Source organism: Ruegeria sp. BG8 (genome assembly GCF_056538325.1).
The window spans coordinates 1-41,825 of record NZ_JBQFSZ010000016.1 but is presented as its reverse complement, the minus strand read 5'-3'; the positions used below and the strand labels follow the sequence as shown (position 1 = coordinate 41,825).

Sequence of the window (41,825 nt, the reverse complement as noted above, 5' to 3'; positions counted from 1 at the left end):
GCCAAACCGTCGGCGGCGTCACGCAACTTGCGGCGCAGCAGATCACGCAAGGCATCATCCGTTTCGAGGTCCTTCACGTCGACGGGCATTTCCAGAAACTCAACAACCGAAGTCGGCACCTCCTCGATGGTGATTTCGTCCGTGATGCTAATCAGCGTCGCGGATTTTGGCCCGGTTTCACCCATATCCCGCCCCTGCGGCATTCCGGGCATCACCACCCAAGGTGTCTGAGAGTGAACCTGGCGGCGATGGACATGACCCAGCGCCCAATAGTCATATCCTGAAGAGACCAGATCGCCGACACTGCAAGGGGCATAAGGATCGTGCCCCTCGGCCCCGGCCAGCGAACTGTGCAACATGGCAATGTTGACGGCCCCATCCACAGGGCCGAGAAATTTGGGCAGCAAGCTGTCAGGCGCATGGCGGCTGGCGAAACTGACACCGTGAATCCAAACCTCGGGCGACACCTGTACCTTGCCGCCGCGCCCGTCGAATACATGAACGTTGTCCGGCAGGTTCAGCTCACCCGTGACCGGGTTTTCAGCATCGTGGTTACCCTTGATGTAGAAAACCCGGATTCCGCATTCGCGCAGACGCTCCAACTGTATCACCAGAAAAGCCGCCGTACGGGCGCTGCGCTCGGCCCCGTCAAACAGGTCTCCTGCAATCAACAGGGCGGTCACTTCTTCAGCAATGGCCGTGTCAACGATCCTGACAAAAGCGGCCCGGCTGGCAGTCTGTACGCGTTCACGCAATTCCGGGTCGCGCAGGGCCAGAGATTTCAGCGGCGAATCCAGATGAACGTCAGCTGTGTGCAGAATCTTCATTGCCCGTCTGGTCCTCGTACCACCGCATGATCTCCTCAATCTGTTGACGTGCCGACCCGCTGACCCGCGACAGGCCAAGGTGACGGGCCAAATCCCCCGCCGGATCCTCTGAGGCCTTCAGGTCCGCGCCAATCTCATCCAGAACCGCCGCAACCTCGGTGCGGGACACATCGCGGATGGTGCGGCTTCCCAGCCCGCGATACGGAATTCGATCCTGATAGGTGCCTGCCAGCCAGACAAACGGAGTGCCGAACTCATCATGCAGTTCGGCCGCGCCAAGCGCGTGTTCCACCCTGTCCATGATCCGGCGCCCGGTGCGCTGCCACCCGTGGCGGTTAGCGACCTCGCGGCCCAGATTGCGCAGGGGCATCGGGGCTTGATCGACCAAAACCTCGTGAACGATCTGCCGCAGAACCCCCACGTACCCAAGATCAAAGAAACGTTCCGGGTCGGCCTTCGGCCCGTCAACCTTGGCCAACTCGGTCGCATGAGACCCTGAGGCGAAGAGCTGAGGCTCATCAGCCTCTTTCGGCGCAAACTCCGGCGGCGCGCTGTCGGTCTGAGGCGGCTCGGGTGCAGGCAAGGCCCGCACCTCTGGCGGGTCTTCTTCCTCAGCCTCATGCTCTGCTTCCTGCCGGGCCGCGCGGTCTTCTTCCAGCAGCGCTTCCAACTTTTCATGCAACCGGTCAGCCACCACCGCCGGGTCGCGGAACCAGTCGGTCGACCAGATGCGCAGGATCGTCCAACCCAATCCTTCCAGCACCGCCTGCCGCACCTTGTCCCGATCCCGCGCCGTGGCAGAGCTGTGATAGGTGGCCCCGTCACATTCGATCCCGGCCAGATAGGCCCCTGCCCGATCCGGGTTCACGATCCCAAGATCAATGCGGAAGCCCGAGACACCGATCTGGGTCCGCACCTCCCACCCTTTGGCTCGGAACGCCTCGGCAATGGCCTGTTCAAACGGGTTTTCAGCCGGTCCAAGCGATCCTTCCTCGCGCGCGGCCAGCGCAACCGGGCCACGCTCGGCATAGTCCAGAAAGGTTTTCAGATCACGCACCCCGGTCGCCCGGGTGCGCGACAGATCAATCTGATCATGGGTCAGCGAGGCGAACACATGCAATTCGCGCCGGGCCCGCGTGACGGCAACGTTCAGACGCTTTTCGCCGCCTTCCGCGTTCAACGCGCCGAAGTTCATCGACAATTTACCTGCAAGGTCCGGAGCGAACGTGATCGAAAACAGCATCACATCACGCTCATCCCCTTGAATATTCTCAAGGTTTTTCACGATCACCGGCTCTTCACGCTCTTCTGCAAAGAACCATTCAAGTTCAGGTGCATCGCGCCGCACTTTGTCCAGGAAGTCCAGGATCAGCCCCTGCTGCTGCGCGTTGAAGGTGATCACACCCAGCGTTGGCCGATCCTCCTCGGGGTGGTTCAGCCAAGCGGTCAGACGCTGGCGGATCAACGCCACAATCGCCTTGGCCTCATCCGCATTGGTCCGCCCTGCCCCGCGCGCATAGGTGCCGTCGATCTTGTGGAACTTCACAGCGTCGCTGCCCGTGCTGGGTGCAGGAAAGGTGACAAGGCCACCATCGTAGTAGAAGTGGTTCGAGAACGCGATCAGCGCCTCATCCCGGCTGCGATAGTGCCAATCCAGCCTGCGCGTCGGGATCCCTGCGGTCGCCACCTCATCCAGAATTGAAGGCATGTCGCCAATCATCCCTTCGGCGTCCTCCTCGGCCTCATCGCTGCGGCCAAAAAAGTTGGTCGGCGGCAACTGCTTGGGATCGCCTACAATGATCGACTGTTTCGCCCGCGCGATTGCTCCGATGGCATCCCAGGTCGTGATCTGCGACGCTTCGTCAAAAATCACAACGTCGAACGTCGCCTGACCTGCCGGAAGATACTGCGCAATCGACAACGGCGACATCAGCACGCAAGGGGCAAGTTTGGGCAGAACGTCGCCCAGATTCTCCAGCAGAGGCCGGATCGCCATCGAGGGGCGTTTCAGCCCCAACTGATGCCGTAGAACACCCAGTTCCGATTTTCTGGGCACCCCGTCCCTTGCGGGCAGGCGGTGATGAATGCGTCGCATGACTTCGCGCGGAGCATGTTCGGCGACCTCGTCATCCAGCTTACGGAAGGCCGCAACGATATCCTCATGCTCCCAATGCGCGAACTGGCGCAGCGGGTCCGAGGCATCCATAGCCAGAGGCAACCACCATCGGGCATATGCGCAGCGGCATTCGGCGACCGGATCACCTTTCAACTGATCCGCCTCAATTGCATCGACCAGAGGCGTCAGCCCCGCGGCTTTGGCCTTGTTCCGAATGGCAACCCAGCGGGTCCAGTCCGCAAGCCGCCCGCGTTGCGCCAGTGTCTGATCCACGGCCTCCAGAAGATCGCGTAAGGGCAGATCGGTGTCCACCAAGCCGCCAAGCCCAGCGAACTCGGTGATTGTCGCATTCAATGCGCCGTCCGCCGCCTGCCAATCCTCCATTGCCTGTCGCAACTCGCCCGTGGGTCCTTCCTCCAACGCAGCGACAGTGGCACCGAACGCAACAGTATCGTTGATCTCAGACTGCGCACCGGCCAATGTCGCTCGCAACGAGTTCGCCTGAGCCACCCGCCCCTTCAATCTGTGCAGCGACCGGTCTGCGCCGGCGGTATCGGCTACCGGGCTATCCTGCAGCACTGCCAGCTGTTTGCGGCACTCTTCCAACGCTGGCAAATCCCTGCCCAGTTCAACCTGTCCCGAGCTGGCATAGGTTTGCAACAGCTTGCGGGTCTTGCGCTTTTTCAGGGCGGAAAATGGCCAGAACCCCGCCTCACCCGCGCGCCATTCCGCATCCAGCTGATCCAACGGCAGGCGTTTCATATTGTCTTCGGTGTAGGACGCGCTGCATTGGTCCTGCGCGTCCATGAACGCAACAAGCGCGGTCTCGAACTGATCCACTTCGGCGTGCAGGTCACGCTCTGACAGGCGCGGCACCATGCGCAGATCGTCCGCGTCGGGATCAATACGGCGCGACAGGTCGGTCAGCAGAGCGCGACGTTCCGGCTTCAGCATCCGGTCCGGGGTCAATGCCAGCCGGCCTGAAATATCCGAAGATGATCGCATGGCACGGTCGATACACGCCCTCAGGGTTTTGGTCCGTTCAATGATCTGGTCTTCCCAGGCATGAGACCACTCAGCCTCTCCCACCAATGGCAGCGGTGTGCCACCGCCTACAGCTGTGTAGGTACGGCCAAGTTCCTCTGTGATCTCAAGCAACCGGTCAAAACTGTTCTGATCATGGGCATCCTTATCCGCATAGGACAGTTTCAGTCCCTTTGGTGCCCCCGCCGTCCATGAAATCGCGTCAAAGACCGAAAACCCCTGCGCACCCTTGGCGTGAACCGCCTGCACATAGGTATTGAGCTGGTCGCGCTTGATCCGCAGCTTCTCGGTGACATCCAGCCAGTCCTGCTCGCTGGTGGCCGAGGCCCTGTCCCATCCCCGGCCAAGCTGCGTCAGAACCCGCTTGCGGTCGGTCTTGTTGGAATGCAGCTCCAGCACCGCATCGCCCAACCCGTGTGCCTCAAGCCTGCGCTGCACAACATCCAAAGCCGCAGCTTTTTCGGCGACGAACAGCACCGTTTTACCATGGGCAAGGCACTGGCAAATGATATTGGCGATGGTCTGACTTTTGCCGGTGCCCGGCGGGCCGATCAATACGAAATCCCGCCCCTCAGCTGCTGCAACGACGGCTGACAATTGCGAGCTGTCAGCGGGCAGAGGTGTAACCAGATCCTTGGGTGCCAGTCGTTGATCCATCTGTTCGGCCGGGATCGCGTCCCCTGCCCCGCCCTCAAAGGTCTTGTCAGGGTTGTCGACCAGATGCGCCACCAGCCGGTTATTGCGCAACTGATCGGTGCGCTCGACCAGATCCTTCCACATCAGGTATTTCGAGAATGAAAAGGTCGAGATCGCGATCTCTTCCACAACCTCGAACCCCGGCACTTCGCGCACCCGCTGGCGCATCCATTCAAAGATACGCGGCAGGTCGATGCCGCTGTCGTCGCGGGGCAATTCGCCCTCAAGCTCGGGCAGGGTCAGGTCGAAATCACGCTTGAGAAATTCCAGCAAGGTCGAGTTGAACCGAACCTCGTCTTCGTGGTGCAGGATTCTAAAGTCTGACCGCGCCGATTTGCGTTCCAGCTTGATCGGGATCAGCAGCAGCGGAGCACGATAGCTGCGCTTTTCGCCCTCTCGCTGCCAGCGCAGGAATCCTGCCGCCAGAAACAGAGTATTTGTCCCACCCTCCTGAAGATCGCTCTTGGCTTTTCGAAACAGGGCCAGCAGGCGGTTGTCAGCGTCCTTGCGATCCAGCGGCATCGTGATCTGGCCGCGTTCGAACGCATCTTTCGTTGCGCTGGCGATGATCTCGTCCCTGTCCTGCCGCGACAGCTGACGCTCGCCAATGGGATCATCCTCCATCAGCGGATAGGCGCGGAACGCCTTGTCCGCGGCCAATGCATCCTCCAAAGCGCCAACATCAGGCACCAGGCAAGGCACAGTCTGTTTACTTGGCTTGAAGTTCAGCAGCCGGTTGCGCAGCGACAGGTCCAACAGCTTCGCCTGCCAACGTTCGATCCGTCCTTTGGGCGTGTCGGGAACTTGTTCGATCACTTCGGACGGCAACAGGCCAAAGTCGATAGGGTCGGGTAGTTTCGCGGGGGCAGCCTCAATATGCTCGGCCACACCGGCATCAGCCGCCACGTGGCTGGCCAGCGGACGGATCCGGGCCGAGCGCGCGCGGGTGATGTCAACAGCCATCAGGAATTCCTGCTCACGATCCTCGGACACTCGGGACCGCCCGGCTTCGACCGCCTGTTCAAATCCGGCAGTCGGGCGTTGGGTCAACAGGGTGGTTTCAACCGGAATGAACTCTTTCGCGTGAGTCGCCTTGCGCACGGTGATCACGTCCGGCTCGGTCACGTGCCCAAAATCCCGATTGGTGATCCAGACCCCGGCCCAGGCGTGACCGTGACTAAACAGGACAACAGGATGCAACCCGGCCTGTTCCCACGCAGCGGCCAATAGCAGCGAACTGTCCAGACACGTGGCCAGCCCCTCGCTGCGAATTCGTTCGGGCGCACGGATTTTCTGCCCCTCAACCTCGAACGATGCAGGCGGGTTGGCATAAGTCAGCCCCATACCGGTCACGGCCGACCAGATTGCGCCAGCGATCATCCATGCGCGCTGCGGGTCACCGGATTGATATCCCTCAAGCGAGCCATCGCGCCCACTGCGTTCCAGCAACAGCGACGCCTCCTTGAGGATCGCCGCCACCACGGGATCGTTCGGAGATACAAAGGCTGCCAGCAGCCGGTCCATGTCACCCAGCCCGCCCCATTGATCGCGGGCCAGCAGCTCCAGAGGCAGAGTTTCTGACGACAACGGACCATCGTCCGCCGAAGCCGTCAGGGTCAGAGATCCGATTTCCGTTTCATTGAGACCGGCCAGTTTCTGAACGTCCAGAGGCGTCGCCAGATCGCCCAGTTCAAGACTCCCCATCGGGGACAACCGGTCGATGATCCAGGTCCTCGATTTTATCACAGCGGGCTGTGCGGTGAGGGTTATTTGGATGTTATCCAGCGGGCCATCGGTCATATTGGTGATCGACAGCGTCTTGAGAACGGGGATGTCATTCTGTGCAGAGGCGAAGTTTACCTTTTTAGCCATGTCAAATTGCAGGCTGGTAGAAGGGGCTATCGTCTCGATTGTTTCGGCCGAGGTGTTGTCAGCTGTCGAGGATTGAGAATGATCTGTGGTCATAAGTCTTTATGTTTAAATTTTCTGATGCGATCGAGAGACGCGCTTGCCGATCTGGAATGATGGTAAATAACCTGTAATACATGTATCACTCTGTAACTTCGCGCAGGATACGTGGGGAATACCGTTGTGCAAGTGGTAAGCTCTTGAAATCCAATTCATAGTGGCCACAAAAGCGCTTGAAAATCGAGTTTCGTCAGCTTCCCTGCCTCAATAATAGCTTACACCATTGTTTTTACGGCATTTTTCAAGTTGTCAGCTGACAATTCTCCGATTTCCCTTTGTTTTCCAAGGCCTTCAGCATTGGTATGCATGAAAATGTGCCCTTCTGCGCTTTTTGCGTCAGCTTGCGCAAGTAGGCGCCAGGGCTTCGGATGTCTTGCAGACGTTCAAGAATGCAAAGGACGGATGTTGCCGCGGTTGCAGCTCCCATACGGACTCGCGCTTCGTTGAAGACCGGAGGATCAATCCCAATCATGGGCGACAGTTTCTCAGCAACTGTTACCAACTCTGCCCATCCCGTGACCGGCTTGGGATAGTAGTCCTGAAACTCAGTGCATATATCGAGAACGATATGAAGATTGGCGTCATCGTTTTTTTTGTCAGCCGGAATTTGCGAGTCCGAGGTCTGTTCTTCAGAGTCAAATTTAGATTCAGATGAATCCTGTATGTGCCGCTCATTTTGATTGTCAGGGCCGCTCAATTGAATGGTTCGCAATTCAGGCTGGTGGATAGCATTGCCTGTGTTTTGGTCGGCTGTGTCTTCCATTTCCTGGGTCAATTTATGCAGCGTTTGTTCTGAGGACTTGCGACGCAGGATCAGGCGTGCGTTTTCGATCAGCGCGGCAAAGCGGCTGTCATTCAGAGCAATCAGCTGTTGCCGTGCCAGAGCGATCCGGTCACGCAGAGTTCTAATGCGTTCAGCGCGGCGGGTGGCGCGTTCAGCGGTCAGGAAAATCTGATCGGCATGACCGTTCAGCGGGGACAGGTCAAAGCCGAAAGCCAGTTCGACCCCCTGCCCTACCCGTCGGGCATATCGTTTGCGGTTGGGGCTGTCGTGACGGTTGACAAGACCCAGCTGCACCAGCCGCGCCAGATGGCGGCGCAGGGTGCTTTCGGGCATCCCATTCAGGCGTTCGGACAGGGTGCGGTTCGCGGGAAACACAACCGCCCTGCCCGGCTCGGTCGGAATGTCCCGGTCTGGCAGAAAGGTCAGCAAGGCTTTCAGCACAGTCAATGTACGATGAGAGATGTCGAAATCCGCTGAGGCCGTGGTCAGCGCGGACAGCACTTCCCATTTGTCGACAGACGACAGGGCAAAACTTGCCCCTCGCCCAAAGTCACTTTGGGACGCATGTTTCATATTTTTTTCACGAAACACAAAAAATCCCTGCCCCGCGCAGCGCGCAGAGTTGACAGGACCGATTCGGAGGGGCTATTTCAAAGGTGCTAAGATTGAAAAGGGCCTTCCGGGATCATCTGTCCTGGGGGGCTTTTTTTGTGGTCTGCTCGTGCCTCCTGTGGTTGCTTCTCTGTGGTCTTAGTCTTCCGACCGTTCGTTTTTCCAGCGGTCGTGAAGTTCGGTAATCAGGGTCTCGGCATTTGTTTCGAACCAGGCGTCAAAGCCGTCTGCTGTGCGCGACGGAATGTTCAGGGTCACGCCGCGATTTGTCAGCCGGACATCGGCCAGAGCCTTGCCCGCGGCGTCACGCAAAGTGCGCGGTTTGGCGGCTGCTGGTTTGCTGGCGCTTGGTTTCTTCTGCACGTGTTTCAGGACCGCCTCAAACCGTTGATCCGAGTCCAGTGTCAGAAACTCGGGGCGGTTCATGAAGGTGCTGGCGCGGCTGGTGGCGGCTTTGTCTTTCAGGGCCTCGGCCAGTGTCATCCAACGGTCGCGGCCAATTTTGGGCGCAGACCCGATCTGGCGCAGGAAGGGCAAGGAGAATGCCGTCCCAACCTTGAGCATGCGCGTCACCATCGGCTGGTCGATCGACAGGGCCGCCGCGATGGTCTCGCGGTCGTAATCAGCCTCTTTCAACTGTGCGGCAAAGCTGGCCTTTTCGATAAAGGACAGATCCTGACGCGAGGTGTTCTCCTGTCCCTGCGCCAGAACCAGCGCGTGGTCGTCCAGTTGCCGGACCATCGCCTTGACCGGCTGGCCAAGCTCTTTCAGCGCCATCAGGCGGCGGCGGCCAAAGACGATTTCGAACCGGCCCGGTTCTTTGGCGTGCGGTCGCAATAGGATCGGAACCTGCTGCCCATAAGTGCGCAGGCTTTCGACCAGTTGTCGCTGTGCCTCGCTGTCCATCCCCAACCGGTCTTTCAGCCCAGCATCGTCGATCAGGGCGCAGTCGATCTCTTGCACCGCGTTTTCCTGTAGTTTCGACAAGGAAGACTGCAAGGCGCCAACCGCGCCGCGTGGCATCATCCGGGGCTTTTCGGGTTTTGCAGCGCCGCCGGATTGGTTCAGGTTGGTTGTCAGAATGCCTTTACGTGCCATCAGCGCCCCCATGCATGTTGAAGCAACGACTCGATCTCGTCATTGACAAGATTCAATGAGTCCACCGCACGATCATAGGTGTTGCGGTGAAATTGGCTGCGTTCGACCTCGAATACCGTCTGCTGAGTTAGTCCAGCATCGGAAATCGCGGTGGATTTCAGCATCGGCGCAACCATGACCTCATTTCCGAACAACTGCCGCAGGAAGGCGACAACCTGTTGCTGGGGTCCGTCGCTGGGTTCATAGCGATTGATTAGAAACCGCAGAAAGTCGAAATCCATCGGTGCACCCGCTTCGGCGACCACGTCCAGCAGCTCCGCGCTCATTTGCAGGAACTGGGACATCGAGGCGATGTCCAGCATATTGGGCACGACTGTAATCAGCACCCCGGTCGATGCACACAGCGCGGACATGGTCAGATAGCCCAGTTGCGGTGGGCAATCGAAGATGATCACGTCGTAATTGTCCTCGACTTCCTGAAGGGCGGTCGCCATCCGGGAAAAGAACGCAGGCTGCACGTTGTTCAGCAATGCCTGCGGGGTCTCGTGCTCGAATTCCTGCAGGATCAAACCGGCCGGGGCCAGATCAATACCGGTGAAAAAGGTTTTCTGGATGATGCTGGAGAGGGGCAGGGGGTCTTCGTATCGGATGGCGTCGTAGATCGTACCTGATTGAAGAAAGTCGTATTCAGGGCGATAGCCAAACAGAGTGGTCAAAGACGCCTGAGGGTCAATATCGACGGTAAGAACCCGGTATCCTTTCAAGGCCAAACGCTGTGCTGTGTGGATTGCACTGGTCGTTTTGCCCGATCCGCCCTTGAAGTTGAGAAAGGACAGAACCTGCACCTTGTCACCCGTCTGGCGGCCTTTCAGATAAGTCCCAGTTGTCTTTGCGGTCGACTCCAGCTCCTCGCGTATGGTTAGCAGGTCTTCAGCGGAATAGTGGCGACGACCACCTGGGGTGGTATGTACATCGGGGATTCGGCTGTCGAAGTGCAGTTTGCGCAGAAAGCTGGGTGAGATACCCAGCAGACCGGCGGCTTCTCCGGCGCTGAACAGTCGAAGCTCTTTGCGCGCGTCGGGCGCAAACACTGTCATCATGTGGCTTTCCAAAGCCGCAGTCAGATTCTCAGCGTTCTCGCGAACACGCTGATTGATGTGGATAGGTTCAGCCACGTCTGCCCTCTTTCAGTAACGCTGTTTTTCGCCAACGCTGTTTTTATCGTTTTTTACGCAAGAAGGGGGTGGTTTGGCAACAACTTCTTCAATGTCGAGATATCGCAGGGTCTGCAATATATAGTAGAGGAGCGGCTTCTCAAAACAATACACGACGCAAAGCATTGAAAGGAATAAATAATTGTGAATCCCCATGGAATTCATGGAATTCATGGAAAATCTCGTGAAACATCAGTGATAGTCTCGGATCAAGCTTTGAAACAGACGTTCGGGAATCATCCTAAGGCGGGGAAGGGGGCGAACACGGGCAGGATTCGCAGGTTTCCTTTGGTGTCAAAAGACATTATATTATCTTTAGATGATAAAATTTGCGCGAAAGGGCAATATATTGACCTTTAGCTTTGAGACCCCGACACCTGGTTCGGTGCAGGACAAGATTCGTTTTTCTGCCCGCGGTCTGCGCCTGGCTCATAACATGACACAGCAGGCTTTGGCCGAAAAATCGGGCGTGCCGCTGTCGACACTCAAACGGTTTGAACAAAGTGGCGAGATTTCACTGGCGGCACTTTTGGCGATTGCCGGGGCGTTGGGCGCGCTGGACGCATTCGAAGATCTGTTTCCAAAGCCAACAGCTTCGTCACTGGAGGAATTGGGGTCCGCAAGGGCTGACCGCAAGCGGGCCGGAAAAAGGCAGGGCTGATGGCTGATCGTCTGAACATCGAACTGGACTTTGGAGATCATCGGCGTGTGGTTGGACAGGTGGCGTGGGTCAAGGACCAGCGACGTGCCGCCATTGAATGGGCGCCGGAGTTCGTCGCAAACCCGTTGCCGATTTCGCCATATGCGATCCGATCCTGGCAGGGGTTGCATTTTGGCGACCATACTCCGTTTGATGGGCTGCCGGGTGTCCTGGCGGATTCACTGCCTGATGGCTGGGGCCGCTTGCTGATTGACCGTGAGATGGCACGGCGGGGCAGGGCGGTTCATGAGCTGACGCCAGTAAACCGTCTGGCCATAGTCGGCCAGTACGGCATGGGGGCGCTTTGCTATCATCCCGAAGAGGAACTGACCAAACAGGAAGATATCGACCTGGATTGGTTCGCTAAAACTGCCCAGCATATCGAACAGGACTTGTCTGTCGAGGACCTGTCCCGGCTTCGCGCAGGCAGTGGCGGCTCGGCCGGGGCGCGGCCAAAATTTGTCGCCTTGGTGAACACAGAAACCGGCATGTTGCGGGATCATCGCAGCGGGGCAGGGGAGGGGTTCAGCCATTACCTCATTAAATTCCGATCCTCGTCCGACCCGTCCAGCGCCGCGCGTGAGGAACAAGCCTATGCGGAAATGGCGCGCGCGGCCGGAATCAACATGTCGGATACACGATTGCTTTCGACCGGTTCGGGTGAAGACCTGTTCGCAACCCTTCGCTTTGATCGACCCGAGGGTCGGCGGCTGCATATGCACACGGTCGCGGGTATTCTGAACGCCGATTTCACCGCACCGGTTGTGGACTATGAAACCTTGTTGAAACTGACCTATTTCATGACCAACCATCAGGGTGACGTTGAAGAGATGTTTCGGCGCATGGTCTTCAACGTTCTAACCCACAACCGCGATGACCACATCAAGAACCACGCCTTCCTGATGGACCATCACGGAACATGGCGCCTGTCGCCCGCATATGACCTGAGCTTTTCCGACGGCCCTGGCGGCGAACATCATCTGAGTGTGAATGGAAACGGCAGGAACCCGACTCATGAAGATTTGGTTGCAGCAGGAGAGGGGTGCGGCATTCGAAAACGACGCGTGCTTGAAATCATCGAGCAAGTGCGCCATGCGGCGAAACAGTGGCCAGTCTTTGCAGATGTAAGCGGAGTTCCTGAAGAACGAAGTAGAGAGATAGTAAAAAGACTGAATTCGGTCGGCAAAAGTTGATCAAGGCGGCCCCGACTTCTTTGGTGTGATTGCAGCTCTGCGCGCGCTTCCCGGAGAAATCAGTCACACGTAATAAGGGATACTTATCGAGTATAATGGTAATTAAATGAGGCCTGTAAAGTAAAGATCAAAAAGCCCGAATTATGCGCATAATAGGTTGGAGTCGCTTAAATGTAGATTCTTTTGCAAAGTTCTGTCTGTTTCGCTAGTTCGCTGAGCTCGCCTCTTAAACCCGCTGCGGCAGCACGTTATTGTCGTCCAACCAAAACTTCGCAATAGAACCGAATTTCTTTTCACTGACAGCAGAGATTGTGTTCCGCAATCTTGGTACAATTTCTGCGGTCTTAGTTCATCCCGATTGTAACAACTATCGTCGAAAGTGCTTTGGTGCTCCGATCGGTCTCGTCTCTAAACCATGTAACACAGCCCTTGCAAACGACACGACGAGCGGCAAATATCTGTGAGTATTGCCATTTATCTGTATGCACAATTCCTGTGGGGTTAAGTTACAGGGAAAAGGAACCGGAATTTGGTTGTCAATTCCACATTCGCCGTCATGATTATTGCTGATATCGCGGGCAGCACTCCACTGTACAAGGCTGTTGGTGACGACGAGGCTCAGAGATTGATCCAGCTGGAGATTGATCGTTTAAGGGCCGTGTTGTTGTCTTTTGGCGGCATACCAGTTGGGCAAAAAGGAGATGATGTTCTCAGCTATTTCGAATCCCCGAGCGCCGCTTTTCAGGCGGCTTTGACACTGATTGAACCGTCTTCGAATACGCCACTAATGGTGCGTGTTGGGGTACATTGCGGCCCGATTGTTGTCGCCGAGAAAGGAATCTTCGGCGAAGCCGTCAATATCACCGCGCGCTTTGCAACTGCCGCAAATCCCGGTGAAGCCTGCGTTAGTCAAGATGTCGCCGCTCTTTTACCGGGCAGTCTTCGCCAAAGACTCATACCGCTTGGCCAGCTCAGTCTCAAAGGTGTCAGCGACCCGCTAATGGCATACTCGTTAATCCACTCCGACTCGGACCAAAGCAAAAAAACACATTTACCGCGAAACTTCGGGAAATCCGGAGATTATTGGCAACCACAAGGGACCGTTGCACTCCTTCTTCGCCATGAGGGCCGTACCTGGCGTTTCCTTGGCGACGGGGCATTTACCATCGGTAGGTCACCGGATTGCGACGTGGTGCTGCCACAGCCATGGGTGTCCCGGGTTCATGCCATTCTCAGCATAAAGGCGGGCAAACTGGTGCTGACGGATCGCAGCACCTCCGGCACCTTTGTAAAATCGGAATCGGGGCGTGAAATTCAACTCAAGCGCGAAACGGTCATGTTGGCTGATAGTGGGCAGATTTCACCTGCCCTACCAATCGAAAGCTCAGAGGCTAGGCTGTATTTCGAACTGCAGGGGAGCCACCAGAGCCTCCCCACCTGAACTGGTCCACCGTTATGTTTAAGAAGCGGAGGACCGCGAACTGTAAACAAGAGACGGAAGCCCGAAGAGATTGTCTCGAAGTTACGGCAGGTTGAAGTTTTGATGGGGCAAAACATGTCCCGACTTGATGCGATCAGGCAGATCGGTGTTGTTGAGCAAACCTATTACCGTCGGCGGAAGAAGTACGGTGGATGGGTGGTGATCAATTCAAGGAACTGAAACGGCTTAAGAATTGGAGCCGGTCAAGCAAACGATCCGGGGGACCGTTTTTCAGGTGGAACAACGAGCGACTGAGACGTGCGGTGTCTGATCTGACTCTGGATAAGCTGATCCTGACGGAAGCTGCAAAGGGAAACTTTTGAGCCCCGCTCGTCGTCGTGCCTGTATCGATCATGTCTGCAGCCAGCTGAAGGTTTCCGAGCGACGCGCCTGTCGCGTGCTGGGGCAACACCGGTCCACGCAACGACGTTTCCCAAAAGGTCGTGCAGACGAAGACCGACTGGTCGCCGACATGATCGAGTTGGCTCGACAGTACGGCCGATATGGCTATCGCAGGATCGCTACGCTGCTGAGAGAGGCCGGATGGTCTGTCAGTGATGGGCGGGTTGAACGGCTGTGGCGGCGAGAAGGGCTGAAAGTGCCAATAAAGAAACCGAAGAAAGGACGGCTCTGGCTGAACCCTCTCGGGACATCGCTACGCAATGCCCTGCCGGGCAGTGGATGGGTCGTGTGTTCGCCTGAGGCCGGAGTATCGCAATGATGTATGGTACTATGATTTCATTTATTGTCGAACTGACGATAGCAAAGCCTTCCGGACGCTGAACATCCTTGATGAATTCAGCCGGGAGTGCCTGGCGACTAGGGTGAAACGCAAGCTGAACTCGGTCGATGTAACCGACGCCCGGACGGATCTGTTCATACTTCGGGGTGCCCCCGTATCATACGTTCAGGCAATGGACCAGAATTTGCCGCTCTGGCTGTAAGAGATTGGATTGCTGCCGTCGGCACCAAAACGGCTTAAATCGAACCTGGCAGCTCATGGGAGAACGGATTTTGTGAAAGCCTCTATGGCCGATTCAGGGACGAGCTAATCAACGGAGAAATCCTCCACAGCCTGCGCGAAGCACAAATCCAAGTCGAACAATGGAGGAGGCACTAAAACACATAGCGGCCCCACAGTGCACTGGGCTATCGTCCGTCAGCACCTGAAACCATCATCCCAATGGATCACAGTCCGACGATGCACTAATAATCAATTTGGACCAGTCAGATGAGGCTGCTCAATCTACGATAACGATTTCTGATATGGGTGCATCAGAAGGTCCCTTGATTGGCTCTAAGTTCGTGCGTCGATGGGGGTTGGATTTCCATCGAAGTAAGTGGCGCTCTGATGAAAAATGTTTGACCGATAAGTTGGGGCAGTGCGTTGAGCAATGAACAATTACTGCGGCACTAATCCGAGATAGTGCAGACACTTTACGAAGTTCTGCAATTCCAGCATTGCAGCCGTTGAGCGATGGTAGCGGCGATCCCCGCTATGTGTGAAAAACTGACCTTGTAGAAGCCGTAGCGGATTGGTGTTTTGTCCGCGCCTTACCATTTTGGGGACCGTTCAGCGAACGGTGATTGCTGCGCTTGCATCCGTCCAATCAGTGCAGTCCATGTTCTCCAGCTGACATGCAGTTCGCATTTAATGTGATCCGAGGCGGATGATTGCCGGCCCGTCGCAAATATCTGACCTCATTCGCAAATAATGTGAGTTTGAACCGCTCGATAGATGTAAAATAACTCGATCGAGAATCCGAGATGTTTGCAATCCGAGTGCCGGATAAGTGCAATTCACTACAGATAGGGTGTGGGCAAGCGGGGCAATGGAATTGAGATCAAGTTCGACCAGCCAATACTGGCGCGCATAAGCAGCCGGTTTCCATAGTCCCTACAACCGCAGTCACTTTGCGGTAACGTGAATTTCTCGGCTATAACTTCTGGTCCTAGACAACGGCAACGGAAGTGTGCTCATTTTTTCTACGCCATAACTGCGGTATGAATTCGAAAATTGCGCTAGAAATCGGGAAGTTGGGTTGGGACGAGTCAAAATTTCTGACATTGCTGCTGCGGCAGGTGTGTCCAACGCGACTGTTTCTTATGCGCTGAGCGGTAGTGGACGTGTGTCAACTAAGACGCGCGAACGTGTATTGGAGATATCCCGTGAGCTCGGGTTCATCCGCGACGACACAGCGGCGCAATTGCGAACGGGCCGGTCATCGTTGATCGGCGTCGTTCTGAACACAGTAGTCAACCCGTTCTTCAGCGAACTTGTCGCTGCATTGGAGACCTCAGCCTACGAGGCCGGTTACCTGACCCTTTTGGCGACTGCGCAAAATGACCCGGTTCGGCAACAAAAACTAATCTCTTCGATGATTGCGCAAGGGGTTGCTGGTGTTGTCATCAGCCCCGTTCACGTCCCCAATACCCAATCAATTTCCGAGACTCTGCGCCGCAATATCCCAACTGTGGTGTGTGTGCGTGACGTACCCGGATCGGGGGCTGTGTTTGTCGGTGCGGATGAAGAGGCGTCCGGCTATCTGGCGGGGCGCCATCTGATTGAATGTGGCCACCGGTCGTTCTGGTTTGTCGGAGGCTATGAGCAGACTACGACTTGGAGGGGACGCCTGAATGGAATTTACCAAGCACTGGCCGAAGCCGGACTACCAGCCAGCGCTTGCGCATTGCATCCGGGTTCTCAACTGCCAGAGTTCGCGTATGACTTGGTGCTGAAAGCCCATGCGGAGCATCGGTTGCCCACGGCGGTTTTGTGTTTTAACGACGATCAGGCCACCGGCGTTTACCGCGCCGGTAAAACGATCGGTGTACTGGTGGGCAAGGACCTGTCGGTTATGGGTTTCGACAACATTCAGCAAAACGATGCGATGATACCGGGCCTGTCGTCTGTGAACATTCATCCTAGCCAAATCGGGCGGATTTCGGCGGAGATGATTGTGACACTGCTTCGCAATGACAACACTTCGGTTGATCCGGTCATTCTTGAACCCGAACTCGTAATCCGCGAGTCGGTTGCGCGCCTGACTTGACGCAGCGGACAGGCTTGTGTGATGGTATGTAACTAGATGGTTACAAGCCGAGCGCGGAGCAAAGCGGATGTCTGATAATTCATACGACTACATCATCATCGGTGGTGGCTCTTCGGGGTGTGTGCTGGCCGCCCGTCTAAGCGAAGATCCCGACGTCAGTGTTGCGTTGCTCGAGGCTGGTGGACGGGACCGTAGCCCGTTGTTTCACATGCCAGCGGGCTTTGCCAAGATGACCAAAGGGATTGCATCCTGGGGTTGGTCCACTGTGCCGCAGAAAGGTCTGAACGGGCGATCGCTGTGGTATACACAAGCAAGGGTGATCGGCGGCGGATCTTCGATCAATGCTCAGATCTACACACGCGGTAACCGGCAGGACTACGACAATTGGGCCGAGGTCCATGGCTGCGACGGTTGGAGTTACCGCGAGGTGTTGCCCTATTTCAAACGAGCCGAAGGGAACGAGCGGTTTGAGGATGATTATCATGGAGGCGACGGTCCATTAGGTGTGTCCATGCCGCGCGGTGCGCTGCCAATTTGCAGCGCTTTCATCCGCGCAGCACAGCAATGGGGTCTGCCGTACAATCCCGACTTCAATGGCAAACAGCAGGCCGGGTGCGGGTTTTACCAACTAACGCAAAAAGACGCGCGACGATCCTCGACCGCGCAGGCGTTTCTGAAACCGGCTGAGCCGCGGACAAACCTAACCGTGATTACAGGTGCTCAGGTCCAAAGGATCGTTTTCGAAAATAACCGTGCAACCGGTGTCGAGATGATGAAAGGCTCAGACCGCGTCATTTTGCGGGCTGAGCGCGAGATTCTACTGACCTCGGGTGCGATAGGGTCGCCGCGACTGTTGATGCTGTCCGGTGTTGGTCCTGCCGATCATCTTCGTTCTGTTGGGATCAGCGTTCAGCATGATCTGCCGGGAGTTGGATCAAACCTTCAGGATCATGTCGATTTGTGTACGATCTTGGAATGCACTGGCCGCCATACTTATGATGGGACCGAGAGGATCGACCGCACCATATTGGCCGGGTTGCAGTATTATCTCACCAAAACCGGGCCAGTGACAGCTTCGTTGTTCGAAACAGGCGGATTTTGGTACGCCGACGAAACCGCTGACGCCCCCGATATGCAGTTTCACCTAGGCCAAGGGTCCGGAATCGAAAAGGGGATCGTCAAGATCGAGGGTTGCGGGGTCACGCTGAACAGTACTTTTGCCCGCCCACGGTCGCGGGGTACGGTGCGATTGGCCTCGGACCAGCCGGATGTGGCGCCGCTGATAGACCCGAACTTTTGGGGCGATCCTTATGATCGTGAGATGTCTCTGCGTGGGCTGGAAATGGCGCGTGAAATCATGCAACAGCCAGCGCTCAAGAAATATGTGCGGCACGAGGTTTTGCCAGGTCCCAATGCGTCAGAGGCCGAAGTTCTGGACTATGCAATTGGTATCGCCAAGACCGACCATCATCCAGTCGGAACATGCAAAATGGGCCATGACGACATGGCAGTGGTGGACACCAAACTGAAGATACACGGGCTTGAGGGCATCCGGGTTTGCGATGCCTCCATAATGCCAGCGATCAACTCGTCCAACACAAATGCGCCGACCATCATGATCGGGGAAAAAGCGTCTGACATGGTGCGGGGGCTTGATCCTTTGCCTGCGGTCATATTCGCGGACGAACGGAACGAGGGCCGTCGAGAACTAGCCTGACAGGCTGGCGAGCCTATCAATGCTTTACTTTGAAAATTCTGTCTTGACTAAGTAACTATCTAGTGCGTTAATCGTTTCAGCAAACAGACGGGAGGCTGCTTTGAGCACATTGGGTTTACACCATATCGGTTTCACAGTGCCTGATATGGAAGAGGCGGTGAAGTTCTTTACCGACGTTTTCGGGGCCGTCACGATCATGGAATGCGGCGCGGTCGATGTGGATGACGATTTCATGCTGACCCGGCTGGGTGTTCCGGCGGGGTGCAAAATCTCGGACCAGCGGGTTTTGCAGATCGGACGCGGCGGATCGCTGGAGGTGTTCGAATATTCGGGCGTCTCCGATCCGACCCCCATCAAGCACAATGGTGAGGTTGGCGCGATGCACATGGCGTTCGAGGTCGAAGACGCCTTTGCCACCGCCGAACGACTGAAAGCCAAGGGCGTGGACGTTCTGGACGGGCCAACCCTGATCGAAGGTGGGCCGATGGACCAACTGGTCTGGATGTATCTGCGTGCCCCCTGGGGCCAATATCTTGAAATCGTAAGCGCAAACGGGCCGTTGGGATATGAGGCAGAGGCGTCTGAGATGCTTTGGACTCCGTCGCAGGGCAAATGACCGGCGCAAAAAATTGACAAAAGGTTAAACGTTTCATCAAGACGCGAGAGGCGTCGTTCAGCGGAGGAGAAACCATGAAATCATTAGGACTGACTGCATTTGTGTCAGCCGTCGCAATCACGGCGGCGACCGTAGGATATGCAAAGGATTTTGACGGCGTCGAACTCAAGATGCTTGCTATCGGCGACACATCCGTCACCCGTCTTGCCCCGATCGTAGATGAGTTCGAGGAACTGACCGGCGCAAAGGTGCAGATCGACATGTTCCCCTATCCGGGTCTTATCGACAAGATCGTGATCGAGGCCAGTGCCAACGACCCGTCTTATCAGTTGATGTGGGTCGACAGCCCCTGGGTTGGCGTATTGGGCGAATCCGGCGCGTTGGAGGATCTGACGGATCTGGTCAAACGCGACGCTGAGGAAATCCATCTGGACGACATCGTACCGATCCAGCTCCAGGAAAACACATGGCAAGGCCGTCTACTGGCCTTCCCGGCGTCGGGAATGATCTGGCATCAGAACTACCGCAAGGACTTGTATGAGAGCGCCGAAGAACAGGCGGCGTTTAAAGAGAAATATGGCTATGATCTGGCCCCGGCACAGACCTGGGATCAGTATATCGACATTGCCGAGTTCTTTACCCGGCCCGCTGGCGCAACACTGGCCGGCGAAACGCTTGAGAAAGATTTCTATGGCAACGCGCAAGCCTATAGCCGGGTGGCCGGTGCGATCACCCATGACTTCTTCCCGATCATGCGCAGCTTTGGCGGCAGTTATTGGGACCCGGAAACCGGCCTGTGCGCGATGGACAGCGAGGCTGCACTGGCCGCAGCGGATGTGATGAAACGCCTCGTGGCGTTCAACCCGCCGGATTATCTGGGCCTGATGTGGGACATCCGCACCGGTTACATGGAACGTGCCGAGGTCGCCCAGTCCAGCTATTGGTCGGTGCGCACCGTGCGTCTGACCAACCCCGATGAGGCCGTTCTGCCAACCGTGGGCGAAGCAGGCTATGCCGCCAGCCCGACCGGGGATGGCAACCCGCAGCCGACCATGACCGGCGCGCTGAGCTTTGGCATCAACTCGAAGGCCACCGATCAGGAAAAAGAGGCCGCGTGGGAGTTCATCAAATGGGGCACATCCCGCGATATGATGCGCCGCTTTGCCGAGGAAGGATCAGGCGTCAGTCAGTTTCACAAGTCGATCCTGTCCGACCCCGAGCTGCAAGAGAAATACCCGTACTACAAGGTTCTTCTTGAAACGCAGGACAACGCGCGCCGTCGTATCTTTCACCCGTTCTATGCCGATGTCGAAGAAATCTTTGGCGTTGAGCTGAACAAGTACATGGCAGGTGAAACCGAAACGGCCGAAGAAGCGCTGACCAATGCCTGCACCAAGATCAACACGCGGCTCAAGGTTTTCCCCGAGGATCTGCGCCTGCGCTGGATCAATGACGCCCCGGCCGACATTTTCCAATAAGGCCGGCCTCCCCTGCTGCCCCGGTCCTGTGTGCCGGGGCAGCAACCCGAATTGAACTCTCTCACCAAGGCTCTGCTTCATGGCGTATATTCGTAAGCGCAACAGACGGATTTTCCTGATCTTTCTGCTGCCTGCCATCCTGATCCTGTTTCTGACGACGATCTACCCGATGCTCTATGCAGGGTATCTGAGCTTCCGCTCTTACGATCTGGCCAAACCTTTCGTGCCGCGCGTGTTCGTGGGTTGGAGCAACTATCAGAACGTTCTGACGACGGGCGACTTCCTGCACGCGCTGAAGATCACCTTTCAGCTGATGGCCATCACGCTCAGCATCCAGCTGTTCATCGGTGTGGGTCTTGCGTTGCTGGTCACCCAGCGGCTCCCCGGAATGGGGATCGCGCGGACGCTGCTGCTGATCCCGATGATGATCTCACCGGTGATCGTGGGGCTTGTCTGGCTGTTTCTGTACTTCCCCGAGCTGGGCTATCTGAACTATTTCCTCAGCTTTCTTGGCCTTGGCCCGGTCTCTTGGATCACCTCGCCGGACTGGGCGCTGTGGGCAATTGCCATTGCTGATATCTGGCAGTGGACGCCGTTCATCATGATGGGCACCGCCGCCGCGCTGACCAGCCTGTCGCCCGAACCCTATGAGGCCGCGCGCATCGACGGGAACACCCGCTGGCAGGTCTTTCGCTATGTGACCCTGCCGCAGCTGAAACCGGTTCTGGTCAGCCTGCTGTTCCTGCGCGCCATCGATGCGTTCAAGATCTACGACATCATCTTTGTGCTGACCAAAGGCGGCCCCGGCGATTCAACCGAAGTGCTGTCTTTGTACATCTACCGGCAGTCCTTCACCTTTTGGCAGATGGGGGTCGGAGCGGCGGCGTCTTTCGTGTCGCTGATCATCATCGTCGTGCTGATCACCTTCTTCTTCAAATCCCTCAACCGCGATCCGATGCAGAGCTGACGGTGACGATATGAACAAACCTAGCACCCAACAAGCGATCCTGGTCTACACCCTGCTAGGAATTGCCCTGATCGTTTTCATGACGCCGATCTACCTGATCGCCTCATCTTCGGTCAAACCCAGCCCGATCATGTTCCAGAAACCCCCGGCGATGATCTTTGAGCCGACGCTGGATCACTATCGCGACCTGTTCGCGATGCGGCCCTTTGGCAAGTTCATCGCAAACAGCCTGATCGTGGCGCTTGGCTCGACCGCGTTTTCGGTGTTCTTCGGCAGCATCGCCGCCTATGCGATCAGCCGGATCAAGCACAAACGGATGAACGATGTCGCGTTCTGGATTCTGTCGATGCGCATGTTCCCCCCTATCGCCGTGGTCGTGCCCTATTACATCATCTTCAAGACCGTGGGCCTGCTGGATACGCCCATCGCGCTGATCATCGTCTATTCCACGGCGAATATCCCGCTGACCGTCTGGCTGATGAAAGGTTTCTTTGACGAGGTGCCAACTGCGCTGGAAGAAGCCGCTGCGGTGGACGGGCATGGGCTGATCTCGATCTTCTGGAAGGTCACGCTGCCGCTGGCGGCCCCCGGCCTCGCGGTGTCGGCGGTGTTCTGTTTCATCTTCTCGTGGAACGAGTTTCTGTTTGCCCTGATGCTCACCGGTTCCAACGCGCAAACGGCGCCGGTGGCGGTCATGTCTTTCTGGTCGTCGGACGCGGTTCAGTGGGGCCGCATCATGGCCGGTTCGTTTGTCATTCTCATTCCCGGTGTCGTCTTTGTCCTCACCTGCCAGCGGTGGCTGGTGCGCGGGCTGACGATGGGTTCGGTCAAGTAAAGGAAGTGCAATGTCGGCAATCACGCTGAGAAATGTCATCAAACGATACGGCCAGGTCGAGGTCGTCCATGGCATTGATCTGGACGTAGAAGAGGGCGAATTCGTCGTTCTGCTTGGGCCATCGGGCTGTGGCAAGACCACGACGCTGCGCATGGTTGCGGGGCTCGAAGATGTCTCGGATGGCGACCTGTCGATCGGCGGCGCGCGTGTGAACGAGGTCGCGCCCAAGGATCGCGGCGTGGCGATGGTGTTCCAGAACTATGCGCTCTATCCCCATATGACCGTGCGGCAGAACATGGAGTTCGCGCTCAAACCGCTGAGCCTGTCCACAGACGAGGTCGCCCGCCGCGTCGATGAGGTTGCCACCACGCTTGGGTTGGCCGAGCTGCTGGCGCGTCGCCCCGCACAACTGTCCGGCGGACAACGCCAGCGCGTCGCGATGGGCCGCGCCATGGTGCGCACGCCGGATGTGTTCCTGTTTGACGAGCCGCTGTCCAACCTGGACGCCAAGCTGCGCACACAGGTTCGGCTGGAAATCGCCAAGCTGCACAACCGCCTTGGCACAACCGTCCTGTATGTCACCCATGACCAAGTCGAGGCGATGACCCTTGCCGACAAGATCGTCATAATGCGCGACGGCCATATCGAACAGGTGGGCACGCCGGAACAGGTCTATAGCCAGCCCAACAACACGTTCGTTGCCACGTTCATCGGCTCACCCCCGATGAACATGATCCCGGCCCGTGTGCGACAGGGGCGGCTTGAGGCGGATGGCCTGCACCTTTCTGTGCCAGACCGGTTCAAGGGTGTTCTGGCCGAAGATCAGGACGTGACCATCGGAATTCGCCCCAACGGCCTGTCTCTGGCAAAGGACGTTGACCCCAACACCGCCCCTGCCCGTGTCGAAGTGACCGAGTATCTGGGCAACGAGGCCCTTCTGGACCTGCGCGCCGGGCCGCACGAATTGATCGCCGAAGTTCCGGCGTTGGGCAGGCCCGCTCCGGGCGCTGAGGTCACGGTGCATTTCGACCCCGATGCCCTCCACCTGTTTGACACCGCAAGCGGCGACAGCCTGTCGCTCTGACGAAAGGACACCCTAATGCCTCAGGAAATCGTCTTTCCCGCCAAAAACACCTTTGTGCTGTCCGACTATCAGGACACCCCGCTTGCCGCAGATGAAATCAGGGGGCCGACGGTTGCGACCCTGATCAGCCAGGGCACGGAGCTGGCCTGGGCCAATGGGGACGATTTCCCCATCCGGCCCGGATACGCCGCCGTGTTTCGCGTCGATGAGGTCGGCGCAGATGTGCAGGGCGTTGCGGTCGGGGATTTGCGGTTTTGCATGGGTCATCACCGCTCAACCCAGCAGTATCAGGCCCGTCATACCTTGCCCGTGCCACACGGCATGACACCGGAAACCGCGCTGCTGGCCCGGCTTATGGGTGTGTCCATGACAACGCTGATGACCACAAAGGCCCGTCCGGGGGATAAGGTCGTGATCTGCGGGGCTGGGCCTGTTGGCATTCTGGCCGCCCGGAACTTCAGAATTGGCGGTTACAAGGTTTCGGTGGTTGAACCAGACCCGCTGCGCCGCGCGCAGGTTGAACAGTCGGGGATAAACAGCACCTTCGCCGAAATGCCGGTGGAGGATCCCGCTTTTGCCCGCAAAGTGGCACTGGTGGTCGATTGTTCGGGCCATGAGGCTGCCGTGCTGGACGCCTGTCGCATCGTCAGGCAAGGCGGAGAAGTCGTTCTGGTCGGCGTGCCCTGGCAGCAACGCACCGACATCCCGGCCCATGACATCCTGCGCGAGGTTTTCTTTAGCTATGTCAACCTGCGCAGCGGCTGGGAATGGGAACTGCCAATCCACAGCCGCGGGTTCGTCTGGGAAGAGTTGCTTGAGGGGTATAACAACGCGCCTCACAGTATCTTTTCGGGGTTCGAAACAGCGTTGGGGTGGCTGGCTGAGAAAGGGCAGGATTTCAGCGCCCTGTCCGTCAGCATCCCTGCGCAGGATATCGAACGCGTCTATTCCGATATTTCGCAACGGGTGATCAAAGAACCGTTTATCATTCTGGATTGGGGCGTCGTGTGACCGGATGACGGAACCCGCGCGCGTCAACTCTGTGCCTATGCGTCTGTCAGACAGCAGTGCCGCGCCCTTGAGATCAGGTTCTTGATCGGGGGAAGCTCGGCAATGCTGGATCGGACGGCATATCCGCTGATGACCTGTCCCGGCCCCTGCGCGAACGGCAGCTGGACAAGGCCGTTGCGGCCAAGCGCATCCGCAAGCGCATCAACGGCAAAGACGACATGATCGCTGGCGCGCGCAACCGCCATCATCGCAGTCAGCGACATGATCCGCAGCGAGAACTGGCGCGACGGGATCGCCAGGTCCCTGGCCCATTTTTGCGCGTTCCCTTCCAATTGATCGTCGCTGGAAAATCCAATCCATGGGTAGTTCACCAACTGCTCGGCGCGGGGTTCCGAGGATGACAGCAAGGGATGCCCCTGCCGCACGAAAATCTGCAGCTCCATGTTCAGCAGTGGTTCGCAATGGACGCCGGGGCGCTCAAACTCTTTCGACAAAACACCAAAGTAGATGTCGAAATGCCCGTCGATCATTCGCGGCACAAGGTAATCGCCGGACCCGGTTGCAATATCCAGCCGGATTTGCGGATGGTCCGCGCAAAACCCCGGCAGGATTTCGGGCAGCAGTTTCACGTTCCAGACCGGCCCCGATCCAATGCGCAACTCGACATTGGCAAGCGATGCCGTGTCCCGAATTTCGGCATTTGCAAAATCGATTTCCCGAACCAGCCAACGTGTACGCTTGCGCAGGGCTTCGGCTGTGGGCATGGGGCGCAGGCCCTGGGGGGTGCGTTCGAACAATTGCACCCCGAACTCGGCTTCAAGCTGCGCGATGCTTTTTGACACGGCCGATTGCGTTATGCCGACAGCTTCGGCCGCGGCTGTCGTGCTCGTGGTATCGTAGACCGCCGCAAAGATACGCAGTTTTCGAGGCAGGAGGTCAGGGGTAGTCGCCATTTTCATGCCCTTCTGAAAATTATGAATTTGATTCTAGCTGCCCGTCAGGGGAAAAGACAAGAAAGGAACAAAAGAACGTGTCAGGGGTCAGGCGCTGTGAATTCCGTTGAATTCAGGAAGATCAAAAAACGCTATGGCGCGGTTGAGGTGATTACCGACCTGTCGCTTACCATCGGCGACGGTGAATTCATCGTTCTGTTGGGCCCGTCCGGGTGCGGAAAATCCACGTTGTTGCGAATGCTTGCGGGGCTCGAGGACATCTCGGGCGGTGACATTGCGATCAACGGCGCGGTCGTCAACGATGTTCCGGCGCGGGATCGGGACGTTGCGATGGTGTTCCAGAACTATGCGCTCTACCCGCATATGAATGTTGCCGAAAACATGGGGTTCGCGTTGAAAATGCGCGGCGTTGATCCGGCTGAAATTGAACGCCGGGTGGCCGAGGCGGCGACTATCCTTGGTCTGCAGGACTATCTGAACCGCAAACCCCGCGCCTTGTCCGGGGGTCAGCGTCAGCGGGTCGCCATGGGACGTGCCATTGTGCGTGACCCCAAGGTTTTTCTGTTCGATGAGCCGCTGTCGAACCTCGACGCCAAGCTGCGGGCGCGGATGCGGGTCGAGATCGAACAGCTGCACCGGCGGTTGGGCGCGACCTCGATCTTCGTGACCCATGATCAGGTCGAGGCAATGACTATGGCCGATCGGATCGTGCTGATGAATGACGGGGTGATCCAGCAGGTCGGCAAGCCGACCGAGCTGTATGATCGCCCCAAAAACCTGTTTGTGGCCGAGTTCATTGGCGCGCCTCAGATGAACCTCGTGCAGGGAACGGTCGAGCAGGCAGACGGCGCGGTGCTGAGGCTGAAGGATGGGGCGCGCGTGCCCCTTGGCCCTCTGGATACGCTACCGCAGGAGCCTGTGATCTGCGGGTTCCGCCCGGAACATCTGGACATCACGCCCGGCGGCGACGGGTCCGAAACCGTTGTGGCGACCGAGTCGCTGGGCCACCAGACCATCATTCATTGTGACGGTGCTTTGGGGCGGGTGGCCGCCCTCGTTGACCGCGCGCAAGACGCGGCACTGACACTTGATACGCCCGTCACTATCCGGCCCCAACCGGGCCAATTCCATCTGTTCAGCGCAACAACAGGGCAACGCCTGAACGGATAACAGCGGAGGAGACGACAATGCTGAAGACGCTGAGAAACACGGCGGCAGCGGCCATACTGACAGGGGCACCCATGGGGGCCTGGGCCGAGGCCGACATTCAAATGATCATCAACCAGTCCCCCTGGTATCCGGGCTTTGAAGCCACGGTCGAAGCTTATGAGGCCGCAACCGGCAACACCGTCAATATCGAGGCGGTGCCATTCCCGGTTCTGCTTGAAAAATCCCGCAACTCGGTGCGCGCGGATGAGGGGATTTACGATCTGCTCACCATCAACGCGCTTGGCATCATCGAGATGTATGAGGGCGGCTTTCTTGAGGCTGTCTCCGATATCGATCCCGATTACAAACTGCGCGACGACATCTCGGATTTCGGCGGCTCGGTCTATTGGGATGAGGCCAGCAAATCCATCGGCAGCGGCAAGCTGATGGCCTTGCCGATGGCGGGGGTGATCCAGTTGCTGTACTACCGCGCCGATCTGTATGAAGAAGCCGGGTTGCAGGTTCCGACCACCTGGGAAGAACTGATGGCCAACGCCAAGGCCCTGCACAACCCGCCGGAACGCGTGGGCTTTACCGTGCGCGGGTCACGCCAGAATGTGGGCTGGAACGCGATGCCCTATATCTACAGCCATGGCGGCACGATCTTTGCGGATGAGGCAGGCGGCGACTACTCGGTAACCTTCAACAGCCCCGAGGCACTGGCCGCGCTGGAAACCTTTCTGAGCTTTGCCAATGATGTCGGCCCCGACGATCCGGGTGCAACCGGTCAGGCCGAGATGATCCAGTTCATGGCCACCGGTCGCTCGGCCCATACGATCATGGTCAACGCGGCCTGGGCAGGGTTGGAGGACCCGGCCAAATCCATCGTTGCGGGCAAGGTCGGTGTGGCCGAAATCCCCTCGGTGGATGGCGGGCAGAACTACAGCTCGACCGGGCATTTCATCGGTGGCATTCCCAAGAATATTCCCGATGACAAGAAGCAGGCGGCGCTTGCGTTCATGAAATGGCTTAACACGCCGGATGGTCAGCGGGCGATGATCGAGAATGGCTCGGTCCCCGTGTCGATCGGTCTTGGCGCGTCGGATTTTGACGATCCCGAGAAGTATCGTTTTCTGGATGCCACAGCGCAGAATGCCAAAAACGCGCTGTTCTATGCTGCGGTGCCTGAGCGGAACGAGATCAACTCGATCATCGATCTGCATCTGAACCTTGCCGTGATCGGCGACATGACGGCAGCCGAGGCGCTGAACAAGGCAGCGGCCGAGATACATGCGGTGATGGAACGTGAAGGCTACAGCACCGGCAAACTGCCAGACCTGCAATAACCAAGCGGCCCCGGCGCAATCCGGGGTCAAATCCCTGAAGGACGGACCGAATGATCGGCGACAGAACATGGCGATTGCTGTCTCTTGGCCCATTGGCGACGTTGCTGGTGCTGTTCACGATGCTGCCGATCCTGCAGATCGTCTGGATGGTGTTCCATCAGCTGGAATGGGTTGATGGTCAGGCCGTGACGCACTTTGTCGGGCTGGACAATATCCGAAAATTTCAGGCCGATCTGTTCTATTGGCCGGGCCTGTGGAATACGATCTATTTCGCGTTCTTCGCGGTTCTGATCCAGTTCATCATCGGGTTCACTCTGGCGCTGGCCGTGGCCGGGATGAGAGGCTGGGTGCGCGTCGCCGCCATTTTTGTGATGCTGTTGCCGGTGGTCACGCCCCCTATCGTCATCGGGGCGGTCTGGAACCTGCTCTACAACGCAGATTTTGGCGCGATCAACCTGCTGCTCGGCACGCTGGGGCTGCCGAAGCAGAACTGGCTGGCCAGCCAATCGGCTGCGCTGTGGGCTGTTATCATCGTCGACATCTGGCACTGGACCCCGTTTGTGTTCCTGCTGATGCTGACGGGCCGCGAGGGGCTGCCGGAAGAGGTCTATGAGGCCGCCGAGCTGGACGCCCAAAGCCGCTGGCAAATCCTGCGCTATATCACCCTGCCCTTGATGATGCCGGTCATCATCTCGACCCTGATCCTGCGCATGATTCTGTCCTTCAAGGTCTTTGACGAGATTTACCTGCTGACCTCGGGCGGGCCGGGCACCTCGACCGAGGTGGTCAGCCTGTCGATCCAGCGCGCCTATTTCACGCAGGACGATATCGGGCTGGGGTCGGTGATGTCGCTGTTCACGCTGGTCGTTGTTGCAACGCTGGCGCTGGTGACGTTGTGGCTGCAACGCCGTTTCGTGCAACGGACCGAGGGGTAAGCCATGTCACATCCCAACCGTTCCTCTGGCCTGCCCGCGCTCGCCCTGGTCGTGATCTACGGCATTCTGGTGCTGGTGCCCTTTGTCTGGATCGTCACGATCGCGTTCAAAACCCAGATCTCGATCCTGTTGGGGCAGGTTCTGTTCACCCCGGTCTGGACCAATTTCGAAGAGCTGCTGTTTGGCAAATCCTCGCAATACCTGTCCAGCCTCAAGAACTCGATCATTGTATCGGTCATATCGACCGCGCTGGTTTTGGCGATCTCGACCATGGCCGTGTTCACGCTGTTCCGGCTGCAGGTCGGGCGCTGGGTGCGGTTTGCCTTGTTCACATGGGCGATGATTTTCCACATCCTGCCGCCGATCACCTTTATCGGCATCTGGTTCGTGCAACTTCTGTCGGTCGGGCTGTTGGATACGCTGACCGGGCTGATCCTTGCGGAAACCGTGCTGCACCTGCCGCTGGCCTTGTGGCTGATGTTCAGCTTCATCCACGAAGTCCCCGAAGAGTTGCTGGAATCCGGCCGTCTGGACGGGTGCCGCGATTCGGACCTGTTCCGGCAGATCGTCCTGCCGCTGCTGCGGCCTGCGATGATTGCGGCGGGGGTGCTGGTGTTCATCTTCATCTGGAACGATTTCATCGTGGCGGTGAACCTGACCTCCAGCGCGACCCAGACGATCCCGGTCACGATCTCAAGCTATGCGCAGGAATACGACATCCGCTTTGGCGAGATGGCGGCGGGATCCGTCCTGTCGGTGATCCCGGCGCTGATCTTTGTTCTGATCGGTCAGAAATACATCATCCGCGGCCTGCTGTCCGGCAGCCTCAAGTAACCCGGAGGTCCTTATGAAAGTTCTATTCGTCCTGTTCGACAGTCTGAACCGCAATGCCTTGGGCGCTTATGGCGGCACCCGCATGGCGACCCCCAATTTCGACCGGTTCGCGGCCCGGTCCGTCCGGTTCGACAATCACTATGTCGGTTCGATGCCCTGCATGCCCGCCCGCCGTGACCTGCATACGGGGCGGCTGAACTTCATGCATCGCAGCTGGGGGCCGCTTGAACCTTTCGACAATTCAATGATCCGCGAGCTGAAATCTTCGGGCATCTGGACCCACATGATCACCGATCACGCACATTACTGGATGGAGGGGGGGGCGACCTATCACACCCAGTATTCCAGTTTCGATTTCATCCGGGGTCAGGAAAAAGACCGCTGGAAGGCGATGGTGCAGCCGCCCTTGGACCGCTGGCGCGAGATGTATCACCCGCAACAGATGCACGGGATGGACGAAAAGCACGTCCCCTACATGATCAGCCGCGACCACCAGCCGACCGAGGCGGATATGCCGCTGGCCAAATGCATGGACTCGGCGTTCGAGTTTCTGGACACAAACGGGGACAAGGACGGCTGGTTCTGTCATCTGGAATGTTTCGACCCGCACGAACCCTTCTGGTCGCCCGAGCGGTTCCAGGGTCGGCGTGACAGCGGCTATGAGGGTCCGATCCTCGACTGGCCGCGCTATGACAAGGTCAGCGAAAGCGCGGAAGAGATCGAAGAACTACGCAACAACTACGCCGGCCTGGTCGAGATGTGTGACGAGTATTTTGGCCGGCTGCTGGATCACATGGACAAGCATGGCATGTGGAAGGACACGGTCGTGATCCTGACCACCGATCACGGTTTTCTGCTGGGGGAACATGAATGGTGGGCCAAGAACATCACGCCCTATTACAACGAAATCGCCCATATCCCGCTGATGATCTATCACCCCGATCACGCCGATCAGGGCGGCACGTCTCGTCAAGCCCTGACGCAGACCATGGATCTGATGCCAACGATCCTGTCGATGTTTGACTGCCCCATCCCGGAAAATGTCGAAGGGCAGGATCTGATGCCGCTCTTGGAGCGGGATGGACAGGGGCACGAGGCCGTGGCCTATGGCATCTTTGGCGGCTCGGTGAACATCACCGACGGGCGCTATACCTATTTCCGTTACCCCGAGGATATCGCAGATCAGGAAATCTACGAGTACACGTTGATGCCAACCCATCTGGAAGAGGCATTCTCGGTCGAGAACCTGCGTCAGATGGATCTGTCGGACCCGATGGACTATGCGCAGGGTCTTCGCGTAATGAAAATTCCGGCCCGCAAGGATGAATACGGCGGTATCGACGTGCCGTGCATGGGTACACCGCGCGAAACAGAGACGGTGCTGTATGATTTGGAAACCGATCCGGGGCAGTACACACCCATCGATGCGCCCGAAGTTGTAGCGCGTTTTGAAGACCATCTGCGCAGGATCATGAGTGAGAACCGAGTGCCATCCGAGGCGTTCACACGGATTGGGTTGTGACGAGCGGTTGTGTCGCAAACTTTTGGAACGACCAAAGCCAGCGGTATGCTAGACGCAGTAATCCTCCGATCTCAGCAAACATCCGAAAGCGGTAAGTCGTATCACTGGAGAATTGCCGCTTTCGGATCATGTTGGCACCCTCGATGCCGTCCAAAGTGGTTGAAGCGGATTCGAACGACTTAAACCCACACATGTGCCGATGATCCTATTCCATCATGTTGTTCAAATATTTGGACCCGTTCGTCTGCACTTTGGCTCGGCAGCCGAACCGCTTCAGGATACTATTCACTTCTCGAATGCCGGCTGCATTTGGGCCACTCTTATATAAGGCGATCTTGTTTGGGATCCCGTTTGACGACATTGCTTTGGCAAAGAACCTGGCGGTTGCTGAACGATTTCGTCGCTCAGACGGCAAGAAATCAAGGGCGTTTGCAGCTTTGTCGACTGCTCGATAAACATACATCCACTTGCCGCGCACACGGAGATAGGTTTCGTCCATGCGCCAGGAAGTCAGCGTTGGCGGCTTCTTCGATTGCGCGCTCGCGGCGATCATCTACGAATACTTAGCAACTCACCTGTTGAGAGTGGCGTGCTCCACCTGCACGCCGCGTTCGGCCAAGACCTCTTAAAAATCCCGATACGACACTGTGTACCGCAAATAGAAATATACTGCGTAAAGAACTGCATCCTTGGGAAAGTGGCGGCCTTTCAGAGGGATCAAATTTGAAACCACTTCGAAATCTAATCGACGGGAACAGCCTGCGAAACCTGAGTGTTCGACAATCTCTGTTCAAAGTTTGCGAAACAACCGTTCCGGCTGATGAGGAGTTCAAGTTTGGGACCGGTATGGCTTTCTCTCACAACTCTTCGAAGCCAGCCTATGATCTCATTCAAGGGTTCACACTTTCTGAGGCGGGTGATCCGCTTCGCCGAGTTGTAATAAATTCGTCACGATATGCCTTACCTTGGGCACCGTTACACGCGTGACCGAAGCCGTGGGATCACCTTCGCGCTGCGAAAGACATATTGGACTTCACTGCCCGGTTGGCGGTTAAGAAAGAAGTGAATGACTTTTGCTACGGCCCCGTCTGGGGAGGGTTGTGTGTTCGCGGTGATGTGCTGGTCGGAAACGCGTGAATTGGAATCTTTGATGCTCACCAGGCTTCAGACTCAGATCGGTGATCCAATCTTCTAGGGCAGGATGGTGAGATAAGTGTTTACTTGTCAACGCACCGGCAGTTGACGAAGCCGCCGATCTTCACAGAATAACATTTTCACTGTCGCTGAAAAAACTCGATAAAGAAAGGCCCGCTTTCCGTGTCCGATGTCACCATCAAAAAACTGACTGCTCGCCCTGTTCTGGTCCCGTTGCGACGCCCGGTCGTTGTGATGACGGGGCAGGTCACGATGGCACCTCTGGTTCTTATCGACCTTGAACGCAGCGACGGCTCGCTCGGTCGCAGTTATTTGTTCACCTATTCGCCAATTGCGTTGAAAGCGACGACCGCACTGCTGCGCGATCTTGCCTCGGTCATCGAAGGCAGCAGCGCAGACCCGCGCGGTTTGCACTCACGTCTTTTGGGACAGTTCAAACTTTTGGGTGCAGAGGGGATCACCCTAATGGCTATCGCCGGGATCGATATGGCCGCATGGGATGGCGTGGCACAAGCGGCGGGCAAACCACTATGTGAAGTTCTGGGCGGTGTCGCCAAGGCCCTGCCTGCCTATAACTCGAATGGCATGGGGTTGATCGGCCCTGGCAAGGTCGCGGGAGAAGCCAAGGAATTGATCTCAGATGGCGGGTTTTCAGCGCTGAAAGTCAGATTGGGGTACCCCGATGTGGCGACGGATCTGGCGGTTTTAGATGAGGTGCGGGACGCCCTTGGTGAAACGACAACAATAGTGACGGACTATAATCAGGGTCTGTCTGTAGCCGAAGCAAAACAACGTATCGCTGCATTGGCCGCGCATGATCTGGGCTGGATCGAAGAGCCGGTTGCCTTTGATAACTACGTTGGTCTGGCGGAATTGCGCGAGATTTCCCCCATCCCGATCCAAGGGGGTGAGAACCATTGGGGGCCGGGTGATATGGCCCGGGCCACTCAAGCCCGCGCTCTCGATCTGGTCATGAACGATGTCATGAAGATCGGGGGGATTACAGGCTGGATCGAGGCATCCAGTATTGCACGCGCGGCAGGATGGCCGGTGTCATCGCATCTTTTCCCTGAGGCGAGTTCTCATCTGATGTGTGCGGACCCTGCCGCGCATTGGTTGGAATGGGTCGACTGGGCGAACCCGATCCTGAAGGATCCCTATGAAGTGACAAGGGGGGTGTTGACACCGCCTGATCGCGCGGGACTGGGATTGGAATGGAATGAAGCCAATGTGGCTCGATACGCTATCGAATGAAGTGTGTGATCAATTGGAAAGCGGCGATCAGTTCGAATGAGTGACGAACGCACCAAAATGCCTCCAGATCAGTTTTGTTAGGGTCCCAGTTTCATTTATTTATAGCGAGAAAGAGAATTTGCGACAAAACTTGAGTGTAGTATTGGTGAAAGAGCGTAACTCGTAGCGATATCCTATCATCCAAAGTCGGGCACAATTGTACTGGCTGACGACGACACACCGCAAACTTCTAGGAGCCTTTTATGACCCTATTGGCTTTTGACCACGTAAACGTTCGCACCACCAATCTACAAGAAATGGTCGACTGGTACTGTGAGGTTATAGGTTTGCGCCCAGGCAAGCGACCGGATTTCGGCTTCCCTGGTGTGTGGCTTTATTTGAACGACACTGCGGTGGTGCATTTGGTCGAAGTAGGCGAACAACCAGTTATTGGTGGAAACCCTTCGTTGGAACACTTTGCTTTTCAAGCTGTGGACTTTGGCGATTTTGTTAGAAAACTGGAAGAAATGAATGTTGCCCACACGATTGATCCCGTGCCGGGCATGCCTATTGTACAAGTCAACCTTCGAGACATTGACGGCAACCACATTCATATTGACTTCAAAACTGAGGGCGGTGTCGCATCCTGACGAAACGCAGCGAGGACAGCGCCCTTGAACAGTTTTCTCCGCTGTATCGTCGGCGAATGAACCGTGACCAACTTAGCCACAACTAAATCTCTGCTTCGCGGTTTCTGGGTGCAGCGCCTCATACGCCGCCGTGTGTTCGCTGGTGAACATGGGAACTGAGCTTTGGCCGAATGTCCAATCATCGGACTTTTGCTAAAGGGGGTCTGTTCCGGCTGGGGGCAGAATGACACCCTAAGAATTTTCGCGATGACGTTTCATAATATCGAGCACAGTGTTTTTGCTGATGCCGAGATCACGTGCGATCCATCGGTATGAGCGACCTTCTGCGACGGCTTGAACGACTTTCGGTGCAAGTTTGCCGGATTTTGGCCGCTGTCCGGGTTGGCGCCCAAGCTTCTTGCCGCGCGCCCGGGCTGCGGCAAGACCGGATTTGACGCGTTCGCTGAGCAGGTCGCGTTCGAACTGGGCAATTCCTGCCAGCATGGTCGCCATCATCCGGCCATGCGGCGTGTCCAGTTCGAAAGTCATACCACTCATGGCAACGACCGAAACCTTCCACCCAGCCAGCTTGTTCAGCGTGTCCAGTAGATCTTGAGTGGAGCGGCCCCATCGGGATAGCTCACTAACAAGGATGGCATCTATCTGCCGAGCCTGAGCCAGATCGAGAATTCGGTTCCGGGCAACACGATTGGCCGAAGCGCCAGAGGCTGTTTCTTTGAAGACACCGATCACCTCATAACCACCGCGTTCAGCGAAATCAGTCAGTTCCATCACCTGCCTGTCACACGACTGATCGGTGGTGGAAACTCTGGCATAGATGGCTGCACGCTGTCCCAGTTGAACCCCCATAGAATTTGGTCTTGCAAGCCGTTGATTTTGTTGGTGCGAGATGCCTCCCGAACAGACATCTGATTAACAAGGACAAACCAACATGCCAAGACGGTCCATTCTGACGGAGCGCCAGCGTTCGGCGCTTTTTGACCTGCCAACTGACGAGGCCTTGATGCTGCGGCATTACACACTGGCAGACGACGATATCGAACACATCAGCGAACGGCGGCGACCGGAGAACAAGATCGGCTTTGCCCTACAGCTCTGTGCCCTACGCTATCCTGGTCGGCTGTTGTCGTCTGGTGAGGTCATCCCGGAAAAGGTATTGCGCTTCATCGCGGCTCAGTTGGGCCTGACCGGCAACGATGTCTTACCTTATGCCGCACGTCGGCAAACCCGTCAGCAGCACCTGCACGCCCTGCGCCAGATGTACGGCTTCAAGATGTTCTCTGGCCAAGGCGCGCGCAGTCTGAAGGCCTGGCTTGAGAACGAGGCTGAAACTGCCCGATCCAACGAAGACCTGGCGCGCCGATTTGTCGAAGAGTGCCGCCGGTCGCAGGTGATCCTGCCCGGCATCTCTGTCATCGAGCGGCTGTGCGCAGATGCTCTGGTGTCGGCGGAGCGCCAGACCGAAAGCCGGATCACCAGCAGGATCGACGATGAAATGAAAGAACGCCTGGACGCGCTGTTGTCCGAGATCGTGGATGGCAATGTCACCCGGTTCATCTGGCTTCGCCGCTTCGAAGTGGGTAGCAACTCGGCAGGCGCATCGCGGCTATTGGACCGGTTAGAGTTTTTGCAGGAATTGGACCTCTCACCGGACATTTTGGCCGACGTACCGCCCCATCGGATCACCCGCCTGCGCCGCCAAGGCGAGCGCTACTTTGCCGATGGGTTGCGCGACATCACGAGTGACCGGCGCCTGGCGATCCTTGCTGTCTGTACGGTAGAGTGGAAGGCAGCCATTGCCGATGCCGTGATCGAAACCCACGACCGGATCGTTGGCAAGACCTGGCGGGATGCAAAGAGGCTGTCCGACGCGCGTATCGCGGATGCCAGATCATCGCTGCGTGAAACATTACGTTCCTTCAAGGATCTGGGTGCCGCTCTGCTGGAAGCCAGGGCGGATGGCGCCCCCCTTGAAGCGGCCATTGAACTTGCGTGTGGCTGGTCTCACCTCGAAAGCATGGTGACAACTGCGGCCGAGTTGACTGACACGATGGCGGCTGACGCCCTGTCGCATGTCGTTCATGGGTATCACCGGTTCCGGCGCTATGCCCCAAGAATGCTGCGGGCGCTCGATATCTGCGCCGCCCCGGTGGCGGCACCTTTGATGCAGGCAACAATAGTCATCGCCCAGGATCAAACCGATGCGTCCCGCCAGGTTGGCTTCTTACGCCGAACTTCGAAATGGAATCGACACCTCGATGCTCAGGACCCAGGTGACAATCGGCTCTGGGAGGTCGCCGTCTTGTTCCAGGTGCGCGAAGCTTTCCGATCCGGCGATATCTGGCTGCCCCATTCCCGGCGTTACGCTGATCTGAAACAGGCTTTGGTACCGATAGAAACAGCCAAGGCGTGCCCTCGCCTGACGATGCCGTTCGAACCGGAGATCTGGCTCGATGATCGCAAGGCAAGGCTGGCGGAAGGCATGAAGCGTTTGGCCAAGGCCGCACGATCCGGCGCGATCCCGGGCGGCTCAATCGAGAACGGCGTACTCAAGGTTGATCGTTTGACGGCGGCGATCCCGGCGGATGCTGATGGCATGGTGCTTGACCTTTATGGCCGCCTGCCTGCCGTTCGGATCACCGATCTGCTGCAGGAAGTTGATGACGATATCGGCTTCACCGAAGCCTTCACGCATCTGCGCACCGGCGTTCCCTGCAAGGATCGCATCGGGTTGCTGAACGTGCTGCTAGCCGAGGGATTGAACCTTGGCCTCAGCAAAATGGCCGAGGCGACCAGTTCGCATGACTACTTCCAACTCTCGCGCTTGTCCCGGTGGCATGTTGAAAGCGATGCCATCAACAGGGCGCTCGCCAAGGTGATCGAGGCGCAGACCAAATTGCCGATGGCGCAGTTCTGGGGCGGCGGTATGACCGCTTCAAGCGATGGTCAGTTCTTTCCAACAACGCGGCATGGTGAGGCGATGAACCTCATCAACGCGAAGTATGGACAGGAGCCCGGCTTGAAAGCCTACACCCATGTCTCCGACCAGTTCGGCCCGTTTGCCACACAGAATATCCCTGCGACCGTCAACGAGGCCCCATACATTCTGGACGGCCTGCTGATGAACGAGGTTGGGAAGAAGATCAAAGAGCAGTATGCCGACACCGGCGGCTTCACCGATCATGTCTTCGCGGCAACCGCGCTCCTGTCTTATCGCTTTGTGCCCCGTATCCGGGACCTACCGTCAAAGCGGCTCTATCTCTTCGACCCCTCTGCAGCGCCGAAGGAAATCCGCGGGCTGGTCGGTGGAAAGATCAGAGAAAAGCTGATCACCGAAAACTGGCCGGACATCTTGCGCGCCGTCGCCACCATGGCGGCAGGCGTCATGCCACCAAGTCAATTGTTGAGGAAGTTCGCATCATATCCCCGTCAGCACGAACTGGCTGTTGCCTTACGCGAGATCGGGCGGATCGAGCGCTCTCTGTTCATTATAGACTGGTTGTTGGACGCCGACATGCAGCGCCGCGCACAAAACCGGGCGATGGTGAAGATTTTTCGCTGATCGAAGATTGACAAATGCGCGGCTGAAATATCCGCGCAACGCCTCTCACCCTGCGCTGCTCAATCCATCAGATTGTGGATCACTGGTGGGTTTTCGCACACTTCTTTGGCGATCTCGACCACGTGGCGATGATGAGTCAGATAGATCGCTTGACCGTTTTGCCCTATCCTCTCCATCAAACGGCACGCAGCACGCGTTCGGTCTTCATCAAATGTTTCGAATATATCATCGCAGAAAAACGGCAACTGAACGCCCTGACTGACCATCTGCTCATATGCCGCCGCACGGAGCGCCAGATAGAGCTGAAACCGTGTTCCCTTCGACATATCCCCAACCTGTTTCGACGTGCCATTGCCATCAACCGCCAACAATATTTCCGACGCTCCTTCCGGCTGGGTCAACAGTTTTTGATAGGCCCCGTTCGTCAATTCAGCGAATGCGCGTTCAGTCGCGGCCATCATTTCACTTCGATGGCGGTCGCGGTATCGGCGGATAGCCTCTTCGGCGACGCGCAGACCAAGATCCCGCTCGACATAGTTCAAAATGGCGTCTTCGATCTGAAGGTGCAGTATCGCGCGACGCTCAACCAGTTCGGCAATTTCCGCGCTGCCGGAAATCGCCCCGAGGTCTTTTTCAGCATTCGCGCGTGCCACCGTCGTTTCTGACAGGGTGTCTTCCACCCGCTTGAGATCACCCTCCAAAGACTGCGCTCGGGCCTCAAGAACAGGTAGCGTGTGCTCCCCGGCTGCGATTCTTGCCTCATCCAGTGTCTCTTCTGAAAGATCGCTGAGGATTTGCTCCTCGATTTCAGCAACCTGCGCTCGGACCCTAATCACGTCTTTGGCCGTGCCTACAGCGTTCCGAAGAGCCTCAAGTGTGCTGACGTCAACCGTATCTGGAAATACGGCCCCAAGTGTCGTCACCGTTCGGTCAATGTCCGCCAATTTATTACGGCAGTTTTCTCTGAGTTCGGTTTGTTCGGCTTTTTTCCCGATCAGCTCAATGTATCGTCTCTGATCGTCTTGCGCTTTTTCAGCGATTTGCCTGAGCCGGGCAAACGCGTCCAAGGAAGTGCTTTCACCAATTGCAAATTGGGTACTCAGCTCGGCTACCGCCGCCTCGAACTGTCGCTGATCCTCCTGCATCGCAAACACTTGCCGCGCAGCGCTTTGACGTGTCGCATCCCACTCGCGCAGGTGGCCCAACACGCCCGGAGACGCCGCAAGCCTGTCAGGCGATACCCGTGTGCCGAACAAATCGCCAACCTTGGATCGCCAAATCTCCCCTGCCCGCTCCAAGGCACTGCCAAGATCGTCCTGGCCGCTCTGGCGGCGCTCAAGCTCGCCCTGCAGTTCTGTCAGTTTTTCCGAGGTCTCGCGCAGAACATCTTTGTACGCGCGCTCGGAATCCGCCATGTCCCGGGCCGAAGCCAGCGCAGCATCAAATGTCGGGTCTTCCAAAGGAAGAAGCGGCGCAAGTTGCTGACGTAGACGCTCGGCGCGCTCAATCGTATCCTTGTGTTGCTCGGCAACCTCATTTCGCCGCCTGTGTGCTGCCAGCGCCGCTACGTGCAAATCAACCCAATTCGCAATAGCACGTGGTGACAGTTCGGGTAACCCGATTTTATCGGCGTAATCGATTATTCGGTCCTCAAATTCCTTTGCCTGCGCTACCCATCCTTCGCGCGCCAACAGGACCCGTTCCTTGCGCGCCTCGGTTTCTGCCTGATCCTGAGTCATCTTCCGAAGCGCACCAAGTTCGGCGGCATGGACCAAACGGCTTGCGTTGATGTCATCCACCCGCGTCATCGCAGGCTCAAAAAGCGCCGCACTTTGTGCTGTCAAATCCGTGCAATGGGCCTGCCACAAGGCATCTCTTTGCGCCTGCGCCTCTTGCGCCTCAGCATCTCCAAAAACAGCGGAACCCTCAGCCAGAGCAGATATCTGGGCGGCTTTGATTGCGATAGATTCTTCGTAATCTTCCAGCCTCTCATCAAGGCGCGCTATCTTTTCCGTAAGCGATCCATGTTGATCGGCGAGGTCCTCTGCGGTTGATCGATCTACCGGGCAGGCAGGCAGCGCTGAAAACGTGCAATCGCCAACCGCAAGTGCGTTCAGGGCATCCCTGGCAGATGCTTCCGCGGACAACATGGCTTGAGAAGCCGTTGCAAATGCAGGGGCCAGCCTATCGGCATCAAAACGCACAAGCAGTTCATGCGCACCGCTTTGAAGTGGCGCGGCTTTTTGTACCTCGCGCAGAGTCTTTTCTGCCTGCGCAACGCGCAGCGCACACTCTTCCAACTCGCGCGCACTACTATTGCGGGTGGTTACTGCATCCCGCATGTTGCCCCGCAGTTCTTCAAGCGCCGTAATTTCGGCTGCGGACACAACAAAATCACCGACATCCGCATCCTCCGGCGCCCCAAGTTCTGCCACCACCCGTTTCATGTCCGCCTCGACCTCGTCCAGCCTGCGTTGGCGCCGGGGAATGTCCATCGCGGCTGTCAACGTACGGCTGCGCAGCTCGTCAAGGTCGTCCAGCTTTTGAGACAGGTTCAGACGGCTTTCGTCCGGAGGCAGATTCTCGAGTTCCTTTTCGGCTTCGTTCAGGTTGCCTGTCAGGCGCTCCAAATCCGTTTCTGCTTGGCCCCGATCGGCCAGCAGTTTGACCAGCATTTCAGGATCTATGTCGATCCTATCGGGATAATGCGCCTTATCCGCAATCTCGGCTACAAGCCTGTCCAGCTGTGCCAATCTGGGGATCACGCGACGCAAAGCATCGGTTTGGGATTGCTCGACGCGTAGGTCATCGCGCACCTGACGCGCATTTTCCTCGGCGGCCTGAGCAGCCGCGAGCCCATCTTTCAGCTTGCGCCAAGCGGCGGCGCTGACATCCAAGTCCCGAATGTCGCGGTCGATTTCGCTCAACTCTCGTTTCAGTTCGGCAACGCGCGTCGAACTGGATCGTTTTTTGTACAACGCATTTGCCTCAACCCGCGCCTGATCCAGAACCGTATTCAGATCCGCAACACCTGCCGCGGCCGAGAACAACAGCTTGCCGATATCACCACGGGCATTTGCAATCTCTTCACCACCCTTCTCGATTGTATCATCGTCCAGACACAACAGGCTGCGGTAGTCATCGGCCGACAGCCCACCCAAATGCGCGGCAATCGCGGTCTCAGGCAGTATCGCGTCCGCGTCACCCCGCAAGTTGCTATTGCGGGATGGCAACCGGGTGAACAGGCGGGCGTCTCCGTCGATTTCCAGCAACCCCGACACCTTCAGGTTCGCGCGCTGATGTTTGAACCCATAGGTGTCACGATTAGGGAAACCGTAAAGCAACCGCAGATAGGCTTCCATCGTCGTCGTTTTGCCCGCTTCGTTTGGCCCGTAGATCAAATGAAAATCCGATGTGCGGCCAGCGGCCCCGAAGTCCAGAACCTTGCCTGAAAAATGGCCAAAAACATCCAAAGCCAGTCGTTGGATACGCATCAGGAAGACGCCCCCTTCATCTTCGCGATCAGCCGCTGCGCACCGCGTTCGGCAAGATGCAGTACCAGACGGTTGGTTTCGGCTTCATCTGGCAACAGCTCTGTCCGGCGCTGCGGTGGGATTTCTTTCAGAACATCTTCCAGTTCAGTGCGATAGTTTTCCGCAAACCCAGCTTGGTCGCGGATGGTCTTCATGATTACGGCCAGTTCATCCGTCGCGCTGTTTGCCGCCTCGTCATTCGCAGACAAATCAAAGACGATCCTGTCCAGCCACAACACCCCGGTTTCGCGGGCATATTGCGCCACAGTATCCATCCAGACATCTTGATCGCGTAAAAGCTGCCAGCGCCGCGGCGTGCGCCCCGTGAGCTTCAGTCGGATGACCGCATCGTCTGAAGCCAAACCGTCGGCGGCGTCACGCAACTTGCGGCGCAGCAGATCACGCAAGGCATCATCCGTTTCGAGGTCCTTCACGTCGACGGGCATTTCCAGAAACTCAA

Annotated in this window: 26 protein-coding genes and 5 pseudogenes; 21 read left to right on the top strand and 10 right to left on the bottom strand. The window is 57.3% G+C overall.

Going from position 1 to position 41,825, the window contains the following annotated elements:
• The 5 genes from ACR0DG_RS20825 to repA all read right to left on the bottom strand — a co-directional run.
• On the bottom strand, positions 1-827 hold an 827-nt coding region (locus ACR0DG_RS20825; RefSeq protein WP_480707317.1), incomplete at its 3' end, for a metallophosphoesterase family protein.
• Positions 805-6,648, bottom strand: a complete 5,844-nt coding sequence (locus ACR0DG_RS20820) for a DUF3320 domain-containing protein (protein WP_480707315.1) — start codon at positions 6,646-6,648, stop codon at positions 805-807. The genes ACR0DG_RS20825 and ACR0DG_RS20820, both read right to left, overlap by 23 nt.
• Positions 6,649-6,892: 244 nt before the next feature.
• Entirely contained in the window at positions 6,893-8,008 is a 1,116-nt protein-coding gene (repC, locus tag ACR0DG_RS20815) for a plasmid replication protein RepC (RefSeq protein ID WP_480700329.1), read from the bottom strand.
• Between the two features lie 177 nt (positions 8,009-8,185).
• Positions 8,186-9,145, bottom strand: a complete 960-nt coding sequence (gene repB, locus ACR0DG_RS20810; RefSeq protein ID WP_170431536.1) for a plasmid partitioning protein RepB — start codon at positions 9,143-9,145, stop codon at positions 8,186-8,188.
• Positions 9,145-10,320, bottom strand: coding sequence for a plasmid partitioning protein RepA (gene repA, locus ACR0DG_RS20805; RefSeq protein WP_170431534.1), 1,176 nt, complete (start codon positions 10,318-10,320; stop codon positions 9,145-9,147). The genes repB and repA overlap by 1 nt, the downstream gene beginning before the upstream one ends.
• Positions 10,321-10,678: 358 nt before the next feature.
• On the opposite strand from repA, the gene ACR0DG_RS20800 reads away from it, so the two are divergent.
• The 12 genes and pseudogenes from ACR0DG_RS20800 to ACR0DG_RS20745 all read left to right on the top strand — a co-directional run bounded on the left by ACR0DG_RS20800 (position 10,679) and on the right by ACR0DG_RS20745 (position 24,493).
• Complete coding sequence (locus ACR0DG_RS20800) at positions 10,679-11,020, top strand: helix-turn-helix domain-containing protein (RefSeq protein ID WP_170431532.1); 342 nt, start codon at positions 10,679-10,681, stop codon at positions 11,018-11,020.
• Positions 11,020-12,252 (top strand): type II toxin-antitoxin system HipA family toxin, encoded by a 1,233-nt coding sequence (locus ACR0DG_RS20795; RefSeq protein WP_170431530.1) that lies wholly within the window; start codon positions 11,020-11,022, stop codon positions 12,250-12,252. Before ACR0DG_RS20800 ends, ACR0DG_RS20795 begins: the two co-directional genes overlap by 1 nt.
• A gap of 529 nt (positions 12,253-12,781) precedes the next feature.
• A complete protein-coding gene (locus ACR0DG_RS20790; protein ID WP_480700330.1) occupies positions 12,782-13,693 on the top strand; it encodes an FHA domain-containing protein in 912 nt (303 codons plus the stop codon).
• A 69-nt stretch (positions 13,694-13,762) separates the two neighbouring features.
• Positions 13,763-14,942, top strand: a pseudogene (locus tag ACR0DG_RS20785) (IS3 family transposase).
• Between the two features lie 832 nt (positions 14,943-15,774).
• Positions 15,775-16,785: a LacI family DNA-binding transcriptional regulator gene (locus ACR0DG_RS20780; protein WP_480700331.1), complete on the top strand. Its 1,011-nt coding sequence runs from the start codon at positions 15,775-15,777 to the stop codon at positions 16,783-16,785.
• A gap of 67 nt (positions 16,786-16,852) precedes the next feature.
• Positions 16,853-18,502, top strand: a complete 1,650-nt coding sequence (locus ACR0DG_RS20775; protein WP_480700332.1) for a GMC family oxidoreductase — start codon at positions 16,853-16,855, stop codon at positions 18,500-18,502.
• Positions 18,503-18,602: 100 nt separating this feature from the next.
• Positions 18,603-19,118, top strand: coding sequence for a VOC family protein (locus tag ACR0DG_RS20770; protein WP_480700333.1), 516 nt, complete (start codon positions 18,603-18,605; stop codon positions 19,116-19,118).
• 74 nt (positions 19,119-19,192) lie between these two features.
• On the top strand, positions 19,193-20,596 hold the full coding sequence (locus tag ACR0DG_RS20765; RefSeq protein ID WP_480700334.1) for an extracellular solute-binding protein: 1,404 nt from the start codon (positions 19,193-19,195) through the stop codon (positions 20,594-20,596).
• A gap of 79 nt (positions 20,597-20,675) precedes the next feature.
• Positions 20,676-21,563 carry a carbohydrate ABC transporter permease gene (locus tag ACR0DG_RS20760; RefSeq protein ID WP_209100443.1) on the top strand — a complete coding sequence of 296 codons (888 nt, stop codon included), beginning with the start codon at positions 20,676-20,678 and terminating at the stop codon, positions 21,561-21,563.
• Positions 21,564-21,573: 10 nt separating this feature from the next.
• Complete coding sequence (locus ACR0DG_RS20755) at positions 21,574-22,398, top strand: carbohydrate ABC transporter permease (RefSeq protein ID WP_480654894.1); 825 nt, start codon at positions 21,574-21,576, stop codon at positions 22,396-22,398.
• A 10-nt stretch (positions 22,399-22,408) separates the two neighbouring features.
• Positions 22,409-23,482 (top strand): ABC transporter ATP-binding protein, encoded by a 1,074-nt coding sequence (locus tag ACR0DG_RS20750; protein ID WP_480700335.1) that lies wholly within the window; start codon positions 22,409-22,411, stop codon positions 23,480-23,482.
• Between the two features lie 15 nt (positions 23,483-23,497).
• Positions 23,498-24,493, top strand: a complete 996-nt coding sequence (locus ACR0DG_RS20745) for a zinc-binding dehydrogenase (RefSeq protein WP_480700336.1) — start codon at positions 23,498-23,500, stop codon at positions 24,491-24,493.
• A 35-nt stretch (positions 24,494-24,528) separates the two neighbouring features.
• Here ACR0DG_RS20745 and ACR0DG_RS20740 read toward each other — a convergent pair whose 3' ends face one another.
• On the bottom strand, positions 24,529-25,446 hold the full coding sequence (locus ACR0DG_RS20740) for a LysR family transcriptional regulator (protein ID WP_480654888.1): 918 nt from the start codon (positions 25,444-25,446) through the stop codon (positions 24,529-24,531).
• A 96-nt stretch (positions 25,447-25,542) separates the two neighbouring features.
• Between ACR0DG_RS20740 and ACR0DG_RS20735 the strand changes: the two genes are divergently transcribed.
• The 5 genes from ACR0DG_RS20735 to ACR0DG_RS20715 are packed head-to-tail and all read left to right on the top strand — an operon-like array spanning position 25,543 to position 31,232.
• Positions 25,543-26,616 (top strand): ABC transporter ATP-binding protein, encoded by a 1,074-nt coding sequence (locus ACR0DG_RS20735; RefSeq protein WP_480700337.1) that lies wholly within the window; start codon positions 25,543-25,545, stop codon positions 26,614-26,616.
• Between the two features lie 17 nt (positions 26,617-26,633).
• Positions 26,634-27,941: an ABC transporter substrate-binding protein gene (locus ACR0DG_RS20730; RefSeq protein WP_480700338.1), complete on the top strand. Its 1,308-nt coding sequence runs from the start codon at positions 26,634-26,636 to the stop codon at positions 27,939-27,941.
• A 50-nt stretch (positions 27,942-27,991) separates the two neighbouring features.
• Positions 27,992-28,876 carry a carbohydrate ABC transporter permease gene (locus tag ACR0DG_RS20725; RefSeq protein ID WP_480700339.1) on the top strand — a complete coding sequence of 295 codons (885 nt, stop codon included), beginning with the start codon at positions 27,992-27,994 and terminating at the stop codon, positions 28,874-28,876.
• A gap of 3 nt (positions 28,877-28,879) precedes the next feature.
• Positions 28,880-29,710, top strand: coding sequence for a carbohydrate ABC transporter permease (locus ACR0DG_RS20720; RefSeq protein WP_480700340.1), 831 nt, complete (start codon positions 28,880-28,882; stop codon positions 29,708-29,710).
• A gap of 13 nt (positions 29,711-29,723) precedes the next feature.
• Positions 29,724-31,232 carry a sulfatase gene (locus ACR0DG_RS20715; protein ID WP_480700341.1) on the top strand — a complete coding sequence of 503 codons (1,509 nt, stop codon included), beginning with the start codon at positions 29,724-29,726 and terminating at the stop codon, positions 31,230-31,232.
• 61 nt (positions 31,233-31,293) lie between these two features.
• Here the strand turns inward: ACR0DG_RS20715 and ACR0DG_RS20710 are convergent.
• A pseudogene (locus tag ACR0DG_RS20710) lies at positions 31,294-31,953 on the bottom strand (IS6 family transposase); the annotation flags it as partial.
• 284 nt (positions 31,954-32,237) lie between these two features.
• Here ACR0DG_RS20710 and ACR0DG_RS20705 point away from each other — a divergent pair.
• From ACR0DG_RS20705 to ACR0DG_RS20695, 3 genes and pseudogenes are all read left to right on the top strand, one after another.
• Positions 32,238-32,369, top strand: a pseudogene (locus ACR0DG_RS20705) (hypothetical protein); the annotation flags it as partial.
• A 180-nt stretch (positions 32,370-32,549) separates the two neighbouring features.
• Complete coding sequence (locus ACR0DG_RS20700) at positions 32,550-33,641, top strand: enolase C-terminal domain-like protein (protein ID WP_480700342.1); 1,092 nt, start codon at positions 32,550-32,552, stop codon at positions 33,639-33,641.
• A 242-nt stretch (positions 33,642-33,883) separates the two neighbouring features.
• Positions 33,884-34,270, top strand: coding sequence for a VOC family protein (locus ACR0DG_RS20695; protein WP_480700343.1), 387 nt, complete (start codon positions 33,884-33,886; stop codon positions 34,268-34,270).
• Between the two features lie 231 nt (positions 34,271-34,501).
• Here ACR0DG_RS20695 and ACR0DG_RS20690 read toward each other — a convergent pair whose 3' ends face one another.
• Positions 34,502-35,119: a recombinase family protein gene (locus tag ACR0DG_RS20690; RefSeq protein WP_480700538.1), complete on the bottom strand. Its 618-nt coding sequence runs from the start codon at positions 35,117-35,119 to the stop codon at positions 34,502-34,504.
• Between the two features lie 82 nt (positions 35,120-35,201).
• On the opposite strand from ACR0DG_RS20690, the pseudogene ACR0DG_RS20685 reads away from it, so the two are divergent.
• Positions 35,202-37,802, top strand: a pseudogene (locus ACR0DG_RS20685) (Tn3 family transposase); the annotation flags it as partial.
• 89 nt (positions 37,803-37,891) lie between these two features.
• Here the strand turns inward: ACR0DG_RS20685 and ACR0DG_RS20680 are convergent.
• Positions 37,892-41,326, bottom strand: coding sequence for an AAA family ATPase (locus ACR0DG_RS20680; RefSeq protein WP_480700326.1), 3,435 nt, complete (start codon positions 41,324-41,326; stop codon positions 37,892-37,894).
• Positions 41,326-41,825, bottom strand: a pseudogene (locus ACR0DG_RS20675) (metallophosphoesterase family protein); the annotation flags it as partial. The gene ACR0DG_RS20680 and the pseudogene ACR0DG_RS20675, both read right to left, overlap by 1 nt.

Excerpts from the sequence above, each read along its gene's own strand:
- ACR0DG_RS20820 (WP_480707315.1), bottom strand. The coding sequence starts at position 6,648 with ATGACCACAGATCATTCTCAATCCTCGACAGCTGACAACACCTCGGCC.
- repC (WP_480700329.1), bottom strand. The coding sequence starts at position 8,008 with ATGAAACATGCGTCCCAAAGTGACTTTGGGCGAGGGGCAAGTTTTGCC.
- repB (WP_170431536.1), bottom strand. The coding sequence starts at position 9,145 with ATGGCACGTAAAGGCATTCTGACAACCAACCTGAACCAATCCGGCGGC.
- ACR0DG_RS20800 (WP_170431532.1), top strand. The coding sequence starts at position 10,679 with ATGATAAAATTTGCGCGAAAGGGCAATATATTGACCTTTAGCTTTGAG.
- ACR0DG_RS20795 (WP_170431530.1), top strand. The coding sequence starts at position 11,020 with ATGGCTGATCGTCTGAACATCGAACTGGACTTTGGAGATCATCGGCGT.
- ACR0DG_RS20775 (WP_480700332.1), top strand. The coding sequence starts at position 16,853 with ATGTCTGATAATTCATACGACTACATCATCATCGGTGGTGGCTCTTCG.
- ACR0DG_RS20765 (WP_480700334.1), top strand. The coding sequence starts at position 19,193 with ATGAAATCATTAGGACTGACTGCATTTGTGTCAGCCGTCGCAATCACG.
- ACR0DG_RS20760 (WP_209100443.1), top strand. The coding sequence starts at position 20,676 with ATGGCGTATATTCGTAAGCGCAACAGACGGATTTTCCTGATCTTTCTG.
- ACR0DG_RS20755 (WP_480654894.1), top strand. The coding sequence starts at position 21,574 with ATGAACAAACCTAGCACCCAACAAGCGATCCTGGTCTACACCCTGCTA.
- ACR0DG_RS20750 (WP_480700335.1), top strand. The coding sequence starts at position 22,409 with ATGTCGGCAATCACGCTGAGAAATGTCATCAAACGATACGGCCAGGTC.
- ACR0DG_RS20745 (WP_480700336.1), top strand. The coding sequence starts at position 23,498 with ATGCCTCAGGAAATCGTCTTTCCCGCCAAAAACACCTTTGTGCTGTCC.
- ACR0DG_RS20740 (WP_480654888.1), bottom strand. The coding sequence starts at position 25,446 with ATGGCGACTACCCCTGACCTCCTGCCTCGAAAACTGCGTATCTTTGCG.
- ACR0DG_RS20730 (WP_480700338.1), top strand. The coding sequence starts at position 26,634 with ATGCTGAAGACGCTGAGAAACACGGCGGCAGCGGCCATACTGACAGGG.
- ACR0DG_RS20725 (WP_480700339.1), top strand. The coding sequence starts at position 27,992 with ATGATCGGCGACAGAACATGGCGATTGCTGTCTCTTGGCCCATTGGCG.
- ACR0DG_RS20720 (WP_480700340.1), top strand. The coding sequence starts at position 28,880 with ATGTCACATCCCAACCGTTCCTCTGGCCTGCCCGCGCTCGCCCTGGTC.
- ACR0DG_RS20715 (WP_480700341.1), top strand. The coding sequence starts at position 29,724 with ATGAAAGTTCTATTCGTCCTGTTCGACAGTCTGAACCGCAATGCCTTG.
- ACR0DG_RS20695 (WP_480700343.1), top strand. The coding sequence starts at position 33,884 with ATGACCCTATTGGCTTTTGACCACGTAAACGTTCGCACCACCAATCTA.
- ACR0DG_RS20690 (WP_480700538.1), bottom strand. The coding sequence starts at position 35,119 with ATGGGGGTTCAACTGGGACAGCGTGCAGCCATCTATGCCAGAGTTTCC.
- ACR0DG_RS20680 (WP_480700326.1), bottom strand. The coding sequence starts at position 41,326 with ATGCGTATCCAACGACTGGCTTTGGATGTTTTTGGCCATTTTTCAGGC.